The following is a 54,327-nucleotide window of genomic DNA, read 5'->3' on the forward strand; positions in this document are numbered from 1 at the left end:
GGCCTGCGGTCGCAGCTCGGCGTACTCGGGGCTCTCGACGATGGGCAGGTAGGCGGGGATGTGACCCGCGGCCGCCCACGAGATCGAGTCCTTGAGGATCGTCGAGACCATCTTGTAGACGTCCTCGCGCTTGGTCTCGTCGACGACGCTCTGCCGCGGCAGCACGAAGGCGTGCGAGTCGGCGTAGACGGCGGGCGTGCCGAACAACGTCGGGATGATGCTGCCGTCGAACGGGATGCCCGCGTTCTCGGCGCTCGGGACCTCCCACACGCCGGTGAAGAGCATGCCGCTCTCGCCGCTGACGAACTGGGCGATGCCCGACTGGATGTCGCTGGCCGTGGCCATCGCGGTGCCGTCGGTCAGCTTCTGCATGAACTCGAGCGCGGTGACGGCGGCCTGTTCGTCGTACTCGACCGTGCCGCCCTCACGCAGCACCATGTCGGCGCCCTGCTGCTTGTAGAACGTGTAGAACATGCGCCAGAGCTGGGCGCCGTCGTTGAGGTACCCCCACGAGGCGCCGTTCTTGCCGGTCACGCGTTGCATCGCGTTCGCGACCTCGAGGAACTGCTCGGGGCTGGTGATCTCGACGAGCTTGCCGTCGTCGCCGAGGGCACCGGCCTGGGCGGCGATGTCGGTGTTGTACAGCAAGATGAACGGGTGCGAGTCGAGGGCGACCGAGTAGAGGTCGTCGCCGCTGAAGCCCTTCTGCCAGACGGCCTCGGCGAAGTCCTCCTCGCGGACGCCGTACGACGCGAGCTTCTCGACGTCCCACGGGTCGAGCAGGCCGCCGGGAGCGTACCCGGGCACGCGCGACGCGTGCATGATCGCGACGTCGGGGGCGCGACCGCCCGCCGACGCCATGGCGAGCTTCGTGTAGTAGGGCGTGCCCCAGGCGAGCACGGTCTGCGTCGCGTGGAACTCGGGGTTCTCCTCGTTCGCCTGGTCGACCAGTGCCGACATCTTGACGCCGTCGCCGCCGCTGAGCAGGTGCCAGAACTTGAGCTGGGCGACGTCGGTGCCCGAGCCGGTGACGGCGCCGGGCGCACAGCCCGCGAGGCCCGTGGCGACGAACGCGCCGCCGACGAGGGCCGCCGAACCGAGCAGCATGCTGCGGCGACTGAGGCCGCGGGAGGGGGTGCCCGGTCGGGGTGCCGGGGTGGTGCGATGGTTCTCGGTCATCTTCACTCCTTTGTGATGCGTGACGGGAGTGACTATTCCATCGTTGTAACGGAAGCGCAAGAGGCGCGAGTCGGCGAGCCGCGCCTCCTCGGTTCCCGTCTGACGGGCTGCCGGCCGTGCCAGAGCCCCACGCCGCCACGAAATGCACACGCCGCCACCTTTTTGCGTGGCGCTGTGTTCACCTCGTGGCGTGGTGCTCTCCGCCGAGCGTCAGGCGCCGGCGCGGGCGCGGGTGCTGTCGCGCACGACGATCTCGTGCGGGATCAGCACGAGCTCGGCCGCACCCTGCCGGTCGGCGATGCGGGCCGCGAGCAGCTCGAGGGTGCGGTCCACGTAGAGCCGCTTGTCGAACGTGACCGTGGTCAGCGGCGGCACCGAGAAGCGGCCGTCGACGATGTCGTCGAAGCCCGCGACGGCGACGTCGTCAGGCACGCGCAGCCCTGCCGACGTGACGGCGCTGACGGCGCCGATCGCGAGCGAGTCGGTGAAGCAGAAGATCGCGTCGGGTCGGTCGCCGCGGTCGACCGCGGCGCGGACGACCGAGAAGGCGTCGGCCGACGTCCAGTCGGGGCACGAGTACTGCAGGGAGGTGTCGACGGGCAGGCCGGCCTCGGCCATGGCCAGCTCGAAGCCGCGGGTGCGGGCGCGGGCCGTGGCGGTGTCGAACTGGCCGGCCGAGTCGCCCAGCGTGGCGATGCGGCGGTGCCCGGCCGCGATCAGGTGGGCGGTCATGTCGCGCGAGGCGGCGACGCTGTCGACGCGCACCTGGTCGACGAGGGTCTGCTCGACCTCACCGATCACCACCACCGGGGGCAGGGAGTCGGTGCCCGCCGCCGTGACCGACGACGACAGCGCGCTGGCGTCGAGGGTGATCGGGTTGAGCACCAGGCCGTCGACCAGGTGCTCCTTGCCGCGTGAGAGCAGCTCGCCCTCGCGTTCGGGTCGCGACCCGGTCTGCTCGAGCTGGATCGACCAGCCTCGCTCGTGGGCGACCTCGACGAACCAGTGCGTCATCTCGGCGCTGTACGGCGTGCTCAGGTCGGGAAACGCCAGGGCGATCGACCCCGTCCGCCCGGTGCGGAGGCCGCGGGCGCTGAGGTTCGGCACGTAGTCGAGCTCGGCGAGGGCGGTCTCGACCCGGTGGCGGGTGTCGGGCCGCACGAACACGACGCCGTTGATGACGTTCGAGACGGTCTTCGGCGACACCCCGGCGAGTGCCGCCACGTCCTTCACCGTCGCGCGCATGCGTTCAGGCTAGTGGGAGCCGACGCTCAGGCGGAGGCGAGCACCTTGACGATCCGCTGCAGCGACACGCTCTCGCTCGGTCGCAGGTCTTGCGCGAACAGGCTGAGGCGGAACTCCTCGAGCATCCAGCGGGCGCGGACGAGTGCAGGAGGCGCGGTGTCGGCGGGCGGGAACGTCCCGCCCGCGGCCTCGTACCGCTCGGTCGCCTGCTGCACCTCGCTCAGCCAGACGCGGTCGCGCCCGGGGGCCTCGAGCAGCTTGGCCGTGCGCTTCGTGATGCCCACGAGGTACACCGGCACGCGCTGCAGCTGCTGCAGCCCGGTCTGCGACACGAAGCCCGGGCGGATCAACCGGTCGCGCTGCTGTCGCATGTCGGTCAGCGCCGCGAGCAGGGTCATCGACGTCGCGCCCTTCATGGCCTTGTCGGCGTCGCGGGCGGCCGTCAACGTGCGGGCGACGAGCGACACGGTCTGGAACATCTGGTCCATCACGGCACCCGACACCCGGTCGCGCGTCGAGAGGAACTCCTTCTTCGTCATCACCATGCCGTCGGGCTTCACCCGGAACAGCACGTCGTCGACGACGGCCACGAGGCAGTCGGCGAACAGCGCTGCCGTGTTCTGGTACGGGCTCGTCGCGAGGATGAGCTTCTCGGCACTCGTCAGGTGCTGCTGCACGTAGGCCACGGGCGACGGGGTCGCCAGCATGAGCAGGCGCCGGACGCCCTTCGGCGTCGCGAGGGCCTGGTCGGCCGGCGTCGCCATCAGCGTGATCGACACCGAGTCGCCGTGGTCGACCAGCGCCGGGTACGCGCGGATCACCGTGTCGCCGTGGCGGGTGTCGACGACGGCGGGGAGCTCGTCGAAGTCCCACGACGTGAGGCCCTCGCGCTCGATCGAGCTGGTGGGGCGAGGCGCGACGGGCGTGGCGTCGCCACCCGCGCCTCCTCGTCCCCGACCTCGACCACGGCCGCGGTCGTCACGACCGCCGCCCTGCGTGACGCGGGCGACGCTGTCGCGCGTGGCGTCGCGCAGCCGGTGCTGCAGTGCGTCGAGGTCCTTGTCGGCGCCCACGGTGCGGCCGCGTTCGTCGACGACGGCGTACGTGACCCGGAGGTGGGCGGGCACGCGGTGCAGGTCGAAGTCGTCGGTCGTGACGGGAGCGTAGGTGAGCTTCTTGATCGCCGCGGCCACGGTCGCCGTGAACGGCTCGGCGGCGTCGGCGGGCGGGGCGTCGGGCAGCTCGTCGGTGATCTTCGACGCCCAGTCGGCGGCGGGAACGACGTTCTTGCGGATCTGCTTCGGCAGCGACTTGATCAGTGACGTGACCAGCTCGTCACGCAGCCCCGGCACCTGCCAGTCGAAGCCGACCGGACGGAGGCGCGGCAACAGCGGCAGCGGGACGATCACGGTCACGCCGTCGTCGTCGGCTCCCGGCTCGAACTTGTACCGCAGGGTCAGCGTCTGGTCGCCCTGCTGCCACGTGCTCGGGAACCCCTGTTCGTCGACGTCGGGTTCGTCGTCGCCGAGCAGGTCGGCTGCGGTCATGGTGAGCAGGTCGGGGGTGTCGACCTTCGCCTTGCGCCACCAGCCCTCGAAGTCGCGCATGCTGGCGACGTCGGCCGGGATGCGGCGCTGGAAGAACTCGAACGCGGCGTCGCCGTCGACCAGGATGTCGCGGCGGCGCGTCCTCTCCTCGACCTCGGTCAGCTCGCGGATCAGCTTCCGGTTCTTCTCCTCGAAGGCCTGACGCCCCTCCCAGTCGCCCTCGACGAGCGCGTGCCGGATGAACAGTTCGCGGGCGTAGGCGGGGTCGATCCGCGAGAACTGGATGCGTCGACGCTCGACGATCGGCACCCCGTAGAGCGTGACGCGCTCGTAGGCGACGACGGCGCCCTGCTTCTTCTCCCAGTGCGGTTCGCCGTAGCTGCGCTTGACGAGGTCGGGCGCGAGCGGCTCGGCCCAGGCCGGGTCGATCGACCCGGCGACGCGGGCGAAGAGCCGGCTCGTCTCGACCAGCTCGGCGGTCATCACGGCCGCCGGCGGTTTCTTGGCGAGGCTGCTGCCCGGGAAGATCAGGAACCTCGTCTGGCGGGCGCCGACGAAGTCCTTCTTCTGCGGGTCGAAGAGGCCGATCTGGCTGAGCAGGCCGGCCAGCAGGCTGCGGTGCACGCCGTCGGGGTTCGCGCTGCGCTCGCCGATGTGCAGGCCGAGGGGGCGGGCCGCCCGGCTGAGCTGTCGGTAGACGTCCTGCCACTCGCGGATGCGCAGGTAGTTCAAGAACTCGTCGCGGCAGAGACGCTTGAAGGCGTTGCCGCTGAGCTCTCGCTGCTTGTCCTCGAGGTACTCGAACAGGTTGAGCAGGGTGAGGAAGTCGCCCTTGGGGTCGCGGAAGCGCGAGTGCTTCTCGTCGGCCTGCGCGCGTCGCTCGAGCGGGCGCTCGCGAGGGTCTTGGATGCTCAGGGCAGAGACGATGGCGAGCACCTCGCGCGTCGTGCCCTGCGTCTTCGACTCGACCACCATGCGGGCCAGGCGGGGGTCGATCGGCAGGCGGGTGAGCTGCTTGCCGATGCGGGTGATCTGGCCGCCCTGCGTCACGGCGCCGAGTTCACGCAGCAGGTCGAGGCCGTCCTTGATTCCGCGCGAGTCGGGCGGCTGCAGGAAGGGGAAGGCCGCGATGTCGCCGAGGTTCAGCGAGATCATCTGCAGGATGACCGCGGCGAGGTTGGTCCGCAGGATCTCGGGCTCGGTGAACTCGGGGCGCTTGTCGAAGTCGGTCTCGCTGTAGAGGCGGATCGCGATGCCGCTGCTCGTGCGGCCCGAGCGCCCGGACCGCTGGTTGGCGCTCGCCTGCGAGATGGCCTCGATCGGCAGGCGCTGCACCTTGGCCCGGGTCGAGTAGCGGCTGATGCGCGCGGTGCCGGCGTCGATCACGTACTTGATGCCGGGCACGGTGAGGCTCGTCTCGGCGACGTTCGTGGCCAGGACGATGCGGCGTCGGGTGCCCGCGGTCGTGCTGGGCTGGAAGACCCGGTGCTGGTCGGCGGCGCTCAGCCGGCCGTAGAGAGGCAGCACCTCGGTGTGCGGCAGGTTGCGCCCCCGGATGCTCTCTTCGGCGTCACGGATCTCGTTCTCGCCGCTGAGGAAGACCAGGACGTCGCCGCTCGACTCGCGGGCGAGTTCGTCCAGTGCCTCGTTGATGCCTTGCAGGTAGTCCTTGTCGTCGGCGCGCTGCCTGCGGTCGCCGGCCCGCGCCTCCTGGCGGTCGCCGGCCCGGCCCGAGGGGCGGTCGTCGTCGTCGAGGTCGCCGTCGTCGTCGCTCGTGGTGTCGTCGGCGACGAGCGGCCGGTAGCGGACCTCGACCGGGTAGGTGCGACCCGACACCTCGACGATGGGGGCGTCGCCGAAGTGCTTCGAGAACGACTCGGGGTCGATCGTGGCGCTCGTGATGATCAGCTTGAGGTCGGGGCGGCGGGGCAGCAGCTGCTTCAGGTAGCCGAGCAGGAAGTCGATGGTGAGGCTGCGCTCGTGGGCCTCGTCGATGATGATCGTGTCGTAGCGCTCGAGCTCGCGGTCGAAGTGGATCTCGTTCAGCAGGATGCCGTCGGTCATCAGCTTGATCTGCGTGTCGGCGCCGACCTTGTCGGTGAACCGCACCTGGTAGCCGACCACGCCGCCGACCTCGTCGCCGAGCTCTTCGGCGATGCGCTCGCTGATGGTGCGCGCGGCGATGCGGCGGGGCTGCGTGTGGCCGATCTTGGTGCGACCGAGCTCGAGGCAGATCTTCGGCAGCTGCGTCGTCTTGCCCGAGCCGGTGGCGCCCGCGACGATGACGACCTGGTTGTCACGGATCGCCGCGGCGATGTCGTCGCGCCTCTGGCTGACCGGCAGCTCGGCGGGATACGTGATGGTGGGGATCATGAGCCCTCCATCGTAAGCCGCCCGGGCTGGGCGGGTCGTCGGGTGGTCCGTCGTAGGATCACGACAGACTGCTCGTCAACGGAGACGGAGAAGACACGATGCCATCTGCACCCAGCCCCCGAGGTCACGCCACCGCGTCGGTCGCGGCCATCCTCGCCGAGTCGGCCGCCCGCCACCCCGACGACGTCGCCGTGATCGTCGGGCCCACCTCGACCACCTACGCCGAGCTCTGGCAGCAGACGCTGGCCTACGCCGGCGCCCTCCGGGCCCGCGGCGTCGGCCCCGGCGACCGGGTCGCCATGCTCGTCCCGAACGTCGCCGACTTCCCCCGGGTGTACTACGCCACGCTCGCCCTCGGCGCGGTCGCCGTGCCGGTGCACGCGCTGCTCAAGCGCCACGAGATCGAGTACGTGCTGAACGACAGCGGCTCCCGGCTTCTCGTCTGCGCCGCCCCCCTGCTCGGCGAAGGAGGCGCGGGAGCCCAGCTGGCCGGGGTCGACGTGCTGACCGTGCTCGCGCCTCCTGCCGGCGACTCCGCGACGACCGGCGCCCCCGCCGCGACGGGCGGCTCCGCGACGACCGGCGATTCCGCGGCGACGGCGCCCGACCGCCTCGAAGACCTGGCCGCCGCCGCCGAACCGCTCGACACCTACGTGCCGCGCGATCCGTTCGACACGGCGACGATCCTCTACACGAGCGGCACGACCGGGCAGCCGAAGGGCGCAGAGGGCTCGCACCTGGCGTTGATCGAACAGGTCAACACCAACCTGATGACGACCTTCGACATGCACCGGGGCGACGTGCTGCTCGGGGCACTGCCGCTGTTCCACACCTTCGGGCAGACCTGCACGATGAACACCGGGTTCCGGGTCGGCGCGACCATCGTCATGCTGCCGAAGTTCGACGGCGACGCCGCGCTGGCCGCCATGGTCGAGCACCGCTGCGAGGTCTTCATGGGCGTGCCCACCATGTACATGGCGCTCATCGCGGCCGCCGGGCGCAGCGAGGCGCGCCCGCCGCTGCGCTACGCCGTCTCGGGCGGCGCGTCGTTGCCGCTCGCCGTGCTCGAGAAGTTCCAGCAGGTCTTCGACGCCCCCATCCACGAGGGCTACGGGTTGACCGAGACCTCGCCCGTCGCGACCTTCAACCACGTCGGGGTGCCGCCTCGGCCCGGCACGATCGGCACGCCGATCTGGGGAGTCGACGTCGAGGTCGCCGACCAGCACGTCGAGGACTCGATCGTCCTGCTGCCGCACGGCGAGATCGGCGAGCTCGTGATCCGCGGGCACAACCTGATGAACGGCTACCTCGACCGCCCGGACGACACGGCGAAGGCGATCGTCGACGGCTGGTTCCGCACCGGCGACCTCGGCACGAAGGACGACGACGGTTACCTCACCATCGTCGACCGGACGAAGGACATGATCATCCGCAACGGCTACAACGTGTACCCGCGTCAGGTCGAAGAGGTGCTCGCCCAGCACCCCGACGTCGCGATGGCCGCCGTCTTCGGCGTGCCCCACGAGCTGCACGGGCAAGAGATCGAGGCCGCGGTGGTGCTGCACGAGGGGGCAGGGGTCACCCCCGACGAACTCGTCTCGTTCGTCGCCGACGAGATCGCGGCCTACAAGTTCCCGCGCGTCGTGCACGTGCTCGACGCCCTGCCGCTGGGGCCCAGCGGCAAGGTGCTGAAACGCGAGCTCGTCGACCGGTTCTCGGGCGACCGGGCCGAGGCGGATCGGGCTGACGCGCAGCGGGTCGAGGTCGAGACCGGAGGCGCTCCCCGGGCCTGAACCGGCGGTCCCCGGCGGCGGCGACCCTCGTTCCGGGGGGCCCCGCAATGGGGCTGCCCGGGCGGAAGACGGCGTTCTAGCCTCACAGCAGAACCCAAGCCCGACCGGACAGGACCCCCGTGAAACTCTCCCTCACCCGTGCCCTCGGCGCGACCGCCGTCGCCGGCTGCCTCGTCGCCCTCGGCCTCGCCGGTGCCTCGGTGGCCGCCGCCGAACCCGCGACGGACGCCCCCAGCACGCAGGCCCCCACCACCGTCTCCGAGGCCGACGCCGGGCCGTTCTCGTACGCGGCCGCGACCCAGGCCGGCGGCCCGACCTTCGACCGCTACCAGGGTGCCGACCGCTTCGCGACGGCGGCCGACATCGCCGGTCGTGCCTACCCGGACGGGGCCGGCACCGTCGTCGTCGCCAACGGCCTGGTCTTCCCGGACGCCCTCAGCGCCGCTCCCGCCGCCGCCCTGATCAAGGCCCCGCTCCTGCTGACGGCGCCCGGATCGCTGCCGTCGTCGGTGGCCGACCGCCTCGTCGCGCTCAAGCCGCGGAACGTCGTCGTGGTCGGCGGCGTCAACGCCGTGTCGCCCGCGGTCGCCACGCAGATCGCCCGCATCACGGGGGCGACGGTCGAGCGCATCTCGGGTGACGACCGCTACGCGACGTCGCGGGCGATCGCCGACGCGTTCTTCGCCGAGACGGGCGTCTACCGCGCCTTCGTCGCCACGGGCGCGAACTTCCCCGACGCGCTCAGCGCGAGCGCGGCCGCCGGCGTCGGCAGCACCGACACCACCGGCGCACCCGACGCGGTCGTGCTCGTCCCCGGCCAGGCCTCCGGAGTCGACGAGGCCACCTCGACGCTGCTCGACTCCCTCGGCGTCGAGTCCGTCGCCGTGGTCGGTGGTACCGCCAGTGTGAACGACGAGGTCATCGCCGACCTCGACGCGCAGTTCCCCGGCGGGGTCGCGGTCCTGGCCGGTGAAGATCGGTACGAGACGTCGGCGAACTCGGCGTTCTTCGCCTTCAGCGACGCCACGGGGGAGTCCATCCGCACCGACGACTCGGGCACCGTGTACCTGGCGTCCGGCCAGAACTTCCCCGACGCCCTGGCCATCGCGGCCGTCGCCGGCGCCGAGAAATCGGCCGTCCTGCTCACGCCGCCCGGCTGCACGAACTACCTCGGCGCCTACCTGATCGCGGGCCTGGAGGCCGACCGCGTCGTCACCATCGGCGGACCGAACGCCGTCTCCGACGCCGCGGCACAGCTCGACTACTGCCCCGAGCCCGCGGCCGGCTGATCCGCCGGCTCGCTACCATCGCACGATGATCGCCATCGTGCTCGCCGCGCTCCTCTGGGGCACGACGGGCACGGTGGCGTCGTCGTTGCCCGGGGACGTCGGGCCGCTCGCCGTCGGCGCGGCGACGATGTGCGTCGGCGGGCTGCTGCTCGCGCTGACCGCACCCCGCCTCACGCTGGCCGTGCTGGGCGGAGGCCGAACGTCGTGGCGGTGGCTCGTCCCCGGCGCGCTCGGCGTCGTCGTCTACCCGCTGGCGTTCTACTCGTCGATGTCGCTGGCGGGGGTCGCGGTGGGCAACGTCGTCTCGCTCGGCACGGCACCCGTCTTCGCGGCGCTGCTCGAGAGGACGCTCGACCCGCCCAGCCGGAGGCGACCCCTGGAGGCGCGCTGGGCGGCCAGCGCGGCCCTCGCCGTCGCCGGCGTCGCCCTGCTCGCCGCGACCGGTCAGCACCCGCCCGGTCAGCACGCGGGCGCCCAGGCCGACGGAGCAGCGGCCACGGCGGCCGGCTCGCCCCCGCTCGGCATCGCGCTCGGCGTCCTCGCCGGTCTCGCCTACGCCACCTACACGTACACCGCGGGCCGCCTGATCGCCGACGGGCACCCGTCGCGCGGGGCCATGTCGGCGCAGTTCGGCGTGGGGGCGGTGCTGCTGCTGCCGGTGCTGCTGGCGACCGGGGCTCCGTTGCTCCGGTCGGGCGCCTCCCTGGGGGCTGTGGCGTACCTCGCGCTCGGCCCGATGTTCGTCGCCTACCTGTTGTTCGGCCGGGGACTCCGCACGGTGTCGAGCTCGCGGGCGACGACGGTGACGCTGCTCGAACCGTTCGTCGCGACCCTGCTCGCGGTGCTCGTGGTGGGTGAGCGACTCGACCCGCCGGGCTGGCTCGGCCTCGCCCTCGTGCTCACCGGCGTCGTGTCGGTCGTGCTGACCCGACCCTCGCGCCCCTCCCGCCCGGGGGTCGTCGCCGCCTAGAGTGGAGCCTCGGCGTTCGTGCCGCGGCTCCGTGCCCGGCGCGACCGGTCCGCTGCGGCGGACCCGCCTCATCACGAAGGAGTGACATGAGCGACACCATCACCGCACCCGCCCCGGCCGCCTCCGAGGGCCCCGAGATCCACAAGGGCCTGGCCGGCGTCACGGTCGACCGGACGGCGGTCTCGAAGGTCGACGCGGCCAGCAACTCGTTGCTCTACCGGGGCTACCCGGTGCAGCAGCTCGCCGCCGGGCGCGACGTCGAGGACGTCGCCTGGCTGCTGCTGCACGGCGAACTGCCCACGGCCGCCGAACGTCGCGACTTCGACGACGAGCTGCGGTCTCACAGGGCCCTCGCCCCCGGCCTGCAGCACCTGATCGACCTGATCCCGACCTCGGCCCACCCGATGGACGTCGTCCGCACGGCGGTGAGCGCGATCGGGGCCGCCCGGCCCGAGCCGACCACCGGCGCCGGAGCCTACGACGCCGACGAGACGCGACGACTCGCCACGCACCTCTTCGCCGTGCTGCCGGCCGTCATCGCGTACGACCAGCGTCGTCGACGCGACCTGCCGCCGGTGCCTCCGCGCGACGACCTCGGCTACAGCGCCGACTTCCTCCACCAGGTCTTCGACCGCGAGCCCGACGCACTCGACGTCGAGGCGTTCGACACGTCGATGACGCTCTACGCCGAGCACTCGTTCAACGCCTCGACCTTCACCGCGCGGGTGATCGCGTCGACCCTGTCCGACCTGCACTCGGCCGTCGTCGGAGCGATCGGTGCCCTCAAGGGCCCGCTGCACGGCGGCGCGAACGAGGCGGCCCTCGAGCTGCTCGACCGGGTCGGCCCCGCCGACGGCGCGGTGGCCTGGCTCGACGACGCGTTCGCCCGCAAGGAGAAGATCATGGGCTTCGGGCACCGGGTCTACAAGAACGGCGACAGCCGCGTCCCCACGATGGAGGACGCCCTCGGGCGTCTCGTCGACCGCGCCCGCGAGCAGGGCGACGATCGCGTCGACGGGCTGAAGGAGACGTACGACGTCGTCGCCGCGACGGTCTTCGAACGCAAGGGCCTGAAGCCCAACGTCGACTACCCCTCGGGTCTCGCGTACCACCTCATGGGCTTCGAGACGCCGGTGTTCACGCCGCTCTTCGTCGCGTCGCGGGTGCTCGGCTGGAGCGCCCACGTCATCGAGCAGCGCGAGGCCAACTCGCTCATCCGACCGCTGAGCGAGTACGACGGAGCCGCGTTGAGGGACGTCCCCGCCAGCTGACGCCTACCGTGGCCCGCATGCCGAACCAGCTGCGAGACGCCGTCAGCCCGTACCTCCGGTCGCACGCCGACAACCCCGTCGAGTGGCGGGCCTGGGGGTCGGGCCCGTTCGCGGAGGCCGTCGAGCGCGACGTGCCCGTGATGGTCTCGATCGGCTACTCGACCTGCCACTGGTGCCACGTCATGGCGCGCGAGAGCTTCTCCGACCCCGAGGTCGCGGCGCAGCTCTCGGCCGGGTTCGTCTCGGTGAAGGTCGACCGCGAGGAGCACCCCGACGTCGACTCGAGCTACCTCGCGGCCGCGTCGGCGTTCACCGAGGGGCTCGGCTGGCCGCTGACGGTGTTCGTCACGCCCGAGGGGCGGCCGTTCTACGCCGGCACCTACTTCCCGCCGGTGCCCGTGCAGGGTCGACCGTCGTTCCGACAGGTGCTCGATGCCGTCACCGACGCGTGGACGTCGCGCCGCGGCGAGGTCGACGCGACCGCGTCGGCCGTCCAGGAGGCGCTGGCCGCGGGGCCGTCGTCGGTCACCGGCACCGCGCCTCCCGGCCCCGACGCCGGGGTCGCCCTGCCGGGACGGCCCGAGCTCGCCCGCGCCGTCGCCCGCCTCGCCGCGCACGAGGACCGCGAGCACGGCGGCTTCGGCGGGGCGCCGAAGTTCCCCACGGCTCCGGCCCAGCTGGCGTTGCTCGCCCTCGGTGCCGGGGGAGACGACGGAGCGCTCGAACTCGTCTCGCGGACCCTCGCCCGCATGGCCGCGTCGCCGCTGCGCGACCCCGTCGAGGGTGGGTTCTTCCGGTACGCGGTGCGCCGCGACTGGTCCGAGCCGCACTACGAGCGGATGCTCTACGACAACGCGCAGTTGCTGATGGCGTACTCACGGCTGTCCGTGCTCGACCCGGCTCCCCTCGCCGACCCGGGCTCCGCTGCCGCCCCGGGCCCCGTCCCGACGTCGGCAACTCAGGAGATCGCCGCCGATCCCGCCCGGGTGGTCGCCGGCATCGCCGATTTCCTGAGTTCGCGACTGCGGACGGCCGACGGGGCCTTCGGCTCGGCCCAGGACAGCGAGAGCACCATCGACGGCGTCCGCGACGAGGGCGGCTACTACCGGCGAGACGCCGCGGGCCGGGAGGCACTCGACCCGCCGCCCGTCGACGACAAGGTGCTGACCGGCTGGAACGGCCTCGCGATCGCCGCGCTCGCCGAAGCGGGGGCACGGCACGGGCGGCCCGAGTGGGTCGAGACGGCGCGGGGCGCGGCCGACCTGCTGCTCGCGCGTCACGTGACGGACGACGGTCGACTGCTGCGCGCCTCCGTGGGCTCGGCCGTGTCGGAGGCCGTGGCGACCCTCGAGGACCACGGCCTGTTCGCGTCCGGCCTGCTGGCCCTCTCACTGGCGACGGGCGAGGCCCGCTACGCGATCGCCGCCCGGACGTTCGTCGACGCCTGCCTGCTCGACGACGCCGACCCGAGGACCGTCGCGGCGCCCTCGGGCGGTGACCCGGTGCTCGTCTCGCAGGGCGTGGCCCTGTCGAGCGACCCGAGCGAGGGGGCCTACCCGTCGGGACGCAGTGGGGTCGCGTCGGCCGCGCTCACGCTGCACCAGCTCACCGGGGAGGCGCGCTACCGGTCCGTCGCCGAGCGGCTCGTCGCCGAGGTGGCCGGTTCGGCCCTCGACAACCCGCTCGCGTACGGTGCCGCCTTCGGGCTGCTCGTCGAGCTCGAGGCCCCGCTGACGCAGCTGGTCGTGGTCGAGCCGTCACCGTCGGCCCGCGCCGACGGTACCGCCGACGGCCTCGCCCGGCGGGCGCGGGGTCTCGTCCGCCCCGGCAGCGTCGTCGCCGTGCTGGACGAGGAGGCGCTGGTCGCGTTCGAGCACGCGGGCTTCGAGTTGTTCGCCGGTCGCTCGGCCCCCGGGCGCGTGCCCACCGCCTACCTGTGCCGGGACTTCGTCTGCCGTCTGCCCGTCACCGACGCCGACGCTCTCGACGACCTGATCGTGCTCGACTGAGCGGGCGGGCGGGCGGTCAGGCGGCGACGGGCACGAGGGGCGCCGAGGGATCGGTGACCCACTCGGCCAGCGAGCCGTCGTAGACCGACACGTCGTGGCGACCGAGGACGGCGAGGGCGAGCGCGTCGACGCTCGCCGACACCCCGGAGGTGCAGTAGACGACCGTCCGCGGCTCGTCGGGCACGAGCGCGAGGCGGTCGCGCAGCACGGGCTCTCGGACGAGGGTGCCGTCGTCGGCCCGGAGGGACTCGGAGGGGACGCTGATGCTGCCGGGGATGTGCCCGGCCCGCGCCAGCGGGCCCGAGACGCCGTCGTACTCGTCACGGGGTGAGGCGCAGACGAGAGCCGCGCGTTCGTCGCCCGCCACCACGGACTCGACGAAGGCCTTGTCGACCCAGTGCCCCGGCCGCTCGGTCGCGACGAACCGGGCCGGCGCGGGCGTCACCTCGCCCAGGTCGTACGGCTTGCCCTGCGCCAGCCAGTGCGACCATCCGCCGTCGAGGACCGCCACGGCGTCGTGGCCGTAGGCACGGAACAACCACCAGAGGCGCGAGGCCCAGCGGCCGTCGAGCGTGTCGTAGACGACGACGGTGCTCTCGTTCGAGATGCCCAGGGCGGCCGTCGCGGCCTCGAAGCGGTCGACGCCCGGGCGGGTGAAGGGAAGGTCGGAACCGGGGTCGCTGAAGTCGGCGAGCAGGTCGGCCAGCACGGCACCGGGCACGTGGCCGTCGCGCTCGAACCCGTCGCGGCCGGTCTCGTACGTGACCGACGAGGGATCGGCGTACCCGTCGTGGTCGAGGTCGAGGTCGACGAGCACGGTGGCGTCGACGATCGTCAGGTCGTCGGCGCCGAGGTGGTCGGCGAGCCACTGCGTCGAGACGACGGGGGAGGTGAGGACGGGGGCCATGGCGCCCACGGTAACGGCGGCCGGTGACATCGACCAGTGCGCCAGCAATGAAACGTCACGACGTCGCCGGCTGCACCCGCATCGACCTCCGCACCCGGCACGCGCGCCCGTCGACGGGCGCGTTCGAGCCGGAGGTCGACTCAGCGGCCGGCCTTCCGGGCGGTGATCACCCCGGTGTCGAAGCCCATCAGGTTCAGCCCGCCGTTGAACCGGGCGTGCTCGACTTTCATGCAACGGTCCATCACGACGGTCAGACCCTGCTCTTCGCCGTGGCGGGCGGCCTCTTCGTTGTAGATGCCCAACTGCACCCAGATGGTCTTCGCCCCGATCGCGAGCACCTCGTCGACCACCGACGGGATGTCGGCGGCCTTGCGGAACACGTCGACGATGTCGGGCACCTCGGGCAGGGAGGCCAGATCGGGGTAGGCCTTCTGGCCGAGGATCGTGTCGGCACGAGGGTTGACGAAGTAGACGCGCAGGTCGGTCGACTGCTGCAGGTACGTGCCGACGAACGAGCTGGACCGGCTCGGGTTCGGCGAGGCGCCGACGACGGCGACGCTCTTCGCCGACCGCAGGATGGCCTGCCGCTCGCGGGCCGACGGCCCGACCCAGGTCCGCTGCGACTTCAGCAGCTTGGCGAGGGGCGACGACGAGGGCAGTTCGCAGGTCAGCCCGTTGGTCAGCTGCGTGGTGACGGTGTCGGTCACGTCGGGTCACTCGCCTTTCGTCGCCGCGGCCAGCGCCTGGTCGAGGTCGTGGATGATGTCGTCGGGGTCTTCGATGCCGACGCTGATGCGCACCGAGCCGGGCAGCACGCCGGCGTCGACGAGCTGCTGCTCGCTGAGCTGGGCGTGGGTGGTCGAGCCGGGGTGGATCACCAGGGTCTTGGCGTCGCCGATGTTGGCGAGGTGGCTGGCGAGCTCGACCGATTCGATGAAGGTCTTGCCGGCCGGGCGGCCGCCCTTCAGCTCGAAGGTGAAGACCGACCCGGGGCCCTTGGGCAGGTACTTGGCCGCGCGGTCGTGGTGCGGGTGCCCGGGCAGCCCGGCCCAGCGCACCCGCTCGATGCGCGGGTCGGCGTCGAGCCACTCGGCCACCTGACGGGCGTTGTCGACGTGTGCCTGCATGCGGAAGGGCAGCGTCTCGACGCCCTGGGCGAGCAGGAAGGCCGAGTGCGGGGCGAGGGCCGGGCCGATGTCGCGCAGCTGCTCGGCGCGCAGGCGGGTGAGGAAGGCGTACTCGCCGAAGTTGCCCGACCAGTTCAGCCCGCCGTAGCTCGGCACGGGTTGGTCGAAGAGCGGGAACCGCTCGCTGTCCCAGTCGAAGCGGCCGGACTCGACGACGACGCCGCCGAGGGTGGTGCCGTGCCCGCCGAGGAACTTCGTGGCCGAGTGCACGACCACGTCGGCACCCCACTCGATCGGCCGGTTGAGGTAGGGCGTGGCGATGGTCGAGTCGACGATCAGCGGCAGGCCGTGCGCGTGGGCGACGTCGGCCAGGCCCTCGAGGTCGGCGACCTCGCCGGACGGGTTGGCGACCGTCTCGACGAAGAGCAGCTTCGTCTCGGGACGGATCGCGGCGGCGTAGTCCGCCGGGTCGGAGGACTGCACGAAGGTCGTCTCGACACCGAAGCGACGCAGCGTGACGTCGAGCTGGGTGATCGACCCGCCGTAGAGGTTGGCGCTGGCGACGATGTGGTCGCCCGCGCCGGCGAGCGAGGCGAAGGTGACGAACTGGGCGCTGAGCCCGCTCGCCGTGGCGACGGCGCCGAGCCCGCCCTCGAGGCTCGCGACGCGCTCCTCGAAGGAGGCGGTGGTCGGGTTGGCGAGGCGGCTGTAGATGTTGCCGTACTTCTGCAGGGCGAACCGCGCCGCGGCGTCGTCGGTGTCGTCGAACACGAACGCGCTCGTCTGGTAGATGGGCAGCGCCCGCGCTCCCGTCGCCGCGTCGGGGATGTTGCCCGCGTGGATCGCCCGCGTGCGGAAGCCGTACTCACGATCTGCCATGTGTCCACGCTAGCCGTTGGTCGTCACGCGGGGACTCGCCGCGTCACACGGCGGAACAGAACCGGCCCGCGCCTCCTGCCTGGGGACGAGGCGTGGGCACGGCGTGGGCACGGCGTGGACGCGAGGCGACGACGCCGGGGCCTCACTTCCAGCTGGGTATCCAGTAGTGCAGCCGGATGAACTCCCAGTCGGCGAGCTGGGCCGTCCAGAGCGGGTAGAAGAAGACCGTCACGGCCACCGCGACCACGACGACGATCGCCGTCACGCCGATGCCGCTGAGCCGCCGCGACCGGTCGTCGGTGCGCCGACCGAGGACGATGCCGAGCACCGCGGCCAGCCCGAGCACGAGGTAGGGCTCGAACGCGATCGTGTAGAACTGGAACACCGTGCGGTCGGTGAACGCCAGCCACGGCAGGTAGGCCGCGGCGACGCCGACCAGGATGGCCCCGTACCGCCACTCGCGGTACCGGACGACCCGATAGACGAGGTAGAGGCAGGCCGCGACGGCCGCGTACCAGATGAGCGGGTTGGCGACCGAGGTGATGGCCTCGCCGCAGCGTGCCACGTCGCAGCCGCCCTGGCCCTCGTCGAACCCCTGGTAGTACATGCTCGTCGGCCGCAGCATGAGCAGCCAGGTCAGGGGGTTCGCCTGGTACGCGTGGGGCGTGTGCAACCCGACGTTGAACCCGTAGACGCCCGCCTGGTAGTGCCAGAAGTTCTGCACCACGTCGGGCACCCAGGCCAGGGCGCCCGTCCAGCGCGTGCCTCCGTCGGCGACCCAGTCGCGGTAGTAGCCACCCGAGGTGACGAACCAGCCGGTCCAGCTCGCGAGGTAGGCCACGACCGCGATCGGCACGGTGAGCACGAAGCTGACCGGTGCCTGCTTGAAGAGCGTGCCCGACAGCCAGAACTCCACGCCGGCCCGGCGACGCGCGAGCATGTCGACCACGACGGTGTACACGGCGAAGAACGCCAGGAAGTACAGGCCGTTCCACTTGACGGCCGTCGCCAGGCCGCACATGAGCCCGGCCGTCACCAGCCAGGGACGCGCCCACAGGGCGGGGCCCCAGGCGATGTCGCGACCGGCACCGCGCCTCCTCGCCCGCCAGGCCTCGAGCCGCCGGGCGCTCTGCCGGCGGTCCAGCAGCACCGCCCCGAAGGCCAGCAGGCCGAAGAACATCACGAAGTTGTCGAGCAGGGCCACCCGCGACATGACGATGGCGTGCCCGTCGATCGCGAGGAAGAACCCGGCCAGCGTGCCGAGCAGCGTCGAGCGCAGCAGCAGCGAGCCGATCACCGCGACCAGGGCGACCGCGAGGATGCCCACGACGGCCGTGCTGATGCGCCAGCTCGCCGGGTCCTCGGGGCCGACCGCCGCCATGCCGAGGCCGATCAGCCACTTGCCGAGGGGTGGGTGCGCGACGAACGACGGTGCCGCGAGGAACCCGTCGACCCCGCCGGCGGCGAAGGTCGGGTCGTAGTCGGCCGGCCACGACCCCTCGTAGCCCAAGTTGAACAGTGACCAGGCGTCTTTGACGTAGTAGGTCTCGTCGAACACGAGCGTCGCGGGCGAGTTGAGGTGCCACAGCCGCAGCGCGGCGGCGAGCAGCGTGACCGCGAGGGGGCCCGCCCAGGCCCAGACGCGCCTCCTGACCGGGGTGCGCAGGACGCGTCCCCACCAGGCGTCGAGCCGGGTCAGGGGAGCCTCGCGGACGCGAGACGACTCCGGGTCGTCACCGGTCGCTCCGCCGGTCGTCACCGCGGCCGGGGCGCCGGGCAGCGAGGCCGGCTCGCCCGCCACCGGACGGGCAGGAGGCGCGGTGTCGGTCTCGACGAGCGCGTCGAATTCGCGCTCGGCCCCGGTCGTCATCGGGCCATCGTAATTGTGCGCCTCGGTGCCGGGGGACAATGGTCGGGTGATCGTGCTCGCCGCCACCCCCATCGGCAACCTCGGCGACGCCAGCCGACGTCTGGTCGAGACGCTCTCGAACGCCGAGGTCGTCGCCGCGGAGGACACCCGGACGGCCATCCACCTGATGCGCGCCCTGGGCGTCGAGAACCGTCCCCGCCTCATCGCGCTGCACGAGCACAACGAGCGCGAGAAGGCGGGCGAGATCGTCGAGCTGGCCCGCACCACCGACGTGGTCGTGCTGACCGACGCCGGCATGCCCGCCATCAGCGACCCGGGGTTCCCGCTCGTCGAGGCCGCGGCCGCCGCCGGCGTGACGGTGACGACGATCCCGGGCCCGTCGGCCGTGCTCACGGCGCTCGCCGTGTCGGGGCTGCCGACCGACCGCTTCAGCTTCGAGGGCTTCCTGCCGCGCAAGCAGGGCGACCGGCTGCGCGTGCTCGGCGCGCTCGTCGACGAACGCCGCACGATGGTGTTCTTCGAGTCGCCGCACCGCCTGGCCGACTCCCTGGGCGACCTCGTCACGGCCCTCGGGGCGTCGCGTCGCGTCGTCGTCTGCCGCGAGCTGACGAAGCTGCACGAAGAGGTGCGCCGCGGCACCGCGGCCGAGCTCGCCGCCTGGGCCGCCGAGGGCGTCCGCGGTGAGATCTGCGTCGTGGTCGACGGTGCCCCCGAGCGCGTCGTCGACCTCGCGGCCGGGCTCGTGCAGGTGCAGGCGCTCGTCGCCGACGGCACCCGCCTCAAAGAGGCCACCGCCGACGTGGCCGCCGCCACGGGCCTGTCGAGGCGCGACCTCTACCAGGCCGCCCTCGCCGCCCGCCCGCCCCGCGCGTAGGGCGCCGCGCAGAGGGCGCCGCGTACCCCTCGCAGCGCGACGGGTGCAAGCTCGACGCAGGTGCGCGCCCGCCGGAGGCGCGGCCCCCACGATCAGGAGGCACGGCATGAAGGCGGTCCGTTTCGAGCAGTACGGCGACATCGACGAGCTCAAGGTCGAGCAGGTGGCGAAGCCCGAGGCGGGCCCGGGCCAGGTCGTGGTCGCGGTCAAGGCGGCGGGGCTCAACCCCGGCGAGGCGGCCATCCGCGCGGGGCTCATGCACGACGCGTTCCCCGCGGCGTTCCCGTCGGGGCAGGGCACTGACTTCGCCGGCATCGTCGACGAGGTGGGCGCGGGCGTCGACGAGTGGTCGGTCGGTGACGAGGTCGTCGGCTGGGCGAACCGGTCGTCCCACGCCGAGTTCGTCGTCGTCGAGCACGACGAGCTCGTCGCCAAGCCCGAGAACGTGCCGTGGGAGGTCGCGGGCAGCATCAGCGTCACCGGTCCGACGGCCTACGCCGCCCTGCGTGCCGTGCAGGCGACCGAGGGCGACACGGTGGTCGTCTCCGCCGCGGCCGGCGGCGTCGGCGTGATGGTGTCGCAGCTCGCCGTCCTCGGCGGCCTGACCGTGATCGGCACCGCCAGCGAGCGCAACCACGACTTCCTGCGTCAGCTCGGCGTGACGCCGGTCGAGTACGGCGACGGCGTCGTCGACCGCATCCGCGAGGCCGCACCGCGGGGCGTCGACGCCTTCGTCGACTGCTTCGGCCACGGCAACGTCGGCTACGCGCTCGAGCTGGGCGTGACCCCGCAGCGCATCGACACGATCATCGACTTCGCGGCCGCCGAAGAGCACGGCGTGAAGGCCGAGGGCAGCGCCCAGGCCACGAGCCAGGCCGTCCTGTCCGAGCTGCTCGAGTTGATCTCGACGAACAAGATCATGGTGCCGATCGACGGCATCTTCCCCCTCGACGACGTCAAGGACGCCTACCGCGACCTCGAGGACGGCCACGCCCGCGGCAAGTACGTGCTGGGCATGGACGTCGTCGAGTACCCGGGCGAGCACGCGGGCGAGCGGGCGGGCTCCGACGACCGCACCGACGAGCACCCCGCGACCTGACCGGTCGACGCGGCCCGCGCCTCCTCGTCCCCGGCGGTGGACGCAGGAGGCGCGGGTCGCGTCACACCGTCGGTGCCCCCACCTAAGATGGTCACCATGCCCGCCGGCGACTCCTTCTTCATCGCAACGCCCATCTTCTACGTCAACGACGTGCCGCACATCGGCCACGCCTACACCGAGGTCGCAGCCGACGTGCTCGCCCGGTGGCACCGTCAGCGGGGCGACGACGCCTGGTTGCTGACCGGCACCGACGAGCACGGTCAGAAGATCCTCCGCACCGCCACGAGCCACGGCGTCACGCCGCAAGAGTGGGCCGACAAGCTCGTCACCGAGGCCTGGAAGCCCCTCCTCGAGACGGTCGACATCGCCAACGACGACTTCATCCGCACCACCGACGCCCGGCACGAGGCCGGCGTGCAGAAGTTCCTGCAGAAGCTCTACGACGACGGCTTCATCTACCAGGGCGAGTTCGAGGGCTTCTACTGCGTCGGATGCGAAGAGTACAAGCAGCCGAGCGACCTCGTGCCCGGCACCGGCGCCTACGAGGGCGAGCAGGTCTGCGCGATCCACAGCATCCCGGTCGAGGTGCTGCAAGAGAGCAACTACTTCTTCCGCATGAGTGACTTCGAACAGCGCCTGCTCGACCTCTACGAGTCGCAGCCCGACTTCGTGCAGCCCGATTCGGTCCGCAACGAGGTCGTCTCGTTCGTCAAGCAGGGCCTTCGCGACCTCTCGATCTCGCGGCAGAGCTTCGACTGGGGCGTCAAGGTGCCCTGGGACGAGAAGCACGTCGTCTACGTGTGGTTCGACGCCCTGCTGAACTACGTCACCGCGATCGGCTACGGCGTCGACGACGACGAGTTCGAGCGCCGCTGGCCGGCCGTGCAGCTCGTCGGCAAAGACATCGTGCGGTTCCACGCCGTCATCTGGCCCGCCATGCTCATGGCCGCCGGGCTGCCCGTGCCCAAGAACGTCTTCGGTCACGGCTGGCTGCTCGTCGGCGGCGAGAAGATGTCGAAGTCGAAGCTGACCGGCATCGCCCCGCAGCAGATCACCGACGTCTTCGGCGCCGACGCGTTCCGCTACTACTTCATGCGCGCCATCACCTTCGGTCAAGACGGCAACTTCAGCTGGGAAGACATCGCGGCGCGCTACCAGGCCGAGCTGGCCAACGGCTTCGGCAACCTCGCCTCGCGCGTCGTCGCCATGATCACCCGGTACTTCGACGGCGTCGTGCCCGTCGCGGGCGACCTGACCGAGGCCGACCTCGCCGTCCGCGAGACCGAGCTGCGCGTCACCGCCGAGGCCGACGCCGCGATCGACCGGTTCGCCATCAACGAGGCCCTCGCCTCGATCTGGCAGCTCGTCGACCAGCTGAACGGCTACATCACCGAGCAAGAGCCGTGGGCCATCGCGAAAGACGAGTCGCAGCGCGAGCGCCTCGGCACCGTCCTCGCCACGGCCCTCCGGGGCCTCGGCACGCTGACGGTGCTGCTGTCGCCGTTCGTCCCGACGGCCACGCACACCCTGTGGCAGTCCATCGGGCAGGGTGCGCTGACCAGCCAGCCCGTCGACCGGGCCGCCGAGTGGTCGAGCGCCCCCGAGGTCCAGCCGCTCGCCGCCGGGCTCTTCCCCCGCATCGAACAGCCCGAGCCGGCCGCATGAGCGGCGACGCGGCCGGGGTCGGCCCGGCCGGCGGCGGGCCGGCGACGCACGTCCGGCACCGTTCGTCCGGTGGTGACCAGAAGCGCGACCTGACGTACCCCGCGCCTCCCCAGCCGCTCGTCGTCCCGGTCTACGACAACCACACGCACCTCGAGATCGCCGACGGCGTCGGTGACGACGGCAACGGTCCCCTCGACTACCGCGAGCACCTCGACCGGGCCTCGGCCGTCGGGGTGCGCGGCGTGGTCCAGGTCGGCACCGACCTCGAGACCTCCCGCTGGTCCGCCGAGATCGCCAGCCGCGAGCCCCGCGTGCTCGCCTCCGTGGCGATCCACCCGAACGAGGCCCCGGCCCTGGCCGCCGCGGGCACCCTCGACGACGCCCTCGCCGAGATCGACGAGCTCGCGGCCCGCCCCCGCGTGCGCGCCGTCGGCGAGACCGGCCTCGACTTCTTCCGCACCGGCGACGACGGCCGGGCGGCGCAGCTCGAGGCGTTCCGCGGTCACATCGAGATCGCCAAGCGGCACGGCCTCGCCCTGCAGATCCACGACCGCGACGCCCACGACGACGTCGTCGACCTGCTGCTCGAGGTGGGCGCGCCCGAGCGCACGGTCTTCCATTGCTTCAGCGGCGGTCCCGAGCTCGCCGGCATCCTCGCCGAGAACGGTTGGTACGCGTCGTTCGCCGGCACGGTGACCTTCAAGAATGCCCAGCCCCTGCGCGACGCGCTCGTGCAACTGCCGCGCAACCTGATCATGGTCGAGACGGACGCGCCCTACCTGACGCCGGTGCCCTACCGCGGGCGGCCCAACGCCCCGTACCTGATCCCCTTCACGCTGCGCTCGATGGCCGAGACGATCGGCACCGACGTCTCGATGCTCGCCGCCCAGATCTCGTCGACCACCGAGCTGGTCTACGGCACCTGGGACAGCGAGCCCGTGACGGTCGAGGGCTGATGTCGCGCGCCACCCTGCTCGGCCCCGCCGAGATCCGCGACCTCGCCGACCTCCTCGGGGTCCAGCCGACCAAGAAGCTCGGTCAGAACTTCGTCCACGACGCCAACACCGTCCGTCGCATCGTCGCCGCCTCGGGTGTCTCGGCCGGCATGACCGTCGTCGAGATCGGCCCCGGGCTCGGCTCCCTCACCCTGGGGCTGCTCGAGGCGGGCGCCAAGGTGGTCGCCGTCGAGATCGACAAGCGGCTCGCCGAGCAGCTGCCGAAGACCGTCGCGATGCTGCAGCCCGCCGCCGACCTCACCGTCGTGGTCGACGACGCCCTGAGGGTCACGACGCTGCCCGACCAGCCGACCCACCTCGTCGCCAACCTGCCCTACAACGTCAGCGTCCCGGTGCTGCTGCACTTCCTCGAGCACTTCGACGGGCTCGAGCACGGTCTCGTCATGGTCCAGGCCGAGGTCGGCCTGCGGCTCGCCGCCGAGCCGGGGTCGAAGGTCTACGGCGGACCGAGCATCAAGGCGGCCTGGTACGGCGAGTTCCGGGCCGCGGGCCAGGTCAGCCGCCAGGTCTTCTGGCCGGTGCCGAACGTCGACAGCATCCTCGTCGCCTTCGACCGCCAGCAGGCCCGAGGCGACGAGCTCGAGCGTCGGGCGACGTTCGCCCTCGTCGACGCGGCCTTCCAGCAGCGGCGCAAGATGCTCCGCCAGTCGTTGTCGTCGCTCTACGGTTCGTCGTCCGCCGCAGCCGCGGCACTCGAGCGTGCGGGCCTCGCGCCCACCCAGCGGGGTGAGCAGTTGACCGTCGACGACTTCCTCGCCGTCGCCCGGGCCAGCGACGTCGACGCCCTCGCCGGGGCCTCGGTCGCGGCCGTCCTGCACGCCGACGAGGGCGAGGCCGGCTGAGCCGTGCCCCGACGCAAGGACGATCGCCGCGACGTGGCCCGGGGCTCGGCATCCGGGTCGAAGTCGGGCACGGGGTCGGGCTCGGGCGGTGACGATCGAGGGCGCGGCGAGCAGCGGCTCAGCGACGCGCGTCTCGGGTCGGGCACGGGGCGGAGTGCGGCAGAGTGGTTCGCGCGGCTGGACGCCGCGGGGGCGACGCGACTGTCGCACGAACAGATCTCGCGCCTCCTGGTCGACGAGTTCGAGGTCGTGCCCTGGTGGGCCGAGGGCATCACGGTGCGGTACGAGCAAGAACGCGGCGTCGAGCCGCCGGGGCGTCAGCCGGACGGCAGCTACGCGGTCACCGTGGGGCGCAGCCTCCGGGGCGCGCCCCTCGAGTTGCTCGACCTGGCGATCGACCGCTTCTCCGGGTACGCCGGCGGACGGCCCGTCGCCGTGGCCCGGTCGGCGGCCCAGCCGACCGCCGAGTGGGCCCTCGCGCACGGGGACACCCTGCAGCTGCGGGTGGTCCCGACGGCGGGGCCGAAGTGCTCGGTCACGCTGACCCAGGGCAGTCTGCGCCTGCCCGAACGCGTCCAGCCCGTGAAAGAGGGGTTGACGCGGGCCTTCGGCGTCATGGGCGACCGACAGAACTGACTAGGTTGGAACCATGACGTCCGTGGCCGCCCCCACCGTGGTCCACACGCGTGCGCCGGGCAAGATCAACGTCTTCCTCGCCGTCGGCGACCTGCAAGACGACGGGTACCACGACCTGGCGACCGCCTACCAGGCCGTCTCGCTCTACGAAGACGTCCGCGCACGTCACGCCGACGGGTTCACCGTCGGGGTGACCGGCGGTCCGTCCATCGACGTGTCCGGCGTGCCGACCGACGGGTCGAACCTGGCGATCAAGGCCGCCCGCCTGCTGGCCGAGACCACCGGTTACGCCGGGGGCGTCGCGCTGACCATCGACAAGGCCGTCCCCGTCGCCGGCGGCATGGGCGGCGGTTCGGCCGACGCGGCCGCCACCCTGCTCGCCTGCGACACCCTCTGGGGCACCGGCGTGGGCCGCGACGAGCTGCTGCGGCTCTCGGCGCGGCTCGGTGCCGACGTCCCGTTCGCCTTCGCCGGCGGCACCGCGATCGGCACCGGCCGCGGCGACGAGCTCAGCCCCGCCCTGGCCAAGGGGCAGTTCCAGTGGGTGCTCGCCGTCGCCGACGTCGGCCTCTCGACGCCCCGCGTCTACGACGAGCTCGACGCCCACCGCCTGCGCCACCAGGGCGAGATCCGGTCGGTGCGGCACCCCGTCGTCGACGCCGGCGTGCTGCAGGCCCTGCGGGCCGGTGACCCCGGCATGCTGGCCGACGCCATGCACAACGACCTCCAGGCACCCGCACTGCACCTGCAGCCGGGCCTGGCCGAGGTGCTCGAGCTCGGCGAGGGCAACGGCGCCCTGGCCGGCGTCGTCTCGGGCTCGGGCCCGACCGTGGCGTTCCTCGCGCCCGACCTCGACGGCGCCCTCGAGCTGCAGATCGCCCTGAGCGCCGCGCGCCTCACGGTCGTCCGGGCCACGGGCCCGGTGCACGGCGCCCGCGTCGTCACCGACTGACTCCGCCGCGGCCGCGGCCGCGGCCGCGGCCGCGGAGGCTGCTGCTGCCGCCGCCGCAGGCCCCGAGACCCCAGGAAGTCACCGAGACCCCTGCACGCGCAGAGGGGTCTCGGCGCGTTTCCGGGGTCTCGGCGACCCGCGGTGCCCTGCCGGGGTCAGCGCTCGTACTTGAGCACGTTGGTACGGGTCAGGTTCCACTCGTCGGCGACGTGGAAGCCCTTCGCGGCGAGGTCGGCCGTGACGCGCGGCCGCCAGTCCTGCTTGTCGCTCGTGATCAGCCAGACGACGTCGAGGTCGTCGGTGCGGTCGATGACGTCCTCGAGCGGGTGCTGGGTCTCCCACAGCCCCCCGGTCTCGGCCGCGGGCGTCTCGAGGGTGAAGTCGGACATGCCCTCGAACGCGGCGGGGTAGGTGGTCTCGATGATGCGCGAGGTGGCCTTGGGGTGCCGTCGGACCGGACCGAAGACGACGCCCTCGGCGGTGCCGGCCGGTTCGAGTGCACGCTGCTCGGTGACGAGGTCGGCGACCTGGTTCCACGCGGCGCTGTCCTTCGCCTCGGGCTGGCGTTGGCGCTCCCAGGTGGGGGCGGTGAGCACGAGGGCGAGCAGCACCACCAGGGCGATCACGCGTCGCCAGGGCACGGCGGCGACCGCGACGGCCATCATGATCGCCACGGCCGGGGTGCCGAAGGTCAGGTAGCGGGGCGAGTAGAGCGGTTCGGTCACGAGCGAGACGCCGACGAGCCCGATCGTGGGCACGATCATCCACGGCAGGACGACCGCGACGAGTCCGCGGGCCCGCGGCACGAGACCGGCGGCGACGACGACGAGGCTGGCGACCACGAGCATCCAGCCGAACACCGCGAAGCGGTCGTTCTGGTAGAACCACTGCGTCGTGAGCACCTGGTTGATCGTGGCGAAGCTCGGTCGGTCGAGCCAGCCGACCTGCCCGCTCTGCTCGGACGTGAAGTACACCACCGGCAGGCTCGCGAGGCCGGCGACGGCGGCACCGCAGAACCAGCCGACGAACGAACCCCGGGCCCCGTGCGGCCGTCGACCCCCGCTCTGCGGGTGTGCCCCCGACCCGGAGGGCGAGGCACCGAGCCGCTCGGCACGGGCGCGGCGTCGGCGCTCGAGTCGCCACTGCAGCAGCATCGTGACGCCGTGGCCGACCACGACGAAGGCGACGTACAGGAAGAACAACACCGAGACGACGGCGAGGACGGCGTAGCCCACCCACCAGCGGACGGCCGACGCGCGGGTGCGCGTCTCGCCCACGTCGGCGGTGCGCCGTGCCGCCGTGACGAGCACGAGGGTCAGGGCGACGGCGAACATCGCCGAGAACGCGTACGAGCGGCCCTCGCCGCCCATCCACGTCACCCGGGGGATCAGGCAGAACAGCAGGCCGGCCACGACGGCCGTGCGGCGGTCGGCGAGCGTGCGGGCGAGCACCACCGTGAACGCTGCGGCGAGACCCGTGACGAGGGTGCTCGGCACCCTCAGCGCGACGGGCGAGTACGGGAACACGTCGAACCACAGGTGCATGAAGGCGTAGTAGGTGGCGTGGACCAGGTCGACGCTCTGCACCATCTGCCAGAGCTGGCCCCAGCTGCGGGTCGCCGAGACGACCGTCGCCGCCTCGTCGTACCAGACCGACGGCACCCACAGGAAGGCGCCCGAGACGACGGCCGCGAGCACGCCGATCAGCAGGGCGTCGAGATGACGCCAGTGCCGGAGGCGCGCGAGGGTGGTGCCCCGCCCGGTGTCGGGCGTCGCGGATACAGTGGGCGCGGTCGATCGACCGTCGGCCCGGTTCTGGAGGTTCGTCATGTCGTCTCTTCCCCCTCTCGGCGGATCTCGCGCGCGACGCGGTGGTGACGCGCACGCAGTGGCCGCGCGCGGCGGTGGCACGCACGGTGCCGACGTGCGCGACGGTGGACACGGCGGCGACCCCGCCGAGGGCGAGCGCTACTCGCGCAGCGTGCGCCTGCCGGGGTTCGGTCTGGGCTCCCAGGGGCGTCTGGCGACGTCGAGGGTGCTCGTGGTCGGGGCCGGCGGGCTGGGCGCGCCGGTCATCCAATATCTCGCAGCCTCGGGTGTGGGAACCCTGGGAATCGTCGACGACGATGCCGTCGACCTGTCGAACCTACAGCGCCAGGTGCTGTTCCGGCCCGACCAGCTGGGGTTCCCCAAGGCGCGTGCCGCGGCCGACTGGGTGCGTGCCGCGAACCCCGACGTGACCGTCGTCGCCCACCCGTTCCGCCTCGGCGAGCGCACCGTCGACCTGCTCGACGACTACGACCTGGTGGTCGACGGCAGCGACTCCTTCGACACCTGCTACCTCGTCGCGGACGCCGCGGCGGTCCGCGGCCTGCCCGTCGTCTGGGGCAGCGTCAACCGCTGGGACGGCCAGTTCAGCGTGTTCTGGGACGACGCCCCCGACGGCCGGGCGGTCGACTACCGCGATCTGCACCCGGCTCCGCCCGCCTCGGGCTGGGACGAGTCCTGCGCCGACGTCGGCGTGCTGGGGCCGCTCTGCGGCACGGTCGGCACCGGCATGGCGAGCGAGGCGGTCAAGCTGCTGACCGGTCTCGGTGAGCCGCTGCTCGGCCGGGTCGTGACGGTCGACGCCCTGGGCGGCACCTGGCGCGAGAGCCGCCTGGCCCGTGCCCCGCACCGGGCCGAGGCCCGGGCCACGGTGAACGCCGCGCGCCGCGCCTCCTCGTCCTCCGAGTCCGAGTCCTCGACCTCGGGTGCCGAGGGCGCCACCGACGGCGTGACACCCACGGGCCGCCGCGTGGGGCCCGACGTCGACGCCGAACGGCTGGCGGGCCTGCTGGAGGCGCGCGCGGCCGGTGACACCGCCTTCACGTTGCTCGACGTGCGAGAGGTCGACGAGCACGACTTCGCGCACATCCCGGGCGACGTGCTCGCGGCCGGCTACGGGACGCGCACGCGACAGCGGCCCGACCTCGACCCGGCCCAGCCGGTCGTCGTGTACTGCGCCCGGGGTCCGCGGGCCCGGGCGGCCGCCGACCTGCTGGCCGGCGACGGCTTCGAGGTGTCGGTGCTGCACGGGGGCATGCTCGGGTGGCAGCTCGCGCAGGGCGCGCCGGCGCTCGGCTCCTGATCGGTCACGTCACCGAGAGAGGGACGCCTCGGCATCCGATCGGGCCTGGCTCAGCCTCCGGCGAAGGGCGGCATGACGTCGATCACGGCGCCGTCGGGCACGAGTTGCTCGCGGTCGCGAGTGGTCAGGCCGTCGACCAAGAACGAGCAACGCAGCAGCACGTCACGGAAGTCCGCGGCCGAGGTGCCCTCGACGGGCCGGACCTCGGTCAGCAGGCGTCCGACGGTGGGGCGCTCGCCCGCGGGCACCTCGACGCGCTGGTCGTCGCGACCCACGGCCGTGCGGGCGGCCGCGAAGAACCGCAGCGTCGCCGAGACGCCGGTCGCCGAGACGCCGGTCGGCGCGGCGGCGTCGGCCGGGGGGCGCGGGTCGGTCGTGGGGTGGGGGTCGATGGTCGTCACGTCAGCCTCCGATGGCGCTCATGGTGCGTTCGGGTTGCACGAAGTCGGGGTCGTCGATGCCGTGCCCCGAGGGCTTGGCCCACATGGCGCCGCGCCAGGCGTCCGCCAGCTCGTCGTCGCTCGCCCCGCCGCGCAGCAGGTCGCGGAGCCCGGTCTCGCCTCCGCTGAAGAGGCAGCTGCGGATGCCCCCTTCGGCGGTCATGCGCGTGCGACGGCAGTCGGCGCAGAACGGTTCGCTGACCGAGGCGATGATGCCGACGCGGCCGGTCAGCCCGGCGTCGTCACCGCGGCCGACGGCGTCGAACAGTTCGGCGGGCGCGCCGTCGCGCTCGACGTCGGCGGGGCTGAGGTCGAAGCGGGTGGCGATCAGCGAGTGGATGTCGCGAGACGTGACGAAGGAGGCGCGGTCCCAGCTCCGGTCGGCGTCCAGGGGCATCTGCTCGATGAAACGCAGCTCGTGGCCGCCGCGCAGCGCCCAGGCGAGCAGGTCGGGTGCCTCGTGGTCGTTGACGCCCGGCAGCAGCACGGCGTTGATCTTGACCGGGGTGAGGCCGGCCGCGGCCGCGGCGTCGACCCCGGCGAGGACCTTGTCGAGGAACGGCCGTCGCGACACCTTCATGAACGTCTCGGCGTGCAGCGAGTCGAGCGACACGTTGACCCGGTCGAGCCCGGCGTCGGCGAGGGCCTGCGCCCGGTGCGCCAGGCCGATGGCGTTCGTCGTCAGCGAGACCTCGGGTCGCGGCTCGATCGCGGCGACGCGGCGCACGATGTCGATCAGGTCGGCGCGCAGCAGCGGCTCGCCGCCGGTGAACCGCACCTGGCGGACGCCGAGCGACCGCACGCCGATGCCGACCAGCCGCACGATCTCGTCGGCGTCCAGCGCCTGCTCGCGGGGCAGGGCGGGCAGACCCTCGGCCGGCATGCAGTAGGTGCAGCGCAGGTTGCACTTGTCGGTCAGTGAGACGCGCAGGTCGGTCGCGGTGCGGCCGAAGCGGTCGAGCAGTCCCGGTGCGGCATCGCTCGACGGCCGGGGCGGCAGCAGGGCGTCGGCGGAGGCCCTCCCGGGCATGGTGGGCAGTCCGAGCGAGACGGTCATCTGTCGAGGTTAAGCCCGCGGGGCCGTGCGCGCGGTGTCCGTGGCTGGCGACCCGCGCCTCCGTTCGTTCCGTGGCGCACCGTCGCCCGGCCGCGACGGGTCGAGGACGGCGTCGCACCAGCCGACGACCACCGGGTCGTGCGTGGCGACGACGACGGTCGTGCCGGCGTCGCGCAGCGTCGCCAGGGCGGCGAGCGCGAGGCCGCGGGCCCGGTCGTCGAGTGCCGAGGTGGGCTCGTCGGCGACGACCAGGCGGGGCTGCTGCGCGACGAGGCGGGCCAGGCCGACCCGCTGCTGCTCGCCCCCGCTCAGCGGCCCGACGCGGCTGCCCGCCCGGTCGTCGAGGTCGAGCATCGTCAGGGCCCGGTGCACGGCCGCGGCGCGGGCCCGTCGCGAGAGGCCGGCGGGCCGGACGACCCCGACGTTCTGGGTGACGGTCCAATCGGGCACGAGGGTGCCGCGCTGCAGCAGCACGCCGCAGGTGGTGCGGAGGTACGCCCGCAGCCGGGCCCGCCCGAGCGAGGTCACGTCGGTGCCGCCGAACGTCACGCGTCCCTCGTCGGGTGCGCGGAGGCCGGCGAGGCACGCCAGCAGGGTGGACTTGCCGCTGCCGTTCGGCCCGACGACGGCCAGCGTCGAGCCCCGGTCGAGCGTCGTCGAGACGCCCGTCCAGAGCGGGCGTCCGTCCAGGGTGATGCCGAGCCGGTGGACGGCCAGTCGGTCGATGTCGGTCATTCGTCTTCTCTCGGGGTCAGGAGGCGCGGGCGGCGTGCCCACGCGCGTCGCGTCCACGACAGGGTCGCGAATCGCGTGGTGAGGTCGGTCGTCGCCAGGCCCAGGACGAGCAGGGCCGCCGCCGCCGGGGCCAGGGGGATGACCACGAAGGCGGTGGGGACCACCGCGACCGCCACGAGGGCCGCCGTGGCGGTGAGGGCGGCACCGACGGCGAGGTCGGCCGTGGCGGCCCGCCCGGGGCGGCGTCCGGCGAGGGCGAGGGCGTCGGCCAGCGGACGTCGCCGGGCCGCCGTGGCCAGGGCCGTGGTGACGGTGCCGAGCACGAGCACGAGTCCCGTCGTCGAGGCGACCACCACCGCGAGCAGGGTCTCCCGCCGGCTCGCTCGCCGGACCTCCTGCTGATCGTCGGAGACGTTCTTCCAGGCGGAGACCAGCCCGCCGACCCCGGCCCGGGCGAGGTCGCGCTCGACGGCACGGGGGTCGTCGAAGCCGATCCAGCCGTTTGAGGCCGAGACCGCGAGCATCTCGTCGGGCACGAGGTCCAGGGGCAACTCGGCCTCGACTCGGACCGGCACGTCGATGCCGAAGGGGCCCGAGGTGACGGGGCTCACCGGGGGCTCGTCCCCGGGCAGGTCGCGGAAGACGTACCGTCGGGGAGGTCCGGCCTGCCCGTCGACCGCCCAGTGCGTGTCGAGGACGAGGTCCAGCTCGGCCCGCGCCGATTCGCGATCGACGGGCCGGGCGTCGACGCGCACGAGAGGGGTGTCGGGGTCGGTGCCGGCGGTCGTGCGCGGCGGCGCCAGGTGGAGCACCGTGCCGGGGACGATGGTGGGGTCGGCCAGCCGGGCGTGCCCGGTCGCGAGGTGGTGGCGCGCGATCGGGCCGAGCTGCTGCGGGAACTCCTCCTCGGTGGCGCCGGCGACCCCGACCCACATCGACCACCACCGCGAGGCGTCGGGGTCGGCCGCCACCGTCCGTTCGACCTGCCGCGTCGCGTCGTGGGCGGTCGTGGCGACGCCGACGCCCGCGACGACGACCAGGACCAGGCCGACGTGCAGGGCGATCGGCAGCGCCTCGCGACGGAGGGTGTCGAGACGACCGACCGTGGTCGCCACCAGACGCCGTGGCGCGGCGGCGGGCAGCGTGAGCAGGTGGACGGCCAGCACCCCGGCCGTCGTGACGGCGGCGAGGGCAGACCACAGGGGCAGCACCACCTCGGGTCGCCGGTGGTCGGCTACCACGACCCAGGCTCCGAGGACGACGCCGGTGGCCACCAGCAGCACGGCGCCGGTCAGGACGGCGACGGGTGCCAGGTCGCGTCCCCGGGAGCGCCACGAGGGCCAGCCGACCACGGTGCGGAGTGCGGTGGACGCTCGCCGTCGGTGCCCTTGGCGGGCGGCCGTCGCGAGCAGCAGGACGGCGACGCCCACGGCGACGAGTGCGACGGGCCTGCTGCGCAGGACGGCGGGCACCGTCCCGGCCAGGGACTGCCGTGCGTCCTGCGGCGCGAACCCGGCGCCGTCGAGGCGGTCGAGCAGGCTCGTGTAGTCGGCACCCGTGGCGTCGGTCATGTACGAGCCCCGCAGCTCGCGGCCTCTGAGGTCGGCGCCAGGGTGCACGACGTGCGACAACCACGGCGTGACGGGCTGCTCGACGGCACCCCGGAGCGGGTACACGTGCGTCACGGTCTCGGGGGCCCACGGGTCGGCCTCGACGTGGGCGAGGTCGACGCCGAGTTCGTCGGCCACCCGGCCCAGGGTGGCGACGGGGTCGGGGTCGACGGTGGGGGGTGGTACGGCGGCCAGCACGAAGGCGTTGCCGAGGGGGCGCGACCCGAACGCCTCGCTCTCGGCGAGGGCGTGGAGCCCCACGACGGCCGCCGCGGCGACCGCCGCCACGACCCCGAGGGCGGTCGTGACGGCGAGCCGCGTGCTCAGCGGACGTTCCAGAACGCGGTGTTGCCGCTGGAGGTCTTGGCGCGGGTCGCGACCGCGAGGTAGCCCGGTGCCCTCCACCCCGACGTGACGCATCGGCCATCACGCGCGCAGGCCGTGGCGCTGTGCTGACGCGAGGCGTGCTGGTACTTCGAGTACACCGTCGAGTTCGTGACGCCGTACTGCCAGTACCCGCCCCCGACGTACCCGGAGCCGCGGGTCGACGGGCCGTCGGCCGGGGCGGAGCCCGACGCGGCCGCCTCGTCCGAGGCCGAGGAGGCCGAGGAGGCAGCCGCCGGTGCGGGGGCCGCCGCCGTGGCCGGCGCGACACCGACGCCGAGCAACGCGGCGGCGACGGCGAGGCTCGCGGCCGTGGCCGACAGGCGACGGACCACAGGCGAGTCGAAAGGTGTGGACATGCTCTCTCTTCTTTCTTCATGATCGTCCGTCCGTCGGACGATCACATGACGATGGCATTAAAAACGACTCATGGCAATACGACTGTTCGCATGCAGAATCCATGATCCCGATATCCGATAACACGAATGGTCCGCTCGTCGCGTGACGCAAGCGACACCGCCTTTGCGGAGCTAGGGTGGGCTGCATGTCGCAGATACGGATCAAGGACGCCGCGGCCTTCCTCGGCGTCAGTGACGACACCGTCCGGCGCTGGGTCGACCTGGGTCTGCTCGCGAGCGAGAAGGACGCGGCCGGCCGGGGTGTCGTCGACGGTCTGTCCCTCGCCCGCCTCGCCCGCGAGAACGCCGTGCTGCCGGCCGACCCGTCCGAGATCGGCCGCTCGGCACGCAACCGGCTCGTCGGCATCGTCACCGAGGTCACCGCCGACCGCGTGATGGCCCAGGTCGAGCTGCAGTGCGGACCGCACCGCATCGTCTCGCTGATGAGCAGCGAAGCCGTCCGCGAGCTGGGGCTCGAGCCCGGCTCCGTGGCCGTTGCCGTCGTGAAGGCCACGACCGTCATCATCGAGACCCCCGGCGGGAAGGCCTGACCCATGAGAAGAACCCCCACGATCGTCGTGGCGCTCGCCGGAACCGTCGCGCTGGCGACCTCGCTCGCCCTGGCGGGGTGCTCGGGCGCGACCGTCGACCCGGCGACCAGCGCGACCCCGACGGCGTCCGGCTCGGCGCTCGACGGGTCGATCACCGTCTACGCCGCTGCGTCGCTCACCACGACGTTCACCGAGCTGGCCGACGAGTTCGAGAGGGCCAATCCCGGCACGACGGTCGAGCTGACCTTCGCGGGCTCGTCCGACCTCGTCACGCAGATCACCGAGGGCGCCCCCGCGGAAGTCTTCGCCTCGGCCGACGAGAAGAACATGGCCAAGCTGACCGACGCCGGCCTCGTCGAGTCGTCGGCACCCGAGGACTTCGCGACCAACGTCCTCACCATCGCCGTGCCTCCGTCGAACCCGGCCGGCGTCACCGACTTCGCCGACCTCGCGAAGCCCGGGGTGAAGACCGTGATCTGCGCGGCCCAGGTGCCCTGCGGGGCGGCGACGGTCACGGTCGAGCAGGCCACGGGCGTCACGATCTCGCCGGTCAGCGAGGAGTCCTCGGTCACCGACGTGCTCGGCAAGGTCACCTCGGGTGAGGCCGACGCCGGGCTGGTCTACGTGACCGACGTCGAGGCCGCCGGCGACGGCGTCGAGGGCATCGACTTCGCCGAGGCGGACCAGGCGGTCAACACGTATCCCATCGCCCCCGTGGCCGACACGGCGAACCCGGCGGTGGCCGAGGCGTTCGTCGCCTTCGTCACCGGCGAGGTCGGGCAGCGCGTGCTGCAGGACGCGGGCTTCGGCACACCGTGAGGTCGGTCCCGGCCTGGGTCGTGGTCGTCGCCGCGCTCGGCGCCGCATTCGTGCTGTTGCCCCTCGTCGCCATGGTGTCGCGGGTGGACTGGCCCGAGTTCGTGCCGCTCGTCACGTCCGAGTCGTCGGTCGACGCGTTCTGGCTGAGCCTGCGGACGTCGGTCTCGGCGACCCTGATCTGCGTCGTGCTCGGGGTGCCCATGGCGGTGGTGCTGGCGCGCACCGAGTTCTGGGGCCAGAAGGTGCTGCGGTCGCTCGTGCTGCTGCCGCTCGTGCTGCCGCCCGTCGTCGGCGGCATCGCGCTGCTCTACACCTTCGGCCGTCGCGGCCTGCTCGGGCAGGCGTTCGAGGCGCTCGGCGTGACGATCGCGTTCTCGACCACGGCGGTCGTGCTGGCCCAGGCGTTCGTCGCCCTGCCGTTCCTGGTGCTGAGCCTCGAGGGTGCCCTGCGCACGGTGGGGACCCGCTACGAGGCCGTCGCGGCGACCCTCGGGGCCCGGCCCACGACCGTGTTGCGCCGGGTCACCCTGCCGCTCGTGCTGCCCGCCCTCGTCTCGGGGGCCGTGCTGTCGTTCGCCCGGGCCCTCGGCGAGTTCGGCGCCACTCTCACCTTCGCCGGGTCGTTGCAGGGCGTCACGCGGACCCTGCCGCTCGAGATCTACCTGCAGCGCGAGACCGACCCCGACGCGGCCGTGGCGTTGTCGCTCGTGCTCGTCGTCGTGGCGGTCGTCGTGGTCGCACTCGCGCACCAGGCCGGGCAGGCGGGCGACCCGGCCCTCCGGCCGCGGGCCCCGCAGCTCCCGGCCCTCCGGCCGCAGGCCACGAGGAGGCGCGGGTCGTGACCCTCGAGTTCGCCGCGGTCGTCGAGTCCCGCGGCTTCGACGTGCAGCTGACCGTCGCCGAGGGGGAGACCCTGGCCGTCCTCGGTCCGAACGGTGCCGGCAAGTCGACGCTCCTGGCCCTGATCGCCGGCCTGCTGCGACCCGACCACGGCACGGCCCGGTTGGCCGGCCGCGTGCTGTTCGACGTCGACGTCCACGGGCGCGGCCCCGCCCTGCGGCCGCACGAGCGGGGCGTCTCGATGCTCGCGCAGGACGCCCTGCTCTTCCCCCACCTCAGCGCCCTCGACAACGTCGCGTTCGGCCCGCGCAGCGCGGGGGTCACGCGTCGTGAGGCCGACCGGCGAGCCGGCGACTGGCTCGCGCGGGTCGACGCCACGGACCTCGCCGGTCGTCGACCGGCGCAGCTCTCGGGCGGTCAGTCGCAGCGCATCGCCGTCGCCCGCGCCCTGGCGGCCGACCCCGACCTGCTCTTGCTCGACGAGCCGATGGCCGCCCTCGACGTGTCGGTCGCGCCCGCCCTGCGACGGACGCTGCGCGACGTCCTCGCCGACCGTACGGCGATCGTCGTCACGCACGACGTCCTCGACGCCTTCACGCTGGCCGACCGCGTCGTCGTGCTCGAGGGCGGCCGGGTCGTCGACGCCGGCCCCACCCGTGCCGTGCTCGAACGCCCCACCACGCCGTTCGCCGCCGGGCTCGCGGCGCTGAACCTGCTGACCGGCACGGCGGCCGGTGGTGACGGCGGGGTCCGGCTCGTCGACGGCACCGTCGTGGACGCTCGCGCCGTCGACGCGCTCGTGGCGGGTGCGGCCGCCGCGGTGGCCGTCCGGCCGAGTGCCGTGCGGGTGACGACCGGCGTGACCGGGGGCCGGGCGTCGACCGAGAACGTCCTCGACGTGGTCGTCACCGACCTCGAACCCCGCGGCGACCTCGTCCGCGTCCGGGCGGGCGAGGTGTCGGCCGACGTCCCGCCGGGCGACGTCGCGGCCCTCGACCTCGCGCCGGGCACCCCGGTCCGCTTCTCGTTCGACCCCGACGATGCCGTCGCCTACCCCCTCTGAGGGCAGGCCTGGGGCCGCACGGCCCGCGTCCGAGGCGTCAGGCGCGCTCCGTCACCGGTCGTGACCCGCGCCTCCGACCGGCGAGCGCGCGCAGCCGCCGCAGGTCGTCGTCGACCCCGTCGAGCAGCCGGTCCGCGAACCCGGGCCCGGCCCGCCAGAGCGTCACGAGCAGGATCACCAGCACGGCCGTGGCGAGCGACGACCGCTGCAGGCCCGTGCTCGGTTCGAGCTGACGCACGAGCAGTGCGAGCGGGATCGCCAGCCACTCGACGCGACCGGTGAGCGCGACGAACGGCACCAGCAGCAGGGCGTACCAGGGGTAGCGCGGGCTGACGGCGACGAGTGTCACGCCGATCATGACCAGCTGCCCCAGCCACGGGTCGTGCGACGGGGTCTTGACCCACACCAGCACCGCCGTCACCCCGACGATCAGCACGGCGGCGGGCGTCGTCCAGGCCCCGGGCAGGAACGCCGACAAGAACACGAATCGAGAACCGTCCTCGTAGCCCTCCTCGGTCAGGTAGCCCGGCAGGTACCCGAGCACCTGCCAGCCGGTCGTGGCCACGTACGGCACGTAGAGCACGGCGAAGGTGACGACGGAGGCGCTGATGACCTTCCAGGGCTGCCCGCGCAGCAGGGCGGGCGCCGCGATCACCGGGATGAGCTTGGTCGCGATCGCGGCCCCGAGCGCGATGCCACCCCGCCAGCGTCGGCCGGTCGCGACGAGCAGGGACGCAGCCACGACGAGCACGGCGCCCAGCAGGTCGACGTGCGAGTTCGTGATGCCCTCACCCACCACGAGCGGGCACCAGCCCCAGAGCGCCGCCCAGCGTGGGTCGAGACCACGACGGCGCAGGGTCGCCAGCAGGGCGACGGTCGTGCCGAGCACGAGCACGAAGCCGGTGAACTGCAGCGGGAAGAACCCCGCGTCCGGGCCGACGACCGCCGACACGGCCCAGAAGTACAGCTCGGCCATCGGGGGGTAGATGGTCGGCACGTCGGGCCGGTTGATCAGGGTGCAGACGACGTCGCCGGTCTGACTGTCGTACGCGCGGTGCACCTGGCGGTCGGGTTCGCCGCAGCGCTCGCCGATCGTGCCGTCGTCGCGGGTGAACGGCGTCGACTCGGGGAAGATCCAGGCCGGCCGCAGATCGCGCAGCTCGCCTGCGTCGGGCGTGTACTCGTAGGGCGAGACGCCGGCGGTCTGCACGATGCCGTCCCAGGCGTAGCGAGCCGGGTCAGTGCTCGTGTTGGGCACGCCGGTCAGGCCCGCACCGCCGACGAGGGCCGTGCCCGCGATCACGAGGGCGGTGACGTGTCGCACGGGCACCCGGCGCAGCAGCGCGACGGCCAGGGCGAAGAGGGCCCAGCAGATCGCGGTCCAGACGACGAAGTCGGTCCGCAGCTCTTTCATCAAGAAGCCGACGTTCACGACGCCCCAGGCGACGGCCGCGGCCAATCCGAGGACGGCCACGGCCGCGAACACTGTACGCACGTGACCAGTGTGGCGGAATCCGCCGGTGCAGTCCCCGAGTCGCGGCATATCTGAAATGATGCAGCCATGAGACGACTCCTGCACGACGCGCGACGAGCGGTCTCGTCTCCGACGCGCAACGCGCGGTCGGCGACCGTCTTCGGTCGCCTGCTCGGCCTCGCGTTCGTGATCTGCCTGCTGACGGGCCTCTACAGCCACTTCCTCCAAGAGCCGCTCGGGTGGATGCGCTTCCCGACGAGCCCGGTGTGGCTCTACCAGGTCAGCCAGGGCGTGCACATCACGGCCGGCATCGCCTGCATCCCCCTGCTGCTCGCCAAGCTGCACTCGGTGTTCCCGCAGCTCTTCCAGCACCCGCCGATCAAGCACCCGATCGACATCCTCGAGCGCGCCTCCATCGCCCTGTTCGTCGCGACCTCGATCCTGCAGCTCGTCACCGGGCTGCTGAACACCTACCAGTACTACCCCTGGCCGTTCCCGTTCAAGCAGGTGCACTTCGCCCTGTCGTTCGTCATCGTCGGGTCGCTGGCCGTCCACATCGCCGTCAAGCTGCCGCTGATCACCCGCTACTGGCGGTCCCGCGACAGCTACGACGCCGAGGGGCGCTTCGTCGAGCCGCCGGCCGAGCTCGACGCGGCCCGCGCCTCCTTCGTCGCCGAGTCCGAGGCGACGGCCGAGCTCGCCCGGTTCCGTGCCGAGCGCGACGCCGACGTGACGCGACGCGACCGCGACCCGCACGCCGCGCCTCCTGCCCCCGCCCGCGGCCTCACCGGCCGCGTCATGCACTGGATCGACACCGCCCACGAGGTCGACCGCGAACCGGGACGTGCCCGGGTGTCGCGTCGGGGCTTCTTCACCGCCGCCGGGGTCGCCACCGGCGGGGTGGTCGTCCTCACCGCCGGGCAGTCGTTCACCCCGCTGGCCCCCCTCAACGCCTTCGCTCCCCGGCAGCGCGGCCTCGGCCCGAACGACCTGCCGATCAACCGGACGGCCGCGGCCGCCCAGGTGCTCGAGACGGCGATGGACCCCGACTGGCGCCTCGACGTCGTGGTCGGCGGCGTCGCCACCGCGTTCACCCTCGACACGTTGCGCGGGTTCGACGGCGCCGACGAACGACTGCCGATCGCCTGCGTCGAGGGCTGGAGTCAGACCGGCGCCTGGCGGGGGGTGCGCCTGGTCGACCTGCTGGCCGCGGCCGGCGCCCCGACCGACCGTCGCCTGCGACTGACCAGCCTCGAGAAGAAGGGCGGCTACCGCGTGACCGAGATGGGCCCCGAGTACGCCTCCGACCCCCGCACCCTCGTCGCCCTCGAGCTGAACGGCGAGCCGCTCAGCATCGACCACGGCTACCCGGCGCGCATGATCGCCCCGGGCCGGCCCGGCGTCCTGCAGACGAAGTGGCTCAGCTCGATCGAGGTGCTCTCGTGACCGCGCGCGTCCCGGCGACGACCACGAGCGCAGGAGGCGCAGGCACGTCGCGCTCCGTCCGAGTCGTCCGCGGGGTGCTGGTCGCCCTCGGCGTCGCCCTGATCGGCCTCGGCGGCTGGGTGCTCACCGACACCGTCAACCCGAACCGCTACGGGGGCCTCGTGATCTGGCTGATCGGTTCGGTCGTCCTGCACGACGCCGTGCTCGCACCGGTCGTGGCCGCGGTCTCGCTCGTCGTGCGGCGGACCGGCCGGCGCGTGCGTCCGGCCGTCCTCTGGATCGTGCAGGGTGCGGTCGTCGTCGGCGCGATCTTCTCGCTGGTCGTCGTGCCCGAGATCGTCGCGAAGGCGAGGGGGCCGAAGAACGACACGGTGCTGCCGTTCGACTACGGAGTGCGCCTGGCCGTGCTCTGGCTCGTGATCGCGCTGGCGACCGCCGCCGTGGTGGCGCTCTACCTGGCGCGCAGCCGGCAGAAGGTGCGCCCGTCGACCGACCAGGTCTGAGCGACCCGCAGGCCCGAGCGTCGGGCGTGGCGGTGCAGCGCCTCGCGGCCGACCTCGGCCCAGGGGAAGGTCGCGCTCGCGTGCCCCAGGTCGTCGACCACGTGGGCCTCGTAGCTGTCGTCGAGCGAGGCGTCTGGCGCGGTCTCGACGACGACCGAGCCGTCAGCCGTCAAGATCTCGGCACAGCGCGTGAGCAGGGCCGTCGGGTCTCCGCCGATGCCGACGTTGCCGTCGAGCAGCAGGGCGAGGTTCCACTCGCCCTCGCGGGGCAGCGGGTCGAAGACCGAGCCGCCGGCCACGGGGAGGCCGGCCTCGCGGGCCATCGCCACGGCCGTCGGCGAGACGTCCAGCCCGAGCACCGTCAGGCCCCGGTCGACGGCGGCCCGCACCATGCGGGCGGGCCCGCAGCCGATGTCGAGCACCGGGCCCGTCTCGGCGTCGAGGGTCGTCAGGTCGGCGGCGTCCGCGTCGGCGCTCCAGCGCGCCACGTCGAACGGCTCGTCGGCGTCGCGGTCGCGGGTGGCGGGGGGCGACGCGGGGCGCCCGACGGTTCCGACGGCGCCGGCCGCGCGGACGAGCTGCAGCAGGCCCTCGTGACGCAGGGCGCGCGCATACGGCTCCGCGCCTCCTGAACCGAAGGTGGCGGGCTGTTCGGGGGCGATGGTCATGAGGTGACCCCTTCTGTGGCGGGATCGGTCGTTCGGGTGACGCCGTTCGTGGTGGCCGTGTGGGTGTTCGTGTGCTCGTTCGCGGACTCGGCGTCGCGCAGGGCCGAGGCGAACCTGCTGCCCGGCGCGGCCGCGGCCACGAGGCGGGCGTCGTCGATGGTGTCGACGTCGACGAGCTCGGGCAGCATGCGGACGGTGAGGCCGGCGTCGGCGAGGCGACGCAGCTGGTGTGCGCCGGTGTCGTCACGCGACATCGGCACGCCTCGCAGCAGGTCTCCCGTCGGACGGGCGAGGCCGAGGGCCCAGAACCCGCCGTCGTTCGCCGGGCCGAACCAGGCGTCGACGTCGTCGGTCCACTCGGTGAAGACGGGCGCGAGGGAGTCGGTGGTCACCTGCGGGGTGTCCATGCCGATGAGTACGGTCTTGCCGTCCACCTCGTCGAAGAGGGCGCCGAGTCGCGCGTCGAGGTCGCCACCGATCTGAGGGATCACATCGAAGTCTTCGGAGCCGACGGGCCGGCGGTTGCCGTCGAACAGCAGGACGCGTCGCGTGGCCGGCAGCCGGCGTGCCACGTCGAGGGTGTCCTGCACGGCCGCGGCCGCGACGTCGGCGGCCTGCTCGAGGCTGAGGGGAGGGTGCAGCCGGGTCTTCACCTTGCCCGGGATCGTCTCTTTCGCGATCACCACGACGGTCGTCATCGGCCCGCCTCCCGCAGCAGTCGCGACATGTCCTTGACGGCCACCCAGGTGCCCCGGATCGTGCCGGTCACCTTGCTGCGACCCACGCGCGGCGAGTACGGGGCGTCCTGCTCGACGATGCGCCAGTCGGCCTCGCTGGCGCGCAACACCATCTCGAGCGGGTAGCCGCTGCGGCGGTCCTTCAGGTCGAGGTCGAGCAGGGCCTGACGGCGGGCGACGCGCATCGGGCCGAGGTCGTGCAGGGCGACCCCGCTCGCGCGGCGCATGAGGTGCGACAGGGCGAGGTTCGCCAGGCGGGCGTGCACCGGCCAGGCCCCCCGGGTCGTCGGCCGCCGACGGCCGAGCACGAGGTCGGCGTCACCGGCCATGACGGGCGCCGCGAGCGCGACGAGGTCGGCGGGGTCCATCGAGGCGTCCGCGTCGCAGAACGCGACGTAGGGCGCGGTGGCCGCCTCGAGGCCGGCGTGGGCCGCGCTGCCGAAGCCGCGCCGCGCCTCCTGGACGACGGTCGCACCGTGCGCTGCGGCGACGCGGGCCGAGTCGTCGGTCGAGCCGTTGTCGACGACGATCGCGTGCCAGCCCTCCGGCAGCCTCCCGAGCACCCAGGGCAAGGCGCCTTCTTCGTCGAGACACGGAAGCACGACGTCGACCAAGGGATTGCTCATCCTCTCGACAATACGGATGCCATCCCATGAGAGTGATGGGAGCGGGTGGTCCGCGCCCCGAACGGGGGGAGTGCTGTCATTCTGCTAGCGTCGGTGATCGGAGGTGGCCAGGATGGCGACGTTGACGGTGCGGGGCCTCGATCCCGAGGTGATCGAGGGGCTCAAGGCCCTCAGTGCGAGCCGCGGGCGGTCGATGGAGGCCGAGGTGCGGCTGATGGTGACGCGACTCGCCCAGGGGGCCGAGGGGCCGGTCGACGATCCGTCGGCCGCGGCGGACGCCGGGGCGGCACCGACGCCCGAGAACTGGGTCCACGTCTTCCGTCGCCGCTTGGCGGAGAGGGGCTCCTTCCTCGACGACGAGTTCGTCGAGGGCCTCGACCGCGATCGGCGGGCGCAGGCCCCGGCGAGATCGGCCGACTTCCGATGATCGTCGTCGACACGAACGTCGTGTCGGAACTCGCGCGTCCCCGTCCCTGCCCCGAGGTGGTGAGCTGGTTCGAGCGGCAACGGCTCGACGGCCTCTACCTGAGCGTCGTCACCGGTGCCGAGATGTTGGCCGGGCTGCTGGCCATGCCCGAGGGCCGCCGCCGTGACCGCGTCGAGGACTGCGTCATCGACATCCTCGAGCACCAGTTCGACGGACGTGTGCTGGCGTTCGACGCGCACGCGGCGATCGAGTACGCGACGGTGCTGGCGCGGCGCAGGGCCGCCGGTCGACCGATCGCGACGGCCGACGCCATGATCGCGGCACACGCCCTCGTCGGCGGTGCCGCCCTCGCCACGCGCAACGCGAGAGATTTCGAGGGCCTCGGCCTCGAGCTCGTCGACCCCTGGGCCCGGTGACCTCGAGGCGTCCGCCGTCGGGCGCTCCGCGCGACGGACGCCCCGCCCGGTCAGCGCCTCGAGTCAGCGCCTCCCGTCAGTGCTTCCGGTCAGCGGACGACCGCGGCGCGCAACGGCGCCGTGGCGAACTCGTGCATGCCCTGTTCGAAGCTCACGCTCGGCCGCCAGCCCAGCTCGTCCTGCAGCCGGGCCGAGGAGGCCGTGACGTGGCGGACGTCGCCCGCCCGGTACTCACCCGTCACGACGGGGGCCGGGCCGCCGGCCTCGCGAGCCAGCGCCTCGGCCATCTCGCCGATCGTGTGCACCGTGCCGCTGCCGACGTTGAAGGCCCGGAACGCGTCGGCGGGCTGGTCGGCCGTCCAGTCGAGTGCCGCCAGGTTTGCCGAGGCGATGTCGCGGACGTGCACGAAGTCGCGGCGTTGGGCGCCGTCCTCGAACACCCGCGGTGCCTCGCCGCGTTCGAGGGCCGAGCGGAAGAGCGAGGCGACGCCCGCGTAGGGCGTGTTCTGCGGCATGCCCGGGCCGTAGACGTTGTGGTAGCGCAGGGCCGCGGCGCGACCGCCGGTGCTGCGCGCCCACGAGGTCGACAGGTGCTCCTGCGTCAGCTTGGTGATGGCGTAGACGTTGCGCGGGTCGAGCGGGGCCTCTTCGGCGATCAACTGCGGTTCGAGCAGCTCGCCCGCCTCGTCGCGCGGGTCGAAGACGCCCGCGTCGAGGTCGGCGATGCGGCGGGGCGCCGGTCGCTCCGTCGCGCCCGACGAGGTGCGGTAGCTGCCCTCGCCGTAGACGACCATCGACGACGCCACGACGAGCCGGTCGACGCCGGCCCGGTCCATCGCCGCCAGGACGACGGCCGTGCCGAGCTCGTTCGACGAGACGTAGTCGGGCGCGTCCTGGAAGTCCACGCCGAGCCCGACCTTGGCCGCCTGGTGGCAGACCGCGTCGACGCCCACGAGGGCGCGGTCGACCGTCTCGGCGTCGCGGACGTCGCCGTGCACGAAGTCGACGCGAGGGTCGACCGTCGGCTCGCCGCCGTGCACGTCCGGTCGCAGCGAGTCGAGCACGCGCACCCGCCAGCCCCGCTCGAGCGCGAGGTCGACGATCGCCGAGCCGATGAAGCCGGCGCCGCCCGTGACGAGCAACAGGCCGGGGCCCGCGGTCGCGTCGGTGGCTGCGTCCGCGGCGGACGAGGAGGCGCGGTTCGCGTTCACAGCGCGGCCCTCCGCCCCGAGACGGGCCGGGCGAGCACCTCGGCCACCGCTTCGGGCGACATCAGCTCGCGCGGGGCGTAGTCGTCCGGCATCGCGGCGACGATCGACTCGATGGCCGCGACGATGCGCGGCTGGGCGGCGGCGAGCCGCTCGAAGACGAGCGAGGCGCTGACGGCGTCGGCGTCGGGGGCGTCGCCCTCGGTCGGAGCGAGGCCGGCGTCGCTGTCGGTGACGTACGACAGGTTGACGGCCCCCATGCCGAGTTCGAGGGTGAGCGGGATCTCGGGATACATCGTCATGTTGACCGTGTGCGCCCCGGCGGCCCGGAACCACAGCGACTCGGCGCGGGTCGAGAAGCGCGGCCCCTGGATCACGACGCAGGTGCCGGTCGCGGCGAACGGTTCGCCCTGGGCCTCGAGGGCCTCGATCGCGGCGGCCCGCAGCACCGGGTCGAACGGGTCAGCGGCGATCAGGTGCTGCACCTGGCCCTCGACGTCGAAGAAGGTGTCGCGACGCCCCCAGGTGCGGTCGACGAACTGGTCGGTGACGACCATGGTGCCCGGGGCGACGTCGGGGCTCACCCCGCCGACGGCCGACGACGACACGATCGCCTTCGCACCGAGCGACGCCAGGGCCCAGACGTTCGCCCGGTAGTCGATCAGGTGCGGCGCGACCGCGTGCCCAGCGCCGTGCCGGGTGAGGAACGCCACGCGCTTGCCGCCCAGCAAGCCGATCGTCACCTCGCTCGAGGTCGGGCCGTAGGGCGTCTCGACGACGTGCCGGGTCGCCTCGCCCTCGGCGAAGAGCGAGTAGAGCCCCGAGCCGCCGATGACGGCGACGTCGACGCGGGGCGGCTCCGAGGAGGCGCGGGTCGGCGGTGGGGCGGTGGTCTCGGTCGCTGGGTCGGTCACCCCCGATACGCTACTGACCATCGCCCGAGAGGAACCGCGTGCGCACCATCGAGACCCACCTGGCCGAGGTCACGGCGCTCGTCGAGGCCGCCGTCCGATCGCGACCGGTCGAACCCCTCGTCGTCACGCCCGAGGCGCTCGCCGCCCGGCCCGACCGCTACCGTGACCGCGTGCTCGCCGCCGACGTCGTCGCCCCGATCGACGTGCCGCCGTTCGCCAACTCGCAGATGGACGGCTACGCCGTCTCGACCGCCGGGCTCGACCCGTCGGGCCCCACCGCGCTCCGGGTCGCGGAGCGCATCCCCGCCGGTCGGGCCGCCCCCGACCTCCTCCGCGGCGACGCGGCCCCGATCATGACCGGTGCCGCGGTCCCCGTGGGCGCCGACGCGGTCGTGCCGATCGAGAAGGTCACGCCCGACTCGTTCCCGCCCGCCGGGGTCGACGCCGTCGTCGAGGTGCCTGCCGGCGTGGTCGCCGGCGCGTTCGTCCGCGAGGCGGGCAGCGACGTCGCCGCGGGCTCGGTGCTCTTCACGGCCGGGACGCGACTGACGCCCGCCCGGTGGGGCGTGCTCGCCGCCTCCGGGCTCGACGCGGTCGAGGTGCGCAGCCGCCCGCGCCTCCTGCTCGTGTCGACCGGTGAAGAGCTCGCCGCCCCCGGCGCCCCGCTCGGCGCCGGCCAGATCCACGACGCGAACGGGGCCACCCTCGCCGCCGCGCTCGCCGAGGTCGGCGTCGACGTCACGGTGGCCCGGGTGACCGACGACGCGGCCGCGCTGCTCGCGGTCGTCGCCCGGCACGCCGACGACGTCGACCTCGTGCTGACCAGCGGCGGGGTGAGCGCCGGCGCCTACGAGGTCGTCCGCGACGCGTTCGAGGGCTCGGGCGTCACCTTCGGCTCGGTCGCGATGCAGCCCGGCGGGCCGCAGGGCTGGGGTGCCGTGGGCGTCCACGACCGCGACCTGCCCGTCGTGTGCTTCCCCGGCAACCCGGTCAGCTCGCTCGTGTCGTTCGAGGCCTTCCTCCGTCCCGCCCTGCAGGCCGTCACCGGCATCGGCACGCCCCGCGCCCGGTGGGCCGTCCCCATGGCCCACGCCGCCGACTCGCCCGTCGGCAAGCACCAGCTGCGTCGCGGGCGCGTCGACGTCGACGGCCGCGCCCACCTCGTCGGCGGGCCGAGCTCGCACCTGCTCGCCGCCCACGCCGAGGCCACCGTGCTCGTCTCGATCCCCGTCGGCGTCGACCGCGTCGACGAGGGCGACGAGGTCGAGGTCTGGGCACTCGACGACCCCGCCCGCCACGAGAAGGCCGACCGATGACCGACACGCCCCCGCCCGACGCCCCGCTCGCCGACGCCCCGCGCGCCGACGCCCCGCTCGCCGGCGCCCCGCTCTCGCACGTCCGCGACGACGGCACCGCCCACATGGTCGACGTGACCGGCAAATCCGAGACGAAGCGCGTCGCGACGGCGCAGGCCGTGCTGACCACCCGGCCCGACGTGATCGCACGGCTGGTCGACGGCTCGCTGCCCAAGGGCGAGGCGCTCGGCACCGCCCGCATCGCCGGCATCCTCGCCGCCAAGCAGACCCCGACGCTCATCCCGCTCTGTCACCCCCTGCCGCTCGGGGCGATCACCGTCGACTTCGAGACGACCGAGGCGCAGGTCACCGTGGTCGCCCGCGTCTCGACCCGCGGCGTCACCGGGGTCGAGATGGAGGCCCTGACGGCCGCCTCGGTCGCCGCCCTGACCCTGTTCGACATGATCAAGGCGGTCGACGCGCTCGCCGTGATCGGCGAGATCAAGGTGCTCGACAAGCGGGGCGGCAAGTCGGGGGACTGGTCGCGATGAGCGACGCCACGCCCGGACCGGCCCCCCTCTCGACCGACGGCCCGACCCCGACGGACGCGCCCGACCGGCGCCGGGCCGTCGTCGTCGTCGCCTCGACCCGCGCGGCCGCCGGCACGGCCGACGACACGACCGGCCCGGTCATCCGCGACTGGTTCGTGGCGCGCGGTTGGCTGGTCGAGGGCCCCGTCGTCGTGGCCGACGGCGAACCCGTCGGCGCGGTGCTCGAGGCGGCGCTCGAGTGGGGCGTCGACGCCGTCGTCACCACCGGCGGCACGGGCGTCTCGCCGACCGACGCGACGCCCGAGATGACCCTGCCCCTGCTCGACCGCGAGCTGCCCGGCATCGCCGAAGAGCTCAGGAGGCGCGGCGCGGCCTCGACGCCGCTGGCCGTGCTCTCGAGGGGGCTCGCCGGGGTCGCCGGCGCGACCTTCGTCGTCAACCTGCCCGGCTCGCGGGGCGGGGTGCGCGACGGGCTCGCCGTGCTCGACGACGTCCTCGACCACGTGGTCGACCAGCTGCACGGGGTCGACCACGCCCAGAACCGCCACCCGCACCCCGGAGGGGCAGCATGACCTGGAACGACGACCCCACCCACCTGCCCGGCGGCGCCCACGACGGTGCCCCCGGCGGCCTCGCCGGTGGCCTCGCCGGCGGCCCGTCCGGCTCCGGGGCAGCGACACCGGGTGGCATCGTGCCGGCCGCCGACCGCGTGCTGCTCGCGCGCGTCGTGGACGAGACCGTGTCGGTGGCCGAGTGCTCCGCGCTCGTGACGAGCCGCGCCTCCGGGGCGGTCGTGACGTTCGAGGGCGTCGTCCGCGACCACGACGAGGGGCGCGGGGTCGAGGCGCTGCACTACGAGGCGCACCCGACGGCGACCGACGTCATCCGCGAGGTCGCGCTGACCGTGGCCGAGGCGCACCCCGAGGTCGCGATCGCGGTCGAGCACCGGTACGGAGACCTCGTCGTGGGCGACGTCGCCCTGGCCTGCGCCGTGGCGTCGGCCCACCGAGCCGAGGCGTTCGCCGCCTGCGCCGCGCTCGTCGACGAGGTCAAGGCCCGCACACCGATCTGGAAGCGCCAGGAGTTCACCGACGGCTCGGACGAGTGGGTGGCGTCGCTCGGCTGACGCGCGGGGAGCCACCGAGTCGGGTGCCCAGCCCGGGCCGTCTACGCTTCCTAGGTGGCTCATCTACTCGGCGCAGAAAACCTCCGTCTCGAATTCCCGACCAAGGTCGTCCTCGACGGGGTGACCCTCGGCATCGACGAGGGCTCCCGCATCGGGGTCGTCGGCCGCAACGGCGACGGCAAGTCGACGCTCATGTCGGTGCTCGCCGGCCGGCTCGAACCCGACGACGGTCGCGTGACGACCCGCCGGGGCCTGACCATCGGCATGCTCGACCAGCGCGACGTGCTGCCCGAGGGCGCCACGGTCGGCAGCCTGATCGTCGGCGACCGCGACGAGCACGAGTGGGCCGGCGACGCACGCATCCGCGACGTGATCTCGGGGCTCGCCACCGACATCCCGTGGGAGGCGCGGGTCGAGGACCTCTCGGGCGGCCAGCGCCGGCGCGTGGCCCTCGCCACCCTGCTGGTCGGCGACTGGGACGTCCTGTTCCTCGACGAGCCCACCAACCACCTCGACGTCGAGGGCGTCGCCTGGCTGGCGCAGCACCTCTCGCGCCGGTGGTCGACGAACTCGGGCGCGCTCGTGGTCGTGACCCACGACCGGTGGTTCCTCGACGAGGTCTCGACCGACACCTGGGAGGTCCACGACGGCATCGTCGAACCCTTCGAGGGTGGTTACGCGGCGTACGTGCTGCAGCGCGTCGAGCGCGACCGCATGGCGTCGGCCTCCGAGGCGAAGCGCCAGAACCTCATGCGCAAAGAGCTCGCCTGGCTGCGTCGCGGCGCCCCGGCCCGCTCGACCAAGCCCAAGTTCCGCATCGACGCCGCCAACGAGCTGATCGCCGACGAGCCGCCCGTCCGCGACGCCGTGCAGCTGTCGCAGATGGCGACCGCGCGACTCGGCAAGGACGTCGTCGACCTGGTCGAGGTCGGCGTCTCGTTCGGCGACAAGCGCGTGCTGCAGGGCGTCGAGTGGCGCATCGCCCCGGGGGAGCGCACCGGCGTGCTCGGTGTGAACGGCGCCGGCAAGTCGACGCTGCTCAAGGTCGTCACCGGGGCGATCGCGCCCACCGAGGGGCGGGTCAAGCAGGGCAAGACCGTCAAGTTCGCGATCCTCGACCAGCAGCTCGCCGACCTCCAAGAGGTCGCGCACGAGCGGGTGAACGACGTCATCGGGCGGCAGCGCACCTCGTACGTCACGGGCGGCAAAGAGATGACGCCGGGGCAGCTGCTCGAGCGCCTCGGCTTCACCAGCGCCCAGCTGCAGACGCCGATCAAAGACCTGTCCGGTGGGCAGAAGCGTCGCCTGCAGTTCTTGCTGATCCTGCTGAACGAGCCGAACGTGCTCATCCTCGACGAGCCCACCAACGACCTCGACACCGACATGCTCGCCGCGATGGAGGACCTCCTCGACGGCTGGCCCGGCACCCTGCTCGTCGTGTCGCACGACCGCTACCTGCTCGAGCGTGTCACCGACCAGCAGTACGCCGTGCTCGAGGGGCGCTTCCGCCACCTGCCCGGCGGCGTCGACCAGTACCTGCAGCTGCGTCGCGAGGCGACCCAGAACCAAGGAGGCGCGACCGACCGCCCGACGGCCGTCCAGGGGGCGTCGGCGTCGGTCGCGGCCTCGGCCGCCGCCTCGGGGCTGTCCGGTGCCGAGAAGCGCAACGCCGAGAAGGAGTTGGGGTCGATCGACCGCAAGCTCGCCAAGGCCTCGGGCGAACGCGAGACCCTGCTCGGGCAGTTCGCCTCGTTCGACCAGTCCGACTTCGACGGCCTCGCGGCCCTGCAGGCGAAGCTCACCGCGCTCGACCACAAGACGGGTGAGCTCGAGGTGCGCTGGCTCGAGCTGAGCGAGCTGCTGGCCTAGGGCCCGGGGCAGGAGGCGGTTCAGCCGCCCAGCGTCAGGCTCAGCGTGCGCAGCAGGTCGGTCAGCCGGCGACGGTCGTCGTCGCTGAGGTCGCTGAGCAGGGCGTCCTCGGCCGTGACGAGTCGTTCGATGGCGGCGTCGACGGCTCGGCGGCCCTCGATCGTCATCGTGACGAGGATGCCCCGGCCGTCGTTCGGGTCGGTGCGACGCTCGACGAGGTCGCGGCTCACGAGCCGGTCGATGCGGTTGGTCATGGCGCCGCTCGAGACGAGGGTCTGCTGCAGCAGGGTCTTGGGGCTGAGCTGGTACGGCTCGCCGGCCCGGCGCAGGGCCGAGAGCACGTCGAACTCCCACGACTCGAGGTCGCTGGCCTGGAACGCCTCGCGGCGTGCCCGGTCGAGGTGCTTCGAGAGTCGACCCACGCGCGAGAGCACGTGAAGCGGCGCGAAGTCGAGGTCGGGTCGCTCGTGGCGCCACGCCTCGACGATGCGGTCGACCTCGTCCTGCTCGGGCATCCGCCCATCATGCCCGAGGGCGGGGCCGGACGCGGGAGGCGCGGTGCCGCACCCAGCCCGCCCGCGCCTCCTCGGGGCACCGCGTCCCGGCCACGGTCTGGCAGAATGGTCCGGCGCGCACGCGCGGTCCGCCATGGTGTAACGGCAGCACGACAGCCTTTGGAGCTGTTAGGTCTAGGTTCGAATCCTGGTGGCGGAGCCCCGAGCGACGCAGGCCGCGCCGCTCTCGACGGTTCCGTCCCGATCCGACCGCGGCGCCTCGGCGTCCGCCCCACGACGAGGACCCCGCCATGTCGACCACCGCCTCCCTCCCGCCGCTCGTCCGTGCCGCCCTGCTCGGCGTGCTGAGCGGTTCTCGCTCGGCGACGCCCCTGGCCGTTCTCGCCGTGAACCAGGGCGCCGACGAGGCGCGTGGCTCGTGGCAGCACTGGCGGGCGTTCCGTTCGCCGGTCGGTCGTGCGGTCTTCGTGGCCGCGGGCCTCGGCGAGCTCGTGGGCGACAAGCTGCCGGCGACGCCGAGCCGGATGGCTCCGGGGCCCCTCGTCGGGCGCGTCGTCTCGGGCGCCGTGGCGGGCGTCGCGATGGGCGGAACGGGTCGCGGGGGCCGTCCGGTGGCGGGCGCCGTCGCCGGTGCGCTCGGCGCCCTCGTCGGCAGCTGGGCGTTCGCCGGGGCACGGAAGTCCCTGGTCGAGAAGACCGGCCTGCCCGACGTGGTCGTCGCCCTCGCCGAGGACGCCGTCGCGGTCGGCGGTTCGTTCGCGGTCGTCCGGTCGAGCTGAGTCGACTCGTCCCCAGGCGTGACGTCCGCGGTGGGGTCCCCACGCCGGGCCGGTGTCCCGCGGGCCCGCCACCTCCCGTGGGAGGATCGGCGGAGATCACGCGCCACCCCTCACCAAGGAGCACCATGCCCGAACGCCAGCTCGCCGTCGTCGTCCTCGCCGCAGGGCAGGGCACCCGCATGAAGTCCTCGACCCCGAAGGTGCTGCACCGGCTGGCCGGGTTGCCGCTGATCCAGCACGTGCTCGAGACCGCCGGCGCCCTGCAGCCCGACCACCTCGTCACCGTGGTGCGGCACGAACGCGACCTCGTCGTGGCGAGCGTCCTCGACACCGCTCCGCACGCGCTCGTCGTCGACCAAGACGACGTGCCCGGCACGGGCCGCGCCGTCGAACAGGCCGTGGAGGCGCTGCCCGCCGAGTTCACCGGCGACGTCGTCGTCGTCAGCGCCGACGTGCCCTTCCTCGACCACGCGACGCTCGAGGCCCTGCTCGACCAGCACAGGTCCGCGTCCGCCTCGGCCACGCTGCTCAGCGCCGTGCTGCCCGACGCCACCGGGTACGGGCGTGTCGTCCGCCGAGGCTCGGGCGACGTCGACCGCATCGTCGAGCACAAGGACGCCACCGACGACGAGCGTGCCGTCCGCGAGATCAACTCGGGCACCTACGCCTTCACGGTCGCCGCCCTGCGCACCCACCTGCCGCGCATCGGGTCGGCCAACGCCCAGAACGAGAAGTACGTCACCGACGTGGTGGGCCTGCTGACCGGGGCCGGCGAGGTCGTCGCCGCCCGGGCGATCGACGAGACCTGGCGCCTCGAGGGCATCAACGACCGCGTCCAGCTCGCCGCTGCGGCCCGTCGGCTCAACGACCGCATCGTCGAGCACTGGCAGCGAGAGGGGGTCTCGATCGTCGATCCGCAGACCACCTGGATCGACCGCGACGTCTCGCTCAGCCCCGACGTCGAACTGCTGCCCGGCACGCAGCTGCGCGGTGCGACGTACGTCGCCGCGGGCGCGGTCGTCGGCCCCGACACCACCCTCGTCGACACCGAGGTCGGCGAGGGGGCGACGGTGAAGCGGACCGACGCGACCCTCGCGGTGATCGGTGCCCGCGCCTCCGTGGGGCCCTTCGCGTACCTGCGGCCGAACACGCTGCTCTCGGCCGACGGCAAGATCGGCACCTTCGTCGAGACGAAGAACGTGCAGATCGGCGAGGGTTCGAAGGTGCCGCACCTCAGCTACGTCGGCGACACCGAGGTCGGCGTGGGGTCGAACATCGGCGCCGGCACCATCACGGCCAACTACGACGGCGTGCACAAGCACCGCACCGAGGTCGGGTCGCACGTCCGCACCGGGTCGCACAACGTCTTCGTCGCCCCCGTTAGGATTGGCGACGGAGCGTACACAGGCGCCGGCACCATCGTCCGCAAAGACGTGCCGGCCGGTGCCCTGGCCTTGAGCATCGCTCCACAGCGCAATGCGAGCGGATGGGTCGAGGCGAACCGCCCCGGCTCGGCGGCTGCCGAGGCCGCCGCTCGCGCCGAACGAACGACCGACTGAACCCGGTCGGGTTGGCCCCTCGGGGCCGGAGAGCGAGTGACGTGTCCGGAATCAAGATCACCGGCGAGAACCGACTCGTCCTGATCTCGGGGCGTGCGCACCCCGAACTGGCCAACCAGATCGCCGCCGAGCTCGGCAGCGAGTTGATCCCGACCGACGCCCGCACCTTCGCCAACGGCGAGCTCTACGCGCGGTTCGACGAGAGCGTCCGCGGCTCCGACGCCTTCGTCATCCAGTCGCACTCGGCCCCCATCAACGAGTGGTTGATGGAGCAGCTGATCATGGTCGACGCCCTCAAGCGTGCGTCGGCCAAGCGCATCACCGTCGTGGCGCCGTTCTACCCGTACGCCCGCCAAGACAAGAAGGGCCGCGGCCGCGAGCCGATCTCGGCCCGCCTCGTCGCCGACCTCTTCAAGGCCGCCGGCGCCCACCGCATCATGAGCGTCGACCTGCACGCCCCGCAGATCCAGGGCTTCTTCGACGGCCCGGTCGACCACCTCTTCGCGATGCCCGTGCTGCTCGAGCACTTCCGCGCCAAGCTCGACAACACGACCCTGACCGTCGTCTCGCCCGACATGGGCCGCGTCCGCGTGGCCGACATCTGGAGCGAGAAGCTCGACGCCCCCCTGGCCATCATCCACAAGCGTCGCGACCCGCTCGTGCCGAACCAGGTCACCGTGCACGAGATCGTCGGTGACGTCTCGGGCCGCGTCTGCCTGCTCGTCGACGACCTCATCGACACCGGTCGCACCATCGTCAAGGCGGCCGAGGCGCTCAAGGCGAGTGGCGCGATCGGCGTCGTCGTCGCGGCGACCCACGCGGTGTTCAGCGACCCGGCTCCCGAGATCCTCAACAGCGACTTCATCGACTCGGTGGTCGTCACCGACACGCTGCCGCTCACCGAGCACCAGAAGTTCGACAAGCTCGAGATCCTCCCGATCGCCCCGCTCATCGCGCGCGCCATCCACGAGGTCTTCGACAACGGCTCGGTCACCTCGATGTTCGACGGCGCCGCCTAGCCCACCGCTCCCGGCCGTCCGGCGCCTGCTGCTCCGCCCCCCTCCTCGCCTCGTCCTGCGGCCGGCAACTCAGGAGATCTGCTGCCCCGCGCCTCCCACGAACCGTGCCGGCCGCCGTTCTCCTGAGTTGCCCCCAACGCGGGCCCGGCCCGAGGGCAGTGGAACGTGAGCAGGTGTCCGCCGCACTGCACCCGTCCGGTCGTGCCTCCGCCGGCCCTGCCTGCCCCCTGCGGTCGGCAAGTCAGGAGATCTGCTGCCTCGCGCCTCCTTGCGGGCGGTCGAGGCCGCCGTTCTCCTGAGTTGCCGCCAACGCGAGCTCGGCCCGAGGTCAGTGCGACCCCGGTCGGTGTCAGCCGCGCGGGCATGCGTGGTCCACCCCCACCCGCGCGGCCTCGCTTCCGTCCGGCCTCGCTCCCGCCCGGGTCTCGCTTCTGCCCGGCAGTGCGTCGGCCGACGCTGACTGCCCCCTGCGGTCGGCAACTCAAGAGATCTGCTGCCTCGCGCCTCCTTGTGGGCGGTCGAGGCCGCCGTTCTCCTGAGTTGCCGTCGTCGTGGCAGGACGCACCGAGCCGACCCACGACGAACGGGCGCGCCCGCCGACGTGGCACGCCCGGGGGCGGCACGTC

General features: G+C 73.1%; 49 protein-coding genes and 1 tRNA gene. 30 read left to right on the top strand and 20 right to left on the bottom strand.

All coding sequences use genetic code 11. The features are described 5' to 3' along the window. The 3 genes from ASG05_RS13435 to hrpA form a co-directional block, all read right to left on the bottom strand. Positions 1–1,179 (bottom strand): extracellular solute-binding protein (locus tag ASG05_RS13435; protein WP_235491521.1); only part of this gene is annotated, 1,179 nt, incomplete at its 3' end. A 210-nt stretch (positions 1,180–1,389) separates the two neighbouring features. Continuing rightward, complete coding sequence (locus tag ASG05_RS13440) at positions 1,390–2,424, bottom strand: LacI family DNA-binding transcriptional regulator (protein ID WP_056261893.1); 1,035 nt, start codon at positions 2,422–2,424, stop codon at positions 1,390–1,392. A 26-nt stretch (positions 2,425–2,450) separates the two neighbouring features. After that, on the bottom strand, positions 2,451–6,344 hold the full coding sequence (gene hrpA, locus ASG05_RS13445; RefSeq protein ID WP_056261898.1) for an ATP-dependent RNA helicase HrpA: 3,894 nt from the start codon (positions 6,342–6,344) through the stop codon (positions 2,451–2,453). A 98-nt stretch (positions 6,345–6,442) separates the two neighbouring features. Here hrpA and ASG05_RS13450 point away from each other — a divergent pair, with 98 nt between their 5' ends. From ASG05_RS13450 to ASG05_RS13470, 5 genes are all read left to right on the top strand, one after another. Continuing rightward, positions 6,443–8,137, top strand: a complete 1,695-nt coding sequence (locus ASG05_RS13450) for a long-chain fatty acid--CoA ligase (protein WP_082486800.1) — start codon at positions 6,443–6,445, stop codon at positions 8,135–8,137. A 119-nt stretch (positions 8,138–8,256) separates the two neighbouring features. After that, the gene (locus ASG05_RS13455; RefSeq protein WP_056261902.1) at positions 8,257–9,426 is read left to right on the top strand and encodes a cell wall-binding repeat-containing protein; all 1,170 of its coding nucleotides are present in this window, start codon (positions 8,257–8,259) and stop codon (positions 9,424–9,426) included. 25 nt (positions 9,427–9,451) lie between these two features. After that, complete coding sequence (locus ASG05_RS13460) at positions 9,452–10,396, top strand: DMT family transporter (protein ID WP_082486801.1); 945 nt, start codon at positions 9,452–9,454, stop codon at positions 10,394–10,396. Between the two features lie 86 nt (positions 10,397–10,482). Continuing rightward, on the top strand, positions 10,483–11,667 hold the full coding sequence (locus ASG05_RS13465) for a bifunctional 2-methylcitrate synthase/citrate synthase (RefSeq protein WP_056261906.1): 1,185 nt from the start codon (positions 10,483–10,485) through the stop codon (positions 11,665–11,667). 17 nt (positions 11,668–11,684) lie between these two features. Then, entirely contained in the window at positions 11,685–13,676 is a 1,992-nt protein-coding gene (locus ASG05_RS13470) for a thioredoxin domain-containing protein (RefSeq protein ID WP_056261909.1), read from the top strand. Positions 13,677–13,692: 16 nt separating this feature from the next. Here ASG05_RS13470 and ASG05_RS13475 read toward each other — a convergent pair whose 3' ends face one another. The 4 genes from ASG05_RS13475 to ASG05_RS13490 form a co-directional block, all read right to left on the bottom strand. Beyond that, complete coding sequence (locus tag ASG05_RS13475) at positions 13,693–14,583, bottom strand: sulfurtransferase (RefSeq protein ID WP_056261912.1); 891 nt, start codon at positions 14,581–14,583, stop codon at positions 13,693–13,695. A gap of 140 nt (positions 14,584–14,723) precedes the next feature. Continuing rightward, positions 14,724–15,290 (bottom strand): CoA-binding protein, encoded by a 567-nt coding sequence (locus ASG05_RS13480; RefSeq protein WP_056261915.1) that lies wholly within the window; start codon positions 15,288–15,290, stop codon positions 14,724–14,726. Between the two features lie 6 nt (positions 15,291–15,296). After that, positions 15,297–16,589: an O-acetylhomoserine aminocarboxypropyltransferase/cysteine synthase family protein gene (locus ASG05_RS13485; RefSeq protein WP_056261918.1), complete on the bottom strand. Its 1,293-nt coding sequence runs from the start codon at positions 16,587–16,589 to the stop codon at positions 15,297–15,299. Between the two features lie 142 nt (positions 16,590–16,731). Continuing rightward, entirely contained in the window at positions 16,732–18,459 is a 1,728-nt protein-coding gene (locus ASG05_RS13490; protein ID WP_082486803.1) for a dolichyl-phosphate-mannose--protein mannosyltransferase, read from the bottom strand. Between the two features lie 46 nt (positions 18,460–18,505). Between ASG05_RS13490 and rsmI the strand changes: the two genes are divergently transcribed. The 7 genes from rsmI to ASG05_RS13525 all read left to right on the top strand — a co-directional run bounded on the left by rsmI (position 18,506) and on the right by ASG05_RS13525 (position 25,543). Beyond that, the gene (gene rsmI, locus ASG05_RS13495; RefSeq protein ID WP_056261921.1) at positions 18,506–19,333 is read left to right on the top strand and encodes a 16S rRNA (cytidine(1402)-2'-O)-methyltransferase; all 828 of its coding nucleotides are present in this window, start codon (positions 18,506–18,508) and stop codon (positions 19,331–19,333) included. A 106-nt stretch (positions 19,334–19,439) separates the two neighbouring features. Beyond that, positions 19,440–20,432, top strand: a complete 993-nt coding sequence (locus ASG05_RS13500) for an NADP-dependent oxidoreductase (protein WP_082486804.1) — start codon at positions 19,440–19,442, stop codon at positions 20,430–20,432. Between the two features lie 96 nt (positions 20,433–20,528). Next, a complete protein-coding gene (metG, locus tag ASG05_RS13505; RefSeq protein ID WP_056262967.1) occupies positions 20,529–22,097 on the top strand; it encodes a methionine--tRNA ligase in 1,569 nt (522 codons plus the stop codon). Further along, on the top strand, positions 22,094–23,053 hold the full coding sequence (locus ASG05_RS13510; protein WP_056261924.1) for a TatD family hydrolase: 960 nt from the start codon (positions 22,094–22,096) through the stop codon (positions 23,051–23,053). Before metG ends, ASG05_RS13510 begins: the two co-directional genes overlap by 4 nt. Further along, the gene (gene rsmA / locus ASG05_RS13515) at positions 23,053–23,955 is read left to right on the top strand and encodes a 16S rRNA (adenine(1518)-N(6)/adenine(1519)-N(6))-dimethyltransferase RsmA (RefSeq protein ID WP_056261926.1); all 903 of its coding nucleotides are present in this window, start codon (positions 23,053–23,055) and stop codon (positions 23,953–23,955) included. Before ASG05_RS13510 ends, rsmA begins: the two co-directional genes overlap by 1 nt. A 3-nt stretch (positions 23,956–23,958) precedes the next feature. Then, complete coding sequence (locus tag ASG05_RS13520) at positions 23,959–24,591, top strand: hypothetical protein (RefSeq protein WP_056261930.1); 633 nt, start codon at positions 23,959–23,961, stop codon at positions 24,589–24,591. A gap of 13 nt (positions 24,592–24,604) precedes the next feature. Beyond that, positions 24,605–25,543, top strand: coding sequence for a 4-(cytidine 5'-diphospho)-2-C-methyl-D-erythritol kinase (locus ASG05_RS13525; RefSeq protein WP_056261931.1), 939 nt, complete (start codon positions 24,605–24,607; stop codon positions 25,541–25,543). Positions 25,544–25,698: 155 nt separating this feature from the next. Here the strand turns inward: ASG05_RS13525 and ASG05_RS13530 are convergent, their stop codons facing one another. Beyond that, the gene (locus ASG05_RS13530) at positions 25,699–27,372 is read right to left on the bottom strand and encodes a glycosyltransferase family 39 protein (RefSeq protein ID WP_056261934.1); all 1,674 of its coding nucleotides are present in this window, start codon (positions 27,370–27,372) and stop codon (positions 25,699–25,701) included. A 94-nt stretch (positions 27,373–27,466) separates the two neighbouring features. On the opposite strand from ASG05_RS13530, the gene ASG05_RS13535 reads away from it, so the two are divergent. Then, positions 27,467–28,672, top strand: a complete 1,206-nt coding sequence (locus ASG05_RS13535) for a ThiF family adenylyltransferase (RefSeq protein ID WP_235491522.1) — start codon at positions 27,467–27,469, stop codon at positions 28,670–28,672. A gap of 50 nt (positions 28,673–28,722) precedes the next feature. Here ASG05_RS13535 and ASG05_RS13540 read toward each other — a convergent pair whose 3' ends face one another. Genes ASG05_RS13540 through ASG05_RS13560 form a run of 5 tightly spaced genes read right to left on the bottom strand, consistent with a single transcriptional unit; the run spans position 28,723 to position 33,257 of the window. Further along, a complete protein-coding gene (locus tag ASG05_RS13540; protein WP_056261940.1) occupies positions 28,723–29,073 on the bottom strand; it encodes a MoaD/ThiS family protein in 351 nt (116 codons plus the stop codon). A gap of 1 nt (position 29,074) precedes the next feature. Next, positions 29,075–30,169 (bottom strand): GTP 3',8-cyclase MoaA, encoded by a 1,095-nt coding sequence (moaA, locus tag ASG05_RS13545; protein WP_157490248.1) that lies wholly within the window; start codon positions 30,167–30,169, stop codon positions 29,075–29,077. Positions 30,170–30,178: 9 nt separating this feature from the next. Continuing rightward, positions 30,179–30,904 (bottom strand): ABC transporter ATP-binding protein, encoded by a 726-nt coding sequence (locus tag ASG05_RS13550; RefSeq protein WP_056261942.1) that lies wholly within the window; start codon positions 30,902–30,904, stop codon positions 30,179–30,181. Further along, complete coding sequence (locus ASG05_RS13555) at positions 30,901–32,802, bottom strand: hypothetical protein (protein ID WP_056261945.1); 1,902 nt, start codon at positions 32,800–32,802, stop codon at positions 30,901–30,903. Before ASG05_RS13555 ends, ASG05_RS13550 begins: the two co-directional genes overlap by 4 nt. A gap of 35 nt (positions 32,803–32,837) precedes the next feature. After that, on the bottom strand, positions 32,838–33,257 hold the full coding sequence (locus tag ASG05_RS13560; RefSeq protein WP_157490249.1) for a lactococcin 972 family bacteriocin: 420 nt from the start codon (positions 33,255–33,257) through the stop codon (positions 32,838–32,840). A 185-nt stretch (positions 33,258–33,442) separates the two neighbouring features. Here ASG05_RS13560 and ASG05_RS13565 point away from each other — a divergent pair, with 185 nt between their 5' ends. The 4 genes from ASG05_RS13565 to ASG05_RS13580 are packed head-to-tail and all read left to right on the top strand — an operon-like array spanning position 33,443 to position 36,569. Continuing rightward, positions 33,443–33,847 (top strand): molybdopterin-binding protein, encoded by a 405-nt coding sequence (locus tag ASG05_RS13565; protein ID WP_056261950.1) that lies wholly within the window; start codon positions 33,443–33,445, stop codon positions 33,845–33,847. 3 nt (positions 33,848–33,850) lie between these two features. Further along, a complete protein-coding gene (gene modA / locus ASG05_RS13570; RefSeq protein ID WP_056261953.1) occupies positions 33,851–34,666 on the top strand; it encodes a molybdate ABC transporter substrate-binding protein in 816 nt (271 codons plus the stop codon). Further along, positions 34,663–35,508, top strand: coding sequence for an ABC transporter permease (locus ASG05_RS13575; RefSeq protein WP_056261956.1), 846 nt, complete (start codon positions 34,663–34,665; stop codon positions 35,506–35,508). The genes modA and ASG05_RS13575 overlap by 4 nt, the downstream gene beginning before the upstream one ends. Continuing rightward, positions 35,505–36,569, top strand: a complete 1,065-nt coding sequence (locus tag ASG05_RS13580) for a sulfate/molybdate ABC transporter ATP-binding protein (RefSeq protein WP_056261957.1) — start codon at positions 35,505–35,507, stop codon at positions 36,567–36,569. Before ASG05_RS13575 ends, ASG05_RS13580 begins: the two co-directional genes overlap by 4 nt. 37 nt (positions 36,570–36,606) lie before the next feature. Here the strand turns inward: ASG05_RS13580 and ASG05_RS13585 are convergent, their stop codons facing one another. After that, a complete protein-coding gene (locus ASG05_RS13585; protein WP_157490250.1) occupies positions 36,607–38,064 on the bottom strand; it encodes a glycosyltransferase 87 family protein in 1,458 nt (485 codons plus the stop codon). Positions 38,065–38,130: 66 nt separating this feature from the next. Here ASG05_RS13585 and ASG05_RS13590 point away from each other — a divergent pair, with 66 nt between their 5' ends. After that, positions 38,131–39,489: a molybdopterin-dependent oxidoreductase gene (locus ASG05_RS13590; RefSeq protein ID WP_056261963.1), complete on the top strand. Its 1,359-nt coding sequence runs from the start codon at positions 38,131–38,133 to the stop codon at positions 39,487–39,489. Then, entirely contained in the window at positions 39,486–39,992 is a 507-nt protein-coding gene (locus ASG05_RS13595) for a hypothetical protein (protein ID WP_056261966.1), read from the top strand. Before ASG05_RS13590 ends, ASG05_RS13595 begins: the two co-directional genes overlap by 4 nt. On the opposite strand, the gene ASG05_RS13600 is transcribed toward ASG05_RS13595, so the two are convergent. The 3 genes from ASG05_RS13600 to ASG05_RS13610 are packed head-to-tail and all read right to left on the bottom strand — an operon-like array spanning position 39,941 to position 42,023. Next, positions 39,941–40,660 carry a bifunctional 2-polyprenyl-6-hydroxyphenol methylase/3-demethylubiquinol 3-O-methyltransferase UbiG gene (locus ASG05_RS13600; RefSeq protein WP_056261968.1) on the bottom strand — a complete coding sequence of 240 codons (720 nt, stop codon included), beginning with the start codon at positions 40,658–40,660 and terminating at the stop codon, positions 39,941–39,943. The two genes, ASG05_RS13595 and ASG05_RS13600, sit on opposite strands and share 52 nt — an antisense overlap. After that, positions 40,657–41,358 carry a DUF2064 domain-containing protein gene (locus ASG05_RS13605; protein ID WP_082486807.1) on the bottom strand — a complete coding sequence of 234 codons (702 nt, stop codon included), beginning with the start codon at positions 41,356–41,358 and terminating at the stop codon, positions 40,657–40,659. Before ASG05_RS13605 ends, ASG05_RS13600 begins: the two co-directional genes overlap by 4 nt. Next, entirely contained in the window at positions 41,355–42,023 is a 669-nt protein-coding gene (locus tag ASG05_RS13610) for a glycosyltransferase family 2 protein (protein WP_056261971.1), read from the bottom strand. Before ASG05_RS13610 ends, ASG05_RS13605 begins: the two co-directional genes overlap by 4 nt. 112 nt (positions 42,024–42,135) lie before the next feature. Here ASG05_RS13610 and ASG05_RS13615 point away from each other — a divergent pair, with 112 nt between their 5' ends. Together ASG05_RS13615 and ASG05_RS13620 are read left to right on the top strand one after the other, a co-directional pair. Next, positions 42,136–42,450 carry a hypothetical protein gene (locus ASG05_RS13615; RefSeq protein ID WP_056261974.1) on the top strand — a complete coding sequence of 105 codons (315 nt, stop codon included), beginning with the start codon at positions 42,136–42,138 and terminating at the stop codon, positions 42,448–42,450. After that, a complete protein-coding gene (locus tag ASG05_RS13620; RefSeq protein WP_056261977.1) occupies positions 42,447–42,866 on the top strand; it encodes a type II toxin-antitoxin system VapC family toxin in 420 nt (139 codons plus the stop codon). The genes ASG05_RS13615 and ASG05_RS13620 overlap by 4 nt, the downstream gene beginning before the upstream one ends. 89 nt (positions 42,867–42,955) lie before the next feature. Here ASG05_RS13620 and ASG05_RS13625 read toward each other — a convergent pair whose 3' ends face one another. Further along, positions 42,956–44,011: an NAD(P)-dependent oxidoreductase gene (locus ASG05_RS13625; protein ID WP_056262973.1), complete on the bottom strand. Its 1,056-nt coding sequence runs from the start codon at positions 44,009–44,011 to the stop codon at positions 42,956–42,958. Between the two features lie 62 nt (positions 44,012–44,073). After that, positions 44,074–44,988 (bottom strand): MTAP family purine nucleoside phosphorylase, encoded by a 915-nt coding sequence (locus ASG05_RS13630; protein WP_235491523.1) that lies wholly within the window; start codon positions 44,986–44,988, stop codon positions 44,074–44,076. Between the two features lie 38 nt (positions 44,989–45,026). Here ASG05_RS13630 and glp point away from each other — a divergent pair, with 38 nt between their 5' ends. Genes glp through ASG05_RS13655 form a run of 5 tightly spaced genes read left to right on the top strand, consistent with a single transcriptional unit; the run spans position 45,027 to position 49,829 of the window. After that, the gene (glp, locus tag ASG05_RS13635) at positions 45,027–46,304 is read left to right on the top strand and encodes a gephyrin-like molybdotransferase Glp (protein WP_056261980.1); all 1,278 of its coding nucleotides are present in this window, start codon (positions 45,027–45,029) and stop codon (positions 46,302–46,304) included. Continuing rightward, complete coding sequence (moaC, locus tag ASG05_RS13640; protein WP_082486809.1) at positions 46,301–46,834, top strand: cyclic pyranopterin monophosphate synthase MoaC; 534 nt, start codon at positions 46,301–46,303, stop codon at positions 46,832–46,834. Before glp ends, moaC begins: the two co-directional genes overlap by 4 nt. After that, a complete protein-coding gene (locus tag ASG05_RS13645) occupies positions 46,831–47,406 on the top strand; it encodes a molybdenum cofactor biosynthesis protein B (protein WP_056261986.1) in 576 nt (191 codons plus the stop codon). Before moaC ends, ASG05_RS13645 begins: the two co-directional genes overlap by 4 nt. Next, positions 47,403–47,960 (top strand): molybdenum cofactor biosynthesis protein MoaE, encoded by a 558-nt coding sequence (locus ASG05_RS13650; protein ID WP_082486810.1) that lies wholly within the window; start codon positions 47,403–47,405, stop codon positions 47,958–47,960. Before ASG05_RS13645 ends, ASG05_RS13650 begins: the two co-directional genes overlap by 4 nt. Before the next feature lie 54 nt (positions 47,961–48,014). Continuing rightward, entirely contained in the window at positions 48,015–49,829 is a 1,815-nt protein-coding gene (locus tag ASG05_RS13655; protein ID WP_056261989.1) for an ABC-F family ATP-binding cassette domain-containing protein, read from the top strand. A gap of 20 nt (positions 49,830–49,849) precedes the next feature. On the opposite strand, the gene ASG05_RS13660 is transcribed toward ASG05_RS13655, so the two are convergent. Beyond that, positions 49,850–50,344 carry a MarR family winged helix-turn-helix transcriptional regulator gene (locus ASG05_RS13660; protein ID WP_056261994.1) on the bottom strand — a complete coding sequence of 165 codons (495 nt, stop codon included), beginning with the start codon at positions 50,342–50,344 and terminating at the stop codon, positions 49,850–49,852. A 127-nt stretch (positions 50,345–50,471) separates the two neighbouring features. Here ASG05_RS13660 and ASG05_RS13665 point away from each other — a divergent pair. The 4 genes from ASG05_RS13665 to ASG05_RS13680 all read left to right on the top strand — a co-directional run bounded on the left by ASG05_RS13665 (position 50,472) and on the right by ASG05_RS13680 (position 53,701). Continuing rightward, positions 50,472–50,543, top strand: a tRNA-Gln gene (locus ASG05_RS13665). Between the two features lie 91 nt (positions 50,544–50,634). Further along, positions 50,635–51,123, top strand: a complete 489-nt coding sequence (locus tag ASG05_RS13670; protein WP_056261997.1) for a DUF4126 family protein — start codon at positions 50,635–50,637, stop codon at positions 51,121–51,123. A 125-nt stretch (positions 51,124–51,248) separates the two neighbouring features. Further along, positions 51,249–52,682, top strand: a complete 1,434-nt coding sequence (gene glmU, locus ASG05_RS13675; protein ID WP_056262000.1) for a bifunctional UDP-N-acetylglucosamine diphosphorylase/glucosamine-1-phosphate N-acetyltransferase GlmU — start codon at positions 51,249–51,251, stop codon at positions 52,680–52,682. A gap of 41 nt (positions 52,683–52,723) precedes the next feature. Then, positions 52,724–53,701, top strand: a complete 978-nt coding sequence (locus ASG05_RS13680) for a ribose-phosphate diphosphokinase (protein ID WP_056262005.1) — start codon at positions 52,724–52,726, stop codon at positions 53,699–53,701. Positions 53,702–54,327 lie beyond the last annotated feature (626 nt).

This window comes from Frigoribacterium sp. Leaf186 (assembly GCF_001423905.1).
Taxonomy (GTDB): domain Bacteria; phylum Actinomycetota; class Actinomycetes; order Actinomycetales; family Microbacteriaceae; genus Frigoribacterium.

Excerpts from the sequence above, each read along its gene's own strand:
- moaA (WP_157490248.1), bottom strand. The coding sequence starts at position 30,169 with ATGACCGTCTCGCTCGGACTGCCCACCATGCCCGGGAGGGCCTCCGCC.
- ASG05_RS13560 (WP_157490249.1), bottom strand. The coding sequence starts at position 33,257 with ATGTCCACACCTTTCGACTCGCCTGTGGTCCGTCGCCTGTCGGCCACG.
- hrpA (WP_056261898.1), bottom strand. The coding sequence starts at position 6,344 with ATGATCCCCACCATCACGTATCCCGCCGAGCTGCCGGTCAGCCAGAGG.
- ASG05_RS13615 (WP_056261974.1), top strand. The coding sequence starts at position 42,136 with ATGGCGACGTTGACGGTGCGGGGCCTCGATCCCGAGGTGATCGAGGGG.
- ASG05_RS13620 (WP_056261977.1), top strand. The coding sequence starts at position 42,447 with ATGATCGTCGTCGACACGAACGTCGTGTCGGAACTCGCGCGTCCCCGT.
- glmU (WP_056262000.1), top strand. The coding sequence starts at position 51,249 with ATGCCCGAACGCCAGCTCGCCGTCGTCGTCCTCGCCGCAGGGCAGGGC.
- ASG05_RS13460 (WP_082486801.1), top strand. The coding sequence starts at position 9,452 with ATGATCGCCATCGTGCTCGCCGCGCTCCTCTGGGGCACGACGGGCACG.
- ASG05_RS13550 (WP_056261942.1), bottom strand. The coding sequence starts at position 30,904 with ATGACCGACATCGACCGACTGGCCGTCCACCGGCTCGGCATCACCCTG.
- ASG05_RS13605 (WP_082486807.1), bottom strand. The coding sequence starts at position 41,358 with ATGACGACCGTCGTGGTGATCGCGAAAGAGACGATCCCGGGCAAGGTG.
- ASG05_RS13465 (WP_056261906.1), top strand. The coding sequence starts at position 10,483 with ATGAGCGACACCATCACCGCACCCGCCCCGGCCGCCTCCGAGGGCCCC.
- ASG05_RS13475 (WP_056261912.1), bottom strand. The coding sequence starts at position 14,583 with ATGGCCCCCGTCCTCACCTCCCCCGTCGTCTCGACGCAGTGGCTCGCC.
- ASG05_RS13565 (WP_056261950.1), top strand. The coding sequence starts at position 33,443 with ATGTCGCAGATACGGATCAAGGACGCCGCGGCCTTCCTCGGCGTCAGT.
- ASG05_RS13510 (WP_056261924.1), top strand. The coding sequence starts at position 22,094 with ATGAGCGGCGACGCGGCCGGGGTCGGCCCGGCCGGCGGCGGGCCGGCG.
- ASG05_RS13610 (WP_056261971.1), bottom strand. The coding sequence starts at position 42,023 with ATGAGCAATCCCTTGGTCGACGTCGTGCTTCCGTGTCTCGACGAAGAA.
- ASG05_RS13490 (WP_082486803.1), bottom strand. The coding sequence starts at position 18,459 with ATGACGACCGGGGCCGAGCGCGAATTCGACGCGCTCGTCGAGACCGAC.
- rsmA (WP_056261926.1), top strand. The coding sequence starts at position 23,053 with ATGTCGCGCGCCACCCTGCTCGGCCCCGCCGAGATCCGCGACCTCGCC.
- ASG05_RS13450 (WP_082486800.1), top strand. The coding sequence starts at position 6,443 with ATGCCATCTGCACCCAGCCCCCGAGGTCACGCCACCGCGTCGGTCGCG.
- moaC (WP_082486809.1), top strand. The coding sequence starts at position 46,301 with ATGACCGACACGCCCCCGCCCGACGCCCCGCTCGCCGACGCCCCGCGC.
- ASG05_RS13530 (WP_056261934.1), bottom strand. The coding sequence starts at position 27,372 with ATGACGAACCTCCAGAACCGGGCCGACGGTCGATCGACCGCGCCCACT.
- ASG05_RS13500 (WP_082486804.1), top strand. The coding sequence starts at position 19,440 with ATGAAGGCGGTCCGTTTCGAGCAGTACGGCGACATCGACGAGCTCAAG.
- ASG05_RS13660 (WP_056261994.1), bottom strand. The coding sequence starts at position 50,344 with ATGCCCGAGCAGGACGAGGTCGACCGCATCGTCGAGGCGTGGCGCCAC.
- ASG05_RS13440 (WP_056261893.1), bottom strand. The coding sequence starts at position 2,424 with ATGCGCGCGACGGTGAAGGACGTGGCGGCACTCGCCGGGGTGTCGCCG.
- ASG05_RS13650 (WP_082486810.1), top strand. The coding sequence starts at position 47,403 with ATGACCTGGAACGACGACCCCACCCACCTGCCCGGCGGCGCCCACGAC.
- ASG05_RS13645 (WP_056261986.1), top strand. The coding sequence starts at position 46,831 with ATGAGCGACGCCACGCCCGGACCGGCCCCCCTCTCGACCGACGGCCCG.
- ASG05_RS13470 (WP_056261909.1), top strand. The coding sequence starts at position 11,685 with ATGCCGAACCAGCTGCGAGACGCCGTCAGCCCGTACCTCCGGTCGCAC.
- ASG05_RS13590 (WP_056261963.1), top strand. The coding sequence starts at position 38,131 with ATGAGACGACTCCTGCACGACGCGCGACGAGCGGTCTCGTCTCCGACG.
- ASG05_RS13485 (WP_056261918.1), bottom strand. The coding sequence starts at position 16,589 with ATGGCAGATCGTGAGTACGGCTTCCGCACGCGGGCGATCCACGCGGGC.
- metG (WP_056262967.1), top strand. The coding sequence starts at position 20,529 with ATGCCCGCCGGCGACTCCTTCTTCATCGCAACGCCCATCTTCTACGTC.
- ASG05_RS13670 (WP_056261997.1), top strand. The coding sequence starts at position 50,635 with ATGTCGACCACCGCCTCCCTCCCGCCGCTCGTCCGTGCCGCCCTGCTC.
- ASG05_RS13600 (WP_056261968.1), bottom strand. The coding sequence starts at position 40,660 with ATGACCATCGCCCCCGAACAGCCCGCCACCTTCGGTTCAGGAGGCGCG.
- ASG05_RS13525 (WP_056261931.1), top strand. The coding sequence starts at position 24,605 with ATGACGTCCGTGGCCGCCCCCACCGTGGTCCACACGCGTGCGCCGGGC.
- modA (WP_056261953.1), top strand. The coding sequence starts at position 33,851 with ATGAGAAGAACCCCCACGATCGTCGTGGCGCTCGCCGGAACCGTCGCG.